Consider the following 57,241-nt stretch of genomic DNA (forward strand, 5'->3'; position numbering starts at 1 on the left):
TCGTTGCCAAGTTGAACAATCGCCCCAGAAAACGCTTGGGGTATCGGACACCGGCACAAGTGTTCCTGGGAGAGTATTCAGGGGCGCTGAAAACCGCGGGTGCTGCGCTTAATGTTTGAATTCAGGAAGAAAGCTTGGCAATTGACTATGTGGCTATCTGATCCTCCAATGTAAAAACCAGTACCTGACTCAGTTGTACCGATCCAGTCATAGTCACGCTTAGTAGCATAGGCAATACAGTTACTGAATACTGCTTGGGCGCCAGCACCTAAATCTAGAATGAAACCAATATAAGAGCCTTCATCTAAGCAGTCAGAAACGATGCAGTTATTGCCTGAACCAATATCGACCGCCGCGCCAAGGCGACCACGAGGCGTTGGCACACCATCAATGAGCTCTTTCAAGCCAGTTGCGCAGCCGCAGTTAGAACCGCGACAACCAGTAACTCGCACCATACGCGGCGTGCCAGCAATAATAGTATCATTTTCAATACGGCAAACTGCGATACCATTATCCGCACCGTTAAGAACAGTAACGTTACGAGCTTCGCACTCATCAGCCTCCATGAAGATAGCAGAAGCCCAAATTAGGTGTCCACCACGGTCGTTAATAGGGCCATGATTCTGACCATTGTGATTAACTGCACGTACACATAAAATAGCCTTATCAGCGCCCTTGGCTAAGTAAACAGCTGGTCGTGAGGGTTCGTTATTGGCAATTTTAAAATTAATAATACCATTGCCACCGAAACGCTGGTTAGGCGTTATCATGCTCAGAGTGTCAGAAATAAGATACGTTTTACCGGAAGAAAGGTATACATCTTCACCACTATCTAACGCAAGTTGCAAGCTAGCAGTATCGTCAGTAACGTTATCACCTACTGCACCGAAGTTTTCTACGTACATAGCTTCAGCTAATTGCTCATCAAGTGGGCGGGGGAATTCACCTCCTTTAACTAGCACATTCCACCGGGCATCTAATGCTTCAAGAACTGTTTGAGTACCGGTAGACGTAGTAACTTCTGCAGAGCTAATACTATCCGCCAAGTTGCTAACACCTCTAGTCGTGGCGCCATCCAATGTTTCAGGCGCATTATCGCGAAACTTGCTATTATTCATCGTTTTTCCTTCATGTATTATGTTAATAATGATAGTTTTTCGACTAAAAAAGACAGCAGCATTATAAAAAGTCTTAACAAACTGGCTAAAACATAAACTTACGGTGTACTTAAATTACACAGAATTAAAGTCATAGCCAATCATGTAAGCTGCTTTATCCCATAGGCCATATGGCCTATATTCTTTTATATCTTCTAGTTAGCCTCAGCAGCTAACAAAAGCCACCTCAAGACGTCCTTACTTATACGTCTTACTCTTCATTCATTGCTGATTTTTTTTCAGACAGTTCGTTCAGGTACTGCATGACTTCGTTGAAGTAAGGTACTTCGTGTCCCTTCAAATCACAGCGCATCAGGAACTCACTTGCTGCGCGTATCTTCTCTACCTCGTTCATATTAAGCTCCAATTAAACCATGACCTGTCAGGTCTTCAATTAGGGCCTTAACTCGCTCAGCCAATTGAGAGGTTGTGACATTCGATGTATTAAATTGCGCTCGACTAGTGGTACCGCTTACACCTCCCCAGCCTCCTTTGCGTTGGCCCAGTACTTTAGTACCGGCTATTTGTAATCCCGTGTCACTTACCGGATTGGCAATATTAAGGGCTCCGCCGGTAATGCTGAGGGTAGTATTGCCCCCCACCAAGCTAACTCGACGGGCTCCGTTGGAGTACCAGGAAAGACGCTGTGTGACGCCAAGACGCCCGACTTCATTGTCAGCGAAAACCGCTTCGTCTGTTTTGAAGGCATACTTGAATACACCACCGTGCGAGGTATGAGCTCGGGCGAAGCGAAGGCCACCAATGCTTCCAGAGGAACTAATTGGCGCATCTACACGGATGGCCTCTCCATCATTTCCAGTGTTGCGTACGATGGAACCAGCTTCAAATCGGAGCCCGGTATGAAATCCGTTGTTATCTCCACCTTTAGTATTTCGGCCTACAGTTAGGGCGCTACCGAATCGGTTAGTGTCAGCTGATCGATCAGCCATGCATACCCGGACAAGCTGGTGGTTAGAGCCATATCCAGGATCATAGGTTACATTGGCATTAAGCTCAGCTGCATGGCTAGCTTCACTACTCTGCACTTGGCCGGAAAAATAACCCCAAAGAGCATACCCGCGACCACCTGGGGTTACCCGAGAACAGCGAGCATGAATCCCGATGGAGTCTCCGGATCCACCAGTGGCTCGGGCATTTCCAGTGATTGCTGCGCCGTATGCGTTACCGGTGACCTTAGTTAACTGTGAGTACAGCCCACCTTGTTCCCATTCCGATGAATTCTGGTTGCGGTTAGCAGACGAGTACTTCTGAAGAAATAAAATGGGGTTAGGGTCAGTGGTTGGCTGATTACGTAGCCCTCCCTGTATCAGCTGATACAGCGGGCTGTTGTAATTGCCGTAAATGTTGTCAGGCAGGTCTGTAATGGCGCCGGAAAGAGGCTGGGTTTCGTTAATACGAACTACGCTCATAAAATTCTCCTATTGCTTAGGTTTAGTATTACTTAGGTATAGATAGATTCAGTGTTTATGCATTCCCCGGTTTAAAATAAACGCGGAATCGAATAGTAGTCTTTATTCAATTGATTACATGCGTGGGCTAGGCTCAGGGGGCTATCACCTCCTTATCTTGGCTCGGTTTGATTTGTCATCGTAAGATGCTGTTTTGAGAGAAACTGTATGGTGAGCAGATAGGTTAAATAGGAATTTCTTCTTCAAGATCGTTATATTGCTGCGGATCAGGCGTGACTTACTGCTGTTGATTCGGCAGCCCCTGCAGTGGAGGCTGGTTTAGCGTTGACTGCTAACTGGGCTGGTTTGCCAAGTCTGTCCCTATTGCGGTCGACAGTCCGCGCTATTCTCTGCCGAGTGGGCGGACATATGCCCCACTGCGCAGTCAGCGCGGCCTTTCAGCATTCCCAGCATTTCGACAGCCCTGGGCGGCGTATTCCTAGCAACCTCTTGTGAGATGCAATCCCCTACGGGCGGCTAGGATTATCGAATTGTTAAAGAGCATCCACGTTTCCCGGTGGTGCGGGTAATGCTGCTTGCAATGAACCCAAATATACAAGATAAAATTGCAATAGCAAGCACAAAACAAGTTTTGTCAGGTATTATTACAAGAAATAGATGTAACCAACTGAATTGCAGGCGAAAAAAAACCGCCTCAAAAAGGCGGTTTTCTTACAAAAAAGACTTGTTACGAAAAAGTTTCCCACCAGAATACACGCCCAATTATCTTCGGTGCTTCTGGATCGCCAATCGAATACACTTCCTCCGGAAATTCCTCGTGATTTTCGCTGACTACGCGCATGCGGTTAAGTGGTAATCGGTAGAGCTTTTTGACCCGAAGCATGCCGTCATGGTCTAGCGCGTATATCTTCCCATCAATTATGTGGCGGCAGCCTTTATCGATACCGATAGGCGAGCCATCTATAATTATAGGCTCCATAGAATTACCGGTAACCGTGGCGCAACCAGCGTTACAAGGCTGGACATTTGCCCTGGCCAAACGTTGAAGGCTAAATCGCATTGTGCGACCGTGATTTTCTATTACCTGGGTTCTTCCGCTTCCTGCTGCCATTTCAACCTCACGAAAAAAAGGCACCTCAATCTCATCGGGCGGTATTTCACCCTCTTCTTCGTATAGCTCCGTCTTGTGTAGAACCACCTCATCTTGCACACCCTCTACCATGGGGCCTTGCTCCAGGATAAGCCACTGCGGTCTCACATTTAACTGCTTCGCCAATGAGTCTATGCGCTTGTGGCGGGGCATCGTACCACCTGATTCCCACTGTTGAACCGACTGCGCAGAAACGCCAAGCATCTCGCCAAGCTGGGTCTGGGTAAGACCACGTCTTTCACGGGCTATTTTAAGTCGTTCTGAAAATTCCATTGGTTTGCTCAAAGCGCTTTTGACTGAATGATATAAATTTTCAGCAGTGTACAAGGCAAGCTTGTGACAAGCTAAACAAGATATACTTGTAATTAAAAAATTACAGGCTTACTCTGATTACAGGAAATACTTGTGCACTGAGCTGAGATGCCGAAAAGGCACTCGAACAGGCAACCACGACCTTGACCGGGGATTGCGGTGTTTCTCAGCAGTAGCGCGAGTCAGGAAATATTCCTCCTGCCTACGTTCAGGTGGACATTTCTACGTGTACTGGCGCCGCAACCTCGCCCGATCATCGCCCTAGCATTTTTTTTGGAACACTCAGTTACCCGGGTGCTAACCCAAAGTGGACGTGATGTTTGAGATAGAAATATTCAGATGAAGCAAAAACCTTAGCATTGCGTATTAATGAGATAGGTTCGACCTATGATGAAACAACTCATAATTTCACATCGTGAGGCGTTGGAGACCTACATGCCCCGAATTACTCCCCAAGCCACTGACGGCAAGAATGTATGCGCATTTCTCGACGTGCTGGCGTTTGCTGAGATAGGCAAGCCCATGCTTCAAGACCCCCGCACTGATAACGGCTACCGAGTGATTGTCGGCTCTATCCCAAGCAAGTTGATCCTAATGGATCACTACACCGACCACCCTCGCCAAAGCGTGAAAGTGCGTAAAGGGCTGTATTCTACAGCTGCTGGCCGATACCAGCAGTTGAGCCGCTTTTGGCCTCACTACCGCATCAAGCTTAACTTGCCCGACTTCGGGCCAATTAGCCAAGACCGTTGTGCAATTCAGCAAATCCGTGAACAGCACGCCTTGCGCTTAATTCAGGCGGGCGAGATCGCCGAGGCCATTCACCGCTGCAGGAATATTTGGGCGTCGCTGCCAGGGGCTGGGTACGGCCAGCATGAGTATTCGCTTGAGCGCCTGCTGCTGGAGTTCAAACGCGCCCACGGTGAGCTGTGCACTAACGACCAAACTTGGTACGAGCGCATCAAGCTTCGGAGAGTGGCGTAATGACTCAGGAACGCAATGTGAAACCTTCAATATTTGAGCGCCATATGCAGACAGGAATCCAGGTGCTGTTAGTAACGCTGATCATTTGGGCTGGCTCTGAACTGGTGAAACTCGGCCAGCAGTCGGTAGTATTAGAAGAGCGCCTGACTATGCAGGACTTGATGCTTCAGGAAATGCGCCATGAGCTGAAAAGCTGGGGCGATACGTACTACCGCACAGTGGATGCGCGCCGTGAGCTTGATAATATCGAGGGGCGTATCAATAACCTAAATAGCCGAGTGTCAGCGCTGGAGGGCTTGCGATGAACATAGCGACTAAAGCGTTATCTGTTATCACTGGCCCGCTGTTTAGCGTGATCGACAAGACGTTGACCGACAAAGATGAAGCGGCGCGGCTTAAGCACGAGATACAAACTCAATTGATCGATGCGGAAAACAGCGCTCTCAAAAGCCAGATGCAAGTCGTGCTTGTTGAGGCTGAAGGCGAAAGCTGGCTGCAACGCAACTGGCGTCCCATCTTAATGCTTACTATCGTAGCGATCGTCGCTAATAACTATCTGATCGCGCCTTACCTATCCGCCATGTTTGGCGTGGGCCTGACGCTGCCATTGCCCGAAGCACTCTGGAACCTGATGACGCTTGGCGTCGGTGGTTATATCGCGGGACAGACTGCCGAGCGCGGCATATCGACATGGCAAAACGGGCAAGTAGCTCAAGAGCAGGCAAAAGCTCAGCACAGCATTTACCAACAGATTCCAAAGCAGTAAAGAGTTTCGCTGCCCGGCAATGCTGCCAAGCTGTGATATATCGCTTGGGCCATGCCGTGAGGCACAGCCAAAAAACCGCCCAACACATTGTCTTTCAGTTTTATAAGTGGATATAGGGCATTGAACAATTAGTTGAGTATGTGTGTTACGTATTACAGCTGGCTCGTATACGGGTTGGATGAAACTACCAACAATCAAAACCGATAACGGCGCTAGCTCATTTGCTTCTACAGAGCAGTCCAAAGTGCTGAAGCTACTCTATTAACCCTGGATCACGGCTCGCCAGTATTGAAGAACCTTTCCTTCAGTTTTTGAGTGGTGAGGAGCCGGATCATGCTAACGAATTACTTGGCAGAGTGATTACCCCTTTCATGTAAGGCGCCACACGGCCTTTAATCACTACCCGCTCTCCTGCCACTACGCAGCGAAGTTCACCTTTTCGGGCACCACCCTGGCGCGCCGTTAGCTCACATTTGCCCAGCCGTTTCGCCCAATAAGGTGCAAGCGAGGTGTGCGCCGAGCCGGTAACGGGGTCTTCTTCCACGCCTACTTTGGGGCCGAACCAACGGGAGACAAAGTCTACATCGCTGCCTTTCGCAGTAACGACAATGCCGCGCCCTGGAAGGCGCTTCAATTGCTGCATATCCGGCGTTAGCGATTCGATCAACTGCGCATCGTTGATCACCACCACAATATCGTCGGATATCAGCAGTTCATTGATCTCGCTAAGCCCAAGCGCTGCCATTACCTCGACTTTCATCGCCAACGACTCCAGCGCCTTCGCGGGAAAATTCATGGCAAGTTCGTCGTTTTCACGCTGCACTAAAAGCTGACCGCTACGCGTCTCAAAATGCAGTGTTTGGGCGGTATCGCCCAGCGCATTAAAAATCACCCACGCCGTTGCAAGCGTGGCGTGGCCACATAAATCGACTTCAACAGAAGGGGTAAACCAGCGCAGATGGTAGCCCGTTTCGGCAGGTACAAAAAAGGCCGTTTCAGAGAGATTGTTCTCCGTGGCGATAGCCTGCAACAACTCATCGTCAAGCCACGCATCTAGTGGGCAAACCGCCGCAGGGTTGCCTTCAAAAGGCTTGGATGCAAAGGCATCCAACTGGTAGAGATCGAGTTTCATGGTATGACTCGGCTTGTTATTAAATAAAGAAAGCAAAAACGATAACGTGCAGCGCTGTGGACACCAAGCGATGTTAGCTAATTAATCGTAAGCTAATCCTATGCCCCCGTCACCAGCCATACCCGGCAGTGCAGTCTGTACACCGAGCGGGGTATCATCAGTGACACCCTGCCCATTCCCTAAACGAACAGCTTTTAATAACGTTCCTGATAAACAAGTAAGGAGAATTTAATGCCCGCTTATATCGTAATGACCCGCGAACACACTCACGACGCCCAGGAAATGGAGAGCTACGGCGAGAAGGCAAAAGCCGCCCGTGAAGGCCACGACCCACAGCCGCTGGCTTTTTATGGCGATTTTGAAGTACTGGAAGGCAGCGCAATGGAAGGAGCGGTCATTCTACGCTTCCCCGACATGGCCGCCGCCCGTGCCTGGTATCAAAGCCCCGCCTACCAGGAAGCCCGCAAGCACCGCTTCCAAGGTGCCGACTACCGGGTGTTTATCGTTGATGGTCTAACAGAAGCCTAAATACCAAAACGCCCCGCCTTTAATGTTCAAGTCGGGGCGTTTTGCCGTTGCTTTACCTCTGGGATATAGGCGGAATTACATCACCAGCGATAGCTCACTTTCGCGCTGATTTCGCGACCCGGATTATAGTAATCGGCCGTGCTTGAACCGACCACGTGCTGCTCGTCGAGCAAGTTGCTGACGTTGACGGCTAGGTCGGCGTCTTTAGTGAGCTGGTAGCTGAAGGCCGCGTCAAACAGCGTTGCCGCACTGCTCTTTGACGTATTGGCGACATCAAAGTAGTAGGAGCCAATGTAACGGGCGCCGAGGCCAACACTCATATCCTGGCTTGGCAAGGTATAGTAGCCCCACAGCGACGCCGTATGTTTGGGTGCTGCAGTGAACTCGTTACCCTCTCTGGCTGCGTTGCTGTCGCGCACCACCTCCGACTCCATATAGGAGTAACCACCGGCCACGCTAAGGCTATCGGTCAACTCAGCCTTGGCCTCCAGATCAAGACCCCGTACGCGGGACTCACCCACGGTTTCCCGCTCGATAACGCCATTGTCCTGTACAACCGAGATGGTGACGTCGTCCCTGGTTAGGTCATAGATGGCCGCCGAAAACAGCGCATTCGTACCAAAGGGAGAATATTTCGCACCAATTTCGTACTGCTCGCCCCGTTCGGGATCAACACCAATCGTGGGTGGTGCGACCGACTCCACCATGCTGACATAGGTGGAAATTTCGTCGGTGACCCGATAGGTCAGCGCACCGCGAAGTGAGGTCTCAGAGAAGTCATCGGAATCGGTAACGCCCGCCATGTTGGTGCTTGAGACATCCATCGAGTCGTTGCGCACACCCGCTGTCACGATGAATCGGTCATAGAAGGACAAATTCTGGGTCAGGAAAACCGACTCGGTGGTAAAGTCCTGCTTGTTGCGGCTATAGACGTTCAGGCTACTCGGGGCACCGCTAAAGACGGGGTTTGCGATATCAATGGAGGTCGCATCCCCGTAAAACGAACGGTCTTCGGTGGAAGCATCGCGATACTCGACACCCACGAGCGTGCTGCTATCGACCTGATCAAAGCGGGCGTCGTATTGCAGGATAGCGTTGCCGATCAACTCCTGGGCTTCGTTGTCCGTTCCAAAATAGTCGCGATCCACCACGCTGCCAACTCGCGCCGCGGAGTCAGTGATATAAACGTAGCCGAAGTCATCAGTCAGGTCGCTATAGCGCAGATTACCCCGCAGCGTCAGCCCGTTGTTGAAATCATGGGTGAGCTGCCCGGTGAGGCTGGTACGCTCGACGTCGTGATAATTAAAACCAGGCTCGCCGAAGAAGTCGCTGCGGTCGTACTCCCGGTCAAGCGGATAACCACCGCTGTTGGGGGTGTCATCACGCTTCAAGTAATCGAAGATAACACTCGCTGAGGTGTAATCTGTCGGCTCCCAGGCCAAGCCCCCCATCAGGAAACCATTGTTGTCTTTGGAGTGATCGTATTCGCGGTCGCTGTCCCGGATGGTGCCGGTGAAACGGTAGGCCACTGTCTCGTCAGCGTTCAGCGTGTCACCCACATCAACACCGGCCTCTTTTGCGTCAAATGAGCCGTAGGAGAGATAGCCCTCTCCAAAACGCTCAAAGCGTGGCCGTTTGCTCACGAAGTTGACCGAACCACCTGGATCCGCCGGGCCAAACAGGGTGGAGTTGGCCCCACGCAACACTTCAACGCGTTCGTAGGCGTAAGGCTCTTCGCGTACACCGCGCATAGAGCCTAGCGTCAGCCCGTCACGGTAGGTAGTCGCCTGGAATCCGCGAATTTTAAAATAGTCGTTACGGTCATCGGTGCCGTAATAATCGGTGAGGACGCCTGGCGTATATTGCAGCACTTCCTCGGTGGTAGAGGCGTTGCGCTGCTCAATCTCCTTCTCAGTGACGACCGACACGGAAGCGGGGGTATCAAGGATACTGGTAGCCACCTTACCGCCGACCCATAGCTCCTGAGCCACTATCGAATTGGCATCATCATCAGCGTAGGCCTGGGCGTTGACGATAATGGGGGCGAGGCGATATCCCTCGTTATCGTCACTGCCTTGGCCGGTCTCCTGGGCGTTCCCGAGCATGGGAATACTCACCAGCGTGGTGCCGCACAGAATGGCGGTAGTGGTCTGCTGCCACCGTAACCGGCTTGCGCCGCGCCGGACTGTACTACTGCTATCAGTCATGTTGAAGATCCCTTGAAATGATTAAACCGGCCCTGCTCGCCTTATGGTTTTCTTTTAAAAGGCCGTGAGAGTATCCAAAGGTGGCAGCACCTAGTCAATAGTAATAACACAAATCATAATCATTTATTTTGAACTTTAGTTCATGATTGCAATACACGTATGAGGTCATTCACCAACCGACTACCCGTCCTATATCTGCAGCGCTCGTGTACCAGCGGCATCTGATCAACAAATAAAAAAAGCCCCGTGTTATCCAAAACACGGGGCTTTTGACAAAGGAGTGTGGCCTGGCTCAGTGTGCCTCGACAGCGGCACGCCCTTTGATGATAGAGCGGGCAAGCATCAGATACGCCACCGAGCCACAGGCGGCCATGGCCAGAATGACCGCTTCAAGCGTATGCGGCAACATGGCGGACAATGCGCTCAGCAGCCCGGCGACACCGAACTGTGCTGCGCCCAGAAGCGCTGCGGCCGTCCCGCCACTGGTGGGAAAGAACTCCAAAAAGCAGGCCTGAATATTCGGAGAGATCGCCCCCACCGCGCCGATGGTCAGCATCATGGCGGCGAGGAAGGCGTAAAGCGACCAATCCATAAAGGCAGCCATCACCAGCAATACTATACCCACTGCCTGACAGCCCGTTGCCAACTGCAGGATACGCAGTGACGGTAGCCTGGAAAGCAACACTCGATTGAGAATGTTGAAAATAAGCATCGCGACGATATTCGCCGCAAACAGCATCGAAAAGCTTGAAGGCGACTGGCCGAAATGCCCCTGATAGATAAATGACGCATAGGTGATGAACATCATCAGAGTAGAAAACGAAGCAGCCTGCCAAACGATGAACGGCAGCGCCAGTTTTGTCGACAGTACCAGTTTGTAACGCGCCAGCAGGCTCATCTTAGGGCTTTTCGCGCGCGACACCTTTCCCGGGCCGGTAAACAGCACCCGCACCAGCAACGGCACCAGCAGCACCGCGTACACCGCCAAGGCAAAAAAGATATAGTGCCAGGAACCCAGCGCCAGAATCGCGCTGCCTACGCTCGGAGCGATTCCTGGTGCCAGCACCATGATAAAGCCCATCATCGAGAACAGTTTCGCGGCGTCGCGGCCCGCCACCCGATCGCGCACCAGCGCCGGCACAGATACCAGGGTAAAACCGGCGCCAAGAGCCTGAACTGCCCGCCCGCCGAGCAGGGTGTTCAAAGAATCCGCCATACCAATGACGATGCTTGAGAGCGCAAAAATCGCCAGCCCGCTCATCAGCACCCGCTGGCGCCCGAAGCGGTCTGAAAGCGCACCGCCGATCAACTGGCCAAACGCCAACGCGAGTACATACACTGAAACGCTCAACGATACCGCCTGCTGAGAAATCCCCAGCGATTCACCGATGACCGGAAAGGCCGGCAGGTACGTATCCATGGAAAACGGGCCCAGCATCATGGTCATTGCCAGACTCAGCACCACAATGAAAGGCGTTTTAGATTGGGTCATAGAAGCTCGCGGTAAAAGGGCGTAATGATGGACAACACCCACGATATGATACCGGCTGATGCCATCAAGGCAATCGAATAGAAAATGAGGGGGTGGGCTGCGAGGCGGTAATCGACTAAACACCTAGCCAGTTTGTTATCGGTTAGCGCGGCTATGCAAAAGAGTGTGCTCAAAGCTATTTTAAAAACACACCCCCAACAAGGAGACCAGGATGTCTATCCCCCAGCCAGAACGACTCCATCTCGACAGCGATGCAGCGACCGGCTACCCCAACTCCCCTCTACCAGTGCTGGTTTATCGTCAGGTTCTCGACCTCAGCAATGCCGAGGAACGGGCCGAGTCGTTCGAAGCCATGTTCCAACGCCACGGCTGGCCGCCGGCGTGGCGCTACCACCTGTATGACTTTGACCACTTTCACTCCACTGCCCATGAAGCACTAGGCATTTTCCGCGGGCAGGCCAAAGCACGCCTGGGTGGGCCTAACGGCAGCGAGCTGATGCTTTATGCTGGCGATGTGCTGGTGCTACCCGCAGGGGTTGGTCATGCCAGCGTAGAAGCAGACGAGGATTTCTGCATGGTCGGTGCCTACCCACCCGGCCAAGAGCCTGAAATAGAGCGCGGCGACCCCGCACAGTTGGCGGCGGCTCAAGAACGAGTGGCTGCCGTTGCCTTACCCGAGGATTCCCCGGTAGGTGGTTCATTAGCTGGGCTGTGGCGGGAAGGCCACTGGCAAGCTCGTCGATTGATTGGCTTTTCGACTAAATGGGACAGTTAGTCCTGTTACCTTTCATAACTTCAGAGTTTCTGAAATAAAAATTTCTAAAATCATGTTGCTAGCTCCTGAGTTAACTAACTCATGAAGCTACCAGTGCCCTCACGTGAGGGTAAAATACTATATAAATGTCATTCGATATCTTATAAATATCATTAATGGAGAACCAAACCGCTCAACTTGAGCGGTTTGGTTGTTTATTTCCAATGTATTGCATACTAACCGAGCGTATTCTTACGCTTGATTAGAAAGGCCCGTAGTTAATCAACACAGCGGTAACTACAAAGGCGATGCCCACTAGCGTCCAGAGGCATACCAACGGAAACGCGAAACGTACCCAGTTACTCCATGGCACTCCGCCCACGGCAAGCACAGACATCAACACCCCCGATGTCGGCGTAATAATATTGGTGATCCCATCACCAAGCTTGAATGCAATCACCGCCGTTTGCCGAGTGATATCAAGCATATCCGCAAGCGGCGTCAAAATCGGCATCACTACAGCTGCCTGACCGCTACCAGAAGGCACCAGGAAGTTGAAAAAGAGGTTGAATACAAAAACAGCGAGCGCACCCAACATGGAGGGAAGCGTACTCAAGGGCACAAAAATTGAATTCACTACCGTATCGAGAATCATCCCCTCGGCCATGAGCACCGTAATGCCTTTGGCAATGCCAATAATAAAGGCACCATATAGCATACCTTTGGCCCCCTTCATGAACATCTGCACAAACTCATTAGGCGAAAAACGAGCGAGTGCAGCGCTTCCTATCCCATTGATCATAAAGATGGCAGAAAGCTCATTAACGCCCCATCCCAAACCTAAAGAGCCATAAATAAACACCGCCAGGCAGGCAACAAAGAAGATTAAAATGACCAGATGCCGACGCGTAAACGTTAAGTTCTCATCATCGGACCCAATGGCTTCAGTGCTAAAGGGCTGATTCCCCATCAAACTACGGGCGGGATCGTCGCTAATGCGTTTGATATACCGACACACATAAGCAATTGTCACTGCCAATAGCACGAAAAATAGCGCCACCCTAAGCGGCGCGCCAGAAAATAGCGGCAGCCCTGCTATGGATTGAGCAATCCCCAGCGTAATGGGATCGAAAACAGCAGCCGCTGAGCCCGAAAAATAGCCCAAATAGACAATGGCGATCCCCGCGATCGCATCTAACTTAAGCGCTCGTGCCAACACGATACCCAACGGAATAAAGGCAATAACGGCATTCGACCCAACGCCAATGGCAGATACCACGCCAAATACAAAAGACACCACAATCGCGAGCAGATATTTACGCCCCCGGGCTTTATCAACCAGGCTTTTGATACCTGCATTGATCGCACCAGTAGACTCCACCACTGCAATCGCACCGCCCATTACCAGAACTAAAGCAATGAGGTTTGCTGAGCTGATAAAACCGTTTTGAATAGAAAGAAAAATATCGAAAAAATTAAGGCCGCTAGACTCCACCAGATGAAAACTGCCGGGAATAACCGTAGGACGCCCCTCTGTGGTTCGCTCAAACTGGCCCGAGGGAATAAAGAAACTCAATAACCAAGCCACCAGTAATAACCCAAACAGAATCACAAAGGCATCGGGCATGGCCATTCTTTGTATTGATCTAGTTTTCACGTTGAAATTTCCTGAATATTTTTTCATATAGTTATTTATTTAACGCACTGACAAACGGCTGAATGGCGTATCAGACCTGCCGTATCAACGCCGCCAGGATCGCCGCACGCGGTACAATTGAGGCTATTTCAATGTGCTCATATTCCGCATGGGGGGCAGCGCCAGTTGCACCCAGCCCATCAAGGGTGGGAATACCTTTGGCTGCAGCGAAATTGCCGTCGCTTCCTCCACCTACCGAGGCTTCCGTAAGCTCAATGCCGAATGCACCGGCAGCGTGCTGTGCAAGTTCAAACAGACGAGCCGTAGCATGTGTTCGCTCCATCGGCGGGCGCGTCATGTCACCGCTAACGGTTAGCGTTACGCTGGGATGAAATGGGGTACTTTGATAAATGGCATTGTAGAGCCGCCCGGCTTCTTCCAGCGTCGTTACCCGAACATCAATACCTAACTCAGCTTCCTCCGGCACGACATTAAGTGGGCCACCGCCACGTACCATCCCAACATTCACTGTGGTTCCCAGGCCGGGGTCGGCCAGGCTATGTAAGTACTGAATCTGGTGGGACAACTCCTCAATCGCACTCACCCCTTCTTCAGGGTTATTGCCCGCATGAGCTGCTTTACCCGTTATATGCATGTAAAAGCGTCCAGAGCCTTTACGTGCCGTTTTCAAAGCGCTGCCATTAGCCGTGGCAGGTTCAACAACCAGCACCACATCGCTCGCAACCGACTCCTCCTCAATTCGTTGTCGCGAGGTAGGGCTACCTAACTCCTCATCACTGGTACATAGAAAACGAATACGGGCATTGGGAAGCGCATCGAGTTCAACGAGTGCTTTGACAGCCCAAATGGCTTGAACAATACCTGCTTTCATATCCAAAATGCCGGGACCGTAAAACTTGTCCGTCTCACGGCGGATAGCGAGCCGGCCGATATCCCAAACCGTGTCGAAATGCCCCAAAATAAGAATCTGACGATCCCCCTCTCCTAGCGTGAAGCCAAGATGATCGCCCTTTTCAGTTTGTGGGAACGTTTCCGCCTGACATTGGAGCCGGTCTTGAAATAACTGGCGCAACATTTGACCACAGGCGTCCACTGCGGCTTTATCATTGGATGGCGATTCAGCACGTACCAACGCTTCAATATCATCGAGAATAGAACGCTGATGCTCTTGCAGATAAGTGTGAAGGGTATTCATATAGCCTCTCGAGTAAGAATGACAGCCTCTAAACAGCAGCAACCCAGAACAGCGTTGTGCTATTAGGCGCACGGTCAGTATGTGAGGGGCATAACAAGGAAAGAATAAGAAGCGCGCAGCCGAATCGTTGCGTTCAAAGCAACGGTTAAGAAGCCGGTGAAGGATAGAGAGAATGGTGCAACAACGCATAGACCAGGGAATTACCGAACATCGACTGGCTTACCTTTACGAGGTTGCCATGCAAGGAGGTGTTAGAGCGGCTGCCGAGTCAGTCGGCGTTAACCCTTCAGCCATTAGCCGGCAAATAGCACTGCTTGAGCGTCATCTGCAAATTCCCTTGCTCGAAAAACAGGGAAGGAACGTCACGGTGACCCAGGCGGGAAAGCTACTGATCGAGCACCACCGGGAAATGCTGTATCGGCGGCGTCAATTAGCCGAGACACTGCAGGATATGCGCCACTTGCGTCGAGGCAGTGTCAGCCTACGGGTCGGGCAGGGTATGATCAGTGAATTTGTGGAAGGGCCTCTCCAACAGTTCAGTGCAGATTACCCTGATGTGTTTGTCGATATTCACTCTGGCAACATGAGTGAAACAATCAACATGATGCTGCGGGGCAAAGTGGACATGGCGATCAGCTTTGGTCCATTAGGCGATCCTCCGGTCATGGTTCGCAGTTTTAACCGCGGCCCCATTTGCGCCATAGTGCCGCCACATCACGCTTTGGCAGGCCTTGAAGCCATTACGCTTGAAACCCTGGCCTCCCAGCGATTGATCTTTATGGCAGAACAATTCGGCATCCAACAGTACATCAATGAAATGTTCAGCAGCCAACACCTAGCCCCTCTGCCCGCTTACCAGTGCAATCATTTTTCAACGGCTATTGCGCTCGCAATATCAGGGCTAGGTATTGCCTTCATGACGCGGCAGTCTGCCCGCCCATTGGTGGATCGTGGTGATATCGTTGCGATCCCTGTCGAGCACTCTTTATCGCATACCGCTACCTGCCATCTCATCCGTAGCCAAGGAAGAAGGTTCACTCCTGCCGCTGAACACCTATGGAAAGTACTCGCGAGCTCAATGCAATCACAGTCTGCCGGGAAGCGCTGAGCTTAAATCAGGTAGCGCTTTTACTCGTTAAATTTGGGGAGTAATTCGCGTCCAGTAATGCCCCCATATGAGGCAGCCAAGGCAACCCGCCACGCTTACCTTAACAGCTAACACCGGGGCTAAAACCGCATGGATGTGCCAGTGCCCGACCAGCATCACTCGTGCGCACCCACCTTGTCTGGGTGGCTACCCAGCATCAGAAACACCACAATCGACAGCAAAGCGATGAGAATCGCAGCAGCTGTTAGCAAGATCGAGTGCGTGGTGGAGAATGCTGCCTTCGCGGCCATGATGAGTGCATCCGCCTGATCTGCAGCCAGCCCTTGTGCCACAACGATGCTGTCGCTGATCGAGCGCGCAGCCTGTGCACTGAGGGCTGGCTCCAAGTGTGGCGGCAGTACAATAGTGCTGGTATAGACGCTCGCCATGAAAACCCCAAACAGGGTGATGCCGAGCCCACTGCCCAATTCGTAGCCGGTGGCTTCCAAAGAGCCTGCAGCCCCTCCTTTACTGGCGTCCACTGCCCCCATAATGGCAATTGAGGAAGCGGTCAGGCCGATGCTTAGGGTGAGCCCCAGCACGGCCAAAGCTGTTGGCACTGTCCAGTCAGGCGCGTGGAAGTCAGCATGCGCCAGGTAGGCCAAAGCGGCTGCCGCAATCGCCATCGACATGCTGGCAACCAACCGTAAGCCGAACCGGTTGGACAGGTAGCCTGCAACAGGGCCACCAACTGCAGCGGCCGCCATGATCGGCACCATAACAAGGCCGGCCTGCAGCGGCGTCTTGTCCAGCACATATTGCAGCTCTTGCGCCAGCGTCAGTTCGACACCTGCCAGTGCGCCGGAAGCCACTAACGCCATCACCATGCCAACGACAATGGCCGGATGGCGAAATAGCGATAAGTCCAGCATCGGCTCCGCCGAACGCAACTGGATACGTGCAAACCAGGTCAGCATCGCTAGTCCCAGGAAGAGCACCAACCCTGCACGCCACAGCGGCTGCCCCGCACCCACCCCAGACTTGATGCCATAAACCACCGAGATGATACCAACAAGCAAAATCAAGGCCTGACCGAAAGCCCATTTGCCTGGCGTCGTCGCCTCGCGGCGGGGCAGCAGCGCGTAGGCGACCGGCGCCACCACTAGCATGATGGGAACATTGATGAGGAATACCGAGCCCCACCAGTAATGTTCCAACAAGACACCACCAATCAATGGGCCAACTGCCGCGCCTGCGGCCCCAACCGTTCCCCATAGGCCAAGCGCCATCGCACGCTCGCGCTCGTCCTCGAAGGTTTTGCGGATGACACCCAGAACACAGGGCATGATCATCGACCCGCCAATGGCGAGCAGCACTCGAGCACCGATCAACATGACGGGTGTCGTCGAGAATGCCGCCAGTAGTGACGCCACCCCTAACACCAAGAGTCCGGTCAGCAGCACACGACGCGTACCGATTCGGTCAGCCAGCGTGCCCATCGGCACCAGCAGGCCCGCCATCAGCAGCGGATAAATATCGATGATCCACAGCACTTCGGTGCCAGTGGCACCTAGCGCCGGCGTCAGTACAGGTATAGCGACGTGCAGGATCGTCATGTCGATGACAACGGGCAGGAACGCCAGCATTACAGCAAACAGAACTAGCCAACGTTGTGGGATAGCAGAAAGCATTAGCCACTTAACTCCTAGATAATGATGTCACTTCCAACGCTGCCACTGAAAAGGTGTCTGACACAGGGGACGCCGACAGCGTTAGCACGATAGGCGGAATCAGTCGGCGCATGGCATTAATGCTCTATATCGTTATCGGGTTGTAATGATGAAAGGCGACGAGCCGTACGCCTGCCACTAACGCGCTCCTGAAGACCTATCACGAAAACGAAGAACACCGGGACGAAGAGAATCACCAGAAGCGTTCCGCTAACCATGCCGCCGAAAACGCCCGTGCCTATCGCATGCTGGGTTTTGGCACTGGCGCCAAACGCAACCATCAACGGCACCACTCCCAAGCCGAAAGCGAGTGAGGTCATAAGAATCGGACGCAGGCGCAGGCTGGCGGCTTCCACCGCGGCCTCCATCAGCCCCTTACCTTGCTCACGCAACTGTTTTGCGAACTCAACGATCAAGATCGCGTTTTTCGCAGACAACCCGATCACGGTGACCATACCGACTTTGAAGAACACATCGTTAGGCAGGTCACGCAGCAACATAGCAGCTACCGCACCCAGCAACCCCAGCGGCACAACCAGGATGACCGACAGCGGAATGGACCAGCTCTCGTAGAGAGCGGCTAACACCAGAAACACCGCCAGGATGGATAGCGCAACCAGCATGGGTGCCTGAGCAGCGGACTGGCGCTCCTGAAGGGACTGCCCCGTCCAGGCCACTGCGAAACCGGGCGGAAGTTGCTGCGCCAGACGCTCCATTTCAGCCATGGCATCACCAGTGGAAGCCCCCTTCGCCGCACTGCCGGAAATGCTGGTGGCGGGATAGCCCAGGTAGCGCACCATTTGTAGCGGTGTTTCGTCCCACACCGGAGTCACCACCTCTGACAGGGAAACCATGCCCCCCCTGCTATTTCGCACATGCAGCTTGAGCACGTCGTCGACCTGCATGCGTGCCGACGCATCCGCTTGCATAATCACCTGCTGCATCCGGCCCTCATTCGGGAAATCGTTGATGTAGGACGACCCCATCGCGGTAGACAGGATTTCGCTAATGTTGGCGAACGACACGCCGAGCGCTTCGGCTTTCTGGCGATCGATGTCAAGACGAATGCTCGCCCCTTCCGGAAGGCCGTCGGAATAGACGTCACTAACTACCTTGCTCTGCGCCGCCAGTTCCAGCAGCGTCGTCTCGGCAGCCTTAAGGGCGGCCGGCCCCTGGTTGCGGCGATCCTGCAAGAACATCGTAAAGCCGGACTTGGTACCCAATTCATCAATGGCCGGCGGCAACATACTCATCACCGTCCCTTCGTTCAATTGACTCATGGCTGCCTGAGCTCCTTCCGCTTCACTCGCCGCCGTGGCACCGTCGCGCTTCCCCCACTCCTTTAGCGTGGTGAACGTCAGCGCTGTATTCGCGCCAGACCCAGAGAACCCGAAGCCCAAAATAGACATATTGCCGTCCACTGCAGGGCGCGCCATGACGTACTCCTCATACGCCTTGACGACATCCAAGGTACGCTCGGTGGTCGCATTAGCGGGTAGCTGGATACTGGTCATGAAATAGCCTTGATCCTCTTCCGGCAGAAAAGCCGAAGGCAACTGGCGGAAGGCGAACACCAGCACGCCTGCGATGACCACAAACACCAGCATGACCCGACCACTGCGGGCGACCAGCCTCCCCACACGCGATTCGTAACGGGCGGTCATACGTTTAAGCGCCCGGTTGAACATGCCGAAGAAACCGCCTTTGTCGTGGTGCCCCGGTTTAATGGGCTTGAGAAGGGTTGCGCATAGCGCCGGTGTCAGCGTCAACGCCAGAAACGCCGAGAACAGAATCGAGACCACCATCGCCAGCGCGAATTGCTTGTAGATCACACCGACCGAGCCACTCGAGAAGGCCATCGGGATAAACACCACCGTCAATACCAGGGTGATGCCCACCACCGCGCCAGTAATTTCCTTCATCGCCTTGATGGTGGCGTCCTTTGGCGACAATCCCTCTTTGGCCATGATGCGCTCAACGTTCTCGACCACCACGATAGCGTCATCGACGATGATGCCAATCGCCAACACCATGCCAAACATCGTCAGCACGTTGATTGAGAAACCTGCCAGCAGCATCACCGTGAAGGTTCCCAACAACGCAATCGGCGCGACCAGTGCGGGAATCAGCGTGTAACGGATGTTCTGTAGAAACAGCAGCATCACCAGGAACACCAATACCATCGCCTCGATAAGGGTATGGATGACCTTCTCGATAGAAACCTTAACGAACGGAGCCGTATTAAAGGGAACCGATGAGCTCATGCCCGCGGGTAGCGCCTGGTTTAACTCAGCCAAACGCGCCTGCACACTTTCCGACGTGCGGACAGCATTGGCGCCGGGTGCCAGCTGTATGGCTGCCGCCGTCGCTGGCTGACCATTCTCACGATTGGAGAAGCCGTAGGATTGGGCGCCCAACTCGACTCGCGCCACATCGCCCAACACCACTTTGGAGCCGTCGACATTAGCGCGAAGTACGATAGCGGCGAACTCTTCCGGCGTGCTCAATTGCCCCTGTGCGGTCAACAGCGAGGACACCTTTTGGCCGGGTAAGGCCGGAGACGCGCCGATGCTGCCCGGCACAATCGGTGCGTTCTGCTCCGTGATCGCGGTCGAGAGATCATTCACCGACAAGCCGAAAGCAATCAGCTTCTCCGGCTCTATCCAGATTCGCATTGCCTGCTCAGCACCGAACAGCTGCACACGACCGACACCATCAATGCGGCGCAGCTCCTCGACGATATTGCGGGCCATATAATCGTTCAGGGCAATCTCATCAAAGCGCCCATCCTCGGAATTCAGACCTACGATCATCAGAAAACTGGATGACGCTGACTCGACGCTCAGCCCATCCTGACGAACCGCCTGGGGTAACCGAGGCTCGACTGCCTTGAGTCTATTCTGCACATCCACTTGGGCCAGTTCCGGATTTGTCCCTGGCTTGAAGGTGGCGGTGACAGAGGCCGACCCTGAAGAGTCCGCCGACGATTCGAAGTACAGCAGATTCTTGACGCTGGACAGTTCTCGTTCGATGAGACTGAGCACGGCATCGTTCATGGTCTGCGGTGTGGCGCCGAGGTAAGTCGCAGTGATGGTCACCGAAGGGGGCGCTACCGAGGGGTAGTGAGCGACCGGCAGCTTAGGAATGGCGATCACGCCCAGCAGGATGATAAACAGCGCGACCACCCACGCAAAGACTGGGCGCTGGATGAAGAACTGAGGCATTGCGGAGACTCCTGAAGCTTAATTAAGAAGATGCCACTGAAGCCTCAAGAGGCGATGACCTATGCCAATCAGTCGCGCTGACTTCGACACCATCAGAAAGTCGCTCTATACCCTCGACGACAACCTTCTGCCCCTCTGTCAACCCCGTCTTAATCCGATAATTACCGTTCGCCAATTCACCAAGCTCCACTGAGACCATCACCGCCTTGTCGCTGTCACCAATCAACCACACGTAGGGCTTACCGCCGATGCGCACCACGGACTGTTGCGGCACCGTCAACGCGTTGTCATAGCGTGCGTAGGGCACGCGGGCGCGCACAAACATACCGGGCAGCAGGCGTCGATTGGGATTGTCCACGAGTACACGCAGTAAAAGGTCACCCGTGCTGGCATCCACATTGATGCCCGAAAAAAGAATGCGTCCGGTGACATCGTAGGGTGTACCGTTGCTGCCGAGGATGGTGACCGGTAAACCATTATCTAGCGAAGGTTGCGCCGCCATCGCATCTTGAAGCGATTCAAGTGAGGAAGCCGAACGCTGAACATCGACATAAACTTTATCGATCTGCTGAACACGGGCCATGGGCGTGCTATCGCTGCTGCCGACAAGCGCTCCCACCGTTACCAACTCTTGATCAATTCGGCCAGCAATGGGAGACGCCACCGTGGAAAACTCTAAGTCAAGGCGGCGACGTGACAGCGTGGCACGCGCTTGAGCCACCTCAGCAGCGGCCTGCTGACTTTTGGATACGGCGTCGTCATAGGCCTGGCGGCTCACCGACTGCCCCCTGACCAGCGACTCCAACCGAGCGGACTGCGCACGGGCATTCGCAAGCTCGGCTTCGGCTTTCTGCAAAGCGGCTTCTGCCGTTTCCACTTCCGCTCGAAACGGCGCTGGGTTGATTTCGAATAATGGCTGCCCCGCACTCACGTCGGTTCCCTGTTCGAAAAGTCGACGTTGGACAATTCCGCTGACCTGCGGACGAATTTCCGCCACTTGAAAAGGAGCGACCCGGGCCGGTAAGTCTTCGGTCAGCTCCAATCTAACGGGTTCCAAGGTAACAACAGACACTCGGGCAGGCGGCGGCGCTACTTCTTGCTCAACTGGCCCGCAGGCGGTTAGCACGGTTAGCAGCAAGGCACAGAAGCCACCATTGCGGTAAATATGTCGGATCGTCATGCATCGTCCCTTCAGGCATCGTTCTTTCAGACCTAGCTCATTGAGAAATAGGTAAACATTTGCCTAGCAATAAAATTGAAGGGGACTATATCGCTGTAGCGTGGTATTAACGTCGACGGTATGTGTAGATATGATGGAGAACACTATTAATGTTTCATTAGGCGCTTACATGTCCACGACTCATCAGTCGCCAAGTTCTTATTCTGGTCAGCAAGCACTGATTCTCATCGCCGAAGACGAGCCTGAGATCGCTGATATTCTGCAGGCTTACCTGAAACGTGCGGGCCTCCGAACCATCTACGCAGAAGATGGACGTAAAGCATTAGATATGCATTTGTCGATGAAACCCGATCTCGTCTTACTTGATGTAAAGATGCCTAAAATGGATGGTTGGCAGGTGCTGTCAGAGGTTCGCCATCGGGGTAAGACGCCCGTCATCATGTTGACCGCGATGGATCAGGACATCGATAAACTCATGGGCTTGCGTTTTGGTGCCGACGACTACGTCGTCAAGCCGTTTAACCCTGCCGAGGTCGTCGCACGCACTCAGGCAGTGTTAAGACGCACCATGGCTGATGCTAGCCATCAACCTCTTGTGCTCAGGGTTCCGCCTTTTGAGATCGACTTGGAACAACACGAAGCCTTTGTTCAGGTGGGAGGAGACTCGCACAGCCTTGCGTTAACGCTCACCGAATTCAGATTGTTGACGCACCTTGCACGCGCGCCCAAAAAAGTTTGCACCCGCGCAGAGTTATTGGCCGCCTGCCTGCCCGAAGGTGAGGCGCTTGAGCGCACTGTCGACAGCCATATCAGCAAGCTGCGTAAAAAACTGGAAGACGTCGATGTGAAAGGCATACCCGTTGGCATACGCGGCGTTGGGTATCGGCTATGGGGAACAGAATGAAACTCATTGGATTGAGCCGGACAATCGCGTTAACAATGGCAGCAATGGCGTTTGGGATAACACTGCTAGTCGTGGTGACCTCTTATGTGTTCTATTTCATTACCTTCCATTTTTGGCAGGGGGCGATTAGCGAACCAAACATGTTCCCGTCGGGGCTAGAGTGGGCTTGGCTCGTTAGCACTACGTTGGTTGGGCTGGCGTTCGCCGTGATAGTGGGTATTCACTTGGCACGTCGCATTCTGGTACCGCTAAACTCCGTCACAGAAAGCATGCGTCGCGTCGCGCAAGGCGACCTGGACGCACGCGCCACGACGGGTGATCGCTCTTTAGGCGAGGCCGCCGTTTTGGCAAACGACTTCAATGCCTTGGCAGACCAATTACAGCGAATGTCCAAGGAAATGACGTTCTGGAATGCGGCGATTGCCCATGAGCTGCGTACGCCCGTTACTATTTTACGCGGACGCCTGCAAGGCTTGGCAGAAGGCGTATTCCCCCCCGAAAAACCCCAGTTTCAAAGCCTCCTTACCCAAATCGACGGTATGGCACAACTGATTGAAGACCTTCGCGCCGTAAGCTTGGCCGAAAGCGGCCATCTGAACCTTGAGATCAAGAAATGCGATCTTTCTACTGAAATTGAATCAGTCGTTGAATTTTGTAGACATGCCCTAGATGCATCAAATCATTATCCAACCCTTGATCTGCAATCTGGCGCCGCGTATTGCGATCCTGTCCGTATTCGTCAGGCATTGCTTGCGTTGCTGGAAAACGCTCGCCAGCATGCATCCCCAGGGACACTCATCATCCAAACGCGCCAGGACGACGGCTGGTGTGTTTTGCGTGTTATAGATACCGGCCCAGGTATTCCTCAGGAATATGCTTCTCAGATTTTCACGGCATTCCGGCATGCGCGGGACGCTGACAGTGGTATGCCAGGAGACAAGCGAGGAAGCGGGCTAGGATTGGCGGTAGTCGCGGCGATTGCAAGAGCCCATGGTGGCGAGGCTAAATGCTACCCCTCTGATGAGGGTGGCTCTTGTTTCGAGTTGCGCTGGCCTTCTCAATCACATAGGGGGTGATGACATAGCGCGTGATGACATAGCGCGTTTACCCTCTTGGCGAACTACTAAGAAAAAATCCTTAGTGGTTGCCTGCTCGCGCAATTGGCGCTGCTCCCAGAGATACACGAGCCGAATAGAGTTCATATTCGGCTCATAGGTTAGTCAGAAAGCTAACTGGGATGGAGAAGTATAGGTGGAGGGAAATCAGGGGAGAAGAGTGGATTGTGAAGAATGGATTGAGAGCATGCTGACGTTCTTGCTCGCGGTTACCCGGGAACGCCGAGGGCGCCCCCAGGTTTAGAATCAGCATACGGCTAAGACTCAACTCCAGCTGCCTGTGCCACCGCCAGCGCCGGTAACGGTGGAGACGGCACCCGACTGGAAGTGGCCCAATAGATTACTGTCGCCGTCGAAGAACAGAATGCTCAGATAGACTGGCGTACCCTGAAATTCGAAACTTACCGTATCACGATAGAGCCGTTCGAGATCTTTGGTATAGACATCCCCAAAGAGAGCGCCGCCGCCCGCTGAGGAGATGCCGCCAGCATTGCCATCGAAGGACTTGCCATCGGTGATGTTAACCTGAAACCTAAGATAGAAGATCAGGCTGGCTACGCTGCCGGTAGCAGGATAGGCCTTCTCGGAAGCCATCAAAGCGTCGGCAACGTCATCGATCTGCTCAGGCTCGAGTTTTTCATGCATGGCAACACGAAAGTCGTGGGCGATCAGTTTTTTATCAATGGTTTGAGGAGCATTCATGGTTAGATACCTCATGCGGATGTTGTGAAATCGGCGGCCGGTCATCGACCGCGGCTTACCTGCCCTAAGCATTTCAGCTTAGATACTGCGCAGTCACAGCATCAGCTCGGCATCACCAATATTGCTAACAATAGCCACACGAAGTACAACGGATCACTTCGGTATCAGCTTCTCTTGCGCCCTTGGCAGCAACGAACTCTTGGAAGATCCTGGAGCAAACGACTGCATAAGGAGAATAACGATGGACACTTCAACGCTTCGGGTTGCCATTATCGGCGGCGGCGTCTCTGGCCTGTCACTGGCCTACTACCTTCAGAAGCTCGGTGGCAAAGCAGCCCAGCAGATAGAAATCACCCTATTCGAGCGCAAAGCCACGCTTGGCGGCAACGCCGAAACGGTGTGGGTCGACCTCGGCAATCGGCGGCAACCGGGCAAGCCCGAGTCGCCCTATCGGCGCTGGGCCGACCTAGGGGTCAATGATGTCAACTTGGCCACCTATCATCGCCTGCGCACGGTGCTTAGCGAGATCGGCGAGCTAGAGCGCATGAAGCCGCTAGAGAATACCGAGAGCTACTTCAGCCGTGACGGAGCGATAGCCCTGACCGATGATAGCGACCTGGCCCGCGGTGTCAGCGACCCCGCCCACGAGCTAAATCAGGCCGAAGGGGGCAAGCTAGCGCCGTTGATCACCGTGGTGCATCAAAGCGCCATCGACCTAGTGGAGAGTGGACGCATTACGCCCCGCTATACGGTAGATGACTTCTTCGACAGCTGTGTCGCCACGCCCGTCGAGATGCTGGCAGCCGCAGCGGATCATTTGAAAATCACCATCGACTGGCAGGACCCGGCGCTGCCAGCTCGGCTGGAACGCATCCGCCACACCATCTACTATCCACGCATATCGGCCATGTACTTCGCCGACGATCGCGGCCCGGGCGGTATGCCACTCCAAGCTCCCTTCGAGTATTACCGCATTCAGGAAGGTGGCTCGCCCCCAGATCGCCGCTACTTCGAGCATGGCTCCCAGCACTGGCTTGAGGCCTTGGCCGCTTATATCGCCAACCCCGAGACTCAGGGCCCAAGAGTCAAAATCCTGCGCGGCATCGACGTAGAGGCAAGGCTCTCGCCCCAGGGCGCAACGCTAGCCGAGCGTACCGCTTCAGGTGAACGCCGCTGGCAGGCAGATATTCTAATCATGGCCACCCATGCTGAAGATGCCCTGCCGATACTGACCTTTGGCGACGGCCTGACTGAGATCCAGCAAGGCCTTCAGCATATTCTTGGCAAGGTGCGCTACACCCGCAGCTTCAGCGTCTGTCACACCGCTGCAGCCCGCCTGCCACCCAATCGCAACCTATGGCGTACCTACAATATCGAAGTACGGAACCCTGAAGACACCTTCTTCCCCTACCGTATCGACTATGTAGCCAACCGCCACCAGAACGATGCAGAGAACAGTGATTACAATCAGGCAGGCCTGCCGCAGTACTTCGTCTCTCTGGTGGATGATCTCAACAAGATTCCCCACCGCGAGATGCTCGAGCGGCGCCCTTCGCCCCTGAACGACTCCATAGCCACTGAGCCAAACGAAGCTGGCTACCGAGACCGCTTGCCGCCACTGGGCAGCGCTCTGGAAGCCAAAGCCTGGACCCTGTTCAAGCACAATGTACTGGATGCCAACTGCCTGGAAGCTCAAGCGGAAATCGAGCGCTATAACCGAACCACCGCCCAAGGACGCTTCGAGGGAAACCAGAACGTATGCCCGCTGCTGTTTGCTGGCGGTTGGGCGCGCGGCGCGGGCCTTCAGGAGCAGTGCCTGGAACAGTCAGAGCATCTCATCGCCCTGCTGTTGGGGGATACCGGATCAACGTAAAGATAACGCGCGACGACTAGTAACGGCTGGCAGCCAGACAAGGCATCGTCATCAGCAGACCAGCCACTTCGCCCTGGCGCCAGCAATCCCGTAAAGCTTCCAGAGCGCTAGACTCGCCGTTCTCTTCGCAGCTCTCCAACCAAACAGCGTGAGCCTCAATCAGCGCTCGGTGATGCTCGCCCCAGGCACAGGGCTCCGCCGCCATCAGCTGGGTCAAGCGCTGGGCATAGTGGCGGGCTGCGGAAGGGCGATGGTCAAGCAAGCTAACCTCCGCCGCCGTGACAAAAAAACGGTAGCCGTTGTGCCCCACGCAGCCAGCATCCAGCAACGCTTCACCCTGTTGCAGCGTCTCCAAGCGAGCCTCTGGATCCTCTTCCAACAGCGCCCGAGTGCCGAGCACCCAAGGGCCAATAAAGGCCGTCAGACGGTGCTGTTCCACCAACTGCCAGGCACGCTCGATACTGGCTCGCGCCTCAGCCTGTCGTCCGGTGATCAGCTCGATACGGGCACGGCTCTCCAACAGAAAGGCCTCGAAGCGCCCTGACCCCAGGCCGCGAGCCACTGCCAGCGCCTGTGTAACCTGCTCGTCGGCCGCATCGGGATTGCCCTGGGAAATCAGAACCCAGGACGCCGTTAGCCGAGCCACCACTTCAGCACGCCGATTGCCAACACGCTTGCCCAGCTCAGCAGCATCGAAACAGTCGGCCAACGCCGCCTCGGTCTCGTTAGCATAAAGACGAGCCGTACCCAGCATGAACAAATTAGAGGCCTCTAGGTCAGCGTGGCCGTGAGTTCGGCAGAGTGCCACACAGTGGTCGAAAAGCTCGTAGGTGCTGCGCATCTGCCCCTCGGCATAATGCGCATCGCCCAGCCCACTCAGGGCCTGGATTTCGGTATGCACATCGCCACCCAATCGGGCCTGCTCCAGTGCCCGAGTGTGGTAGGCCCGGCTGGTGGCAAAATCGCCCCGGGGGAAATAGAGATTACCTTTTAGATAAAACACTTCAGCTAGGGGCAAAGGGTCTTTCAGCATCTCGGCCAGGGGCAACAGCCCATCGAGTATCGCTTCTTCTGCCTCTAGGGCATCGAGCATGTTCAGCACCCGGGCTAGCCAAAGATCCGCGGTAATGCGCTGACACTCCTCTCGGGCGAACGTGCGCGCCGTCTCGAAGTGCTCGCGAGCCGCCTGGATGCGCCCGGTCGCCATCGCCACCTGGCCTTGCAGCAGCACTAACCGGTACTCATCCTTCGGCGCATAATCGATGGCTCGGCATTGTCTCAGCAGCGCCATGGCTTCCTCATGCCGATAACGCAGCATTTCCGCTGCCACCGCCTCCAGGAACGCATTCGGTGCTTCCAGGGAACGTGCACGGTGAAGATGGCGCGCACGTAGCCCCAGTTCCGTTTCACCATACAGCTCAGCCAGCCGGAGATGCAGGCGGTCGCGTTGTATTTTTGGAATCCCTTCGTAGATGCCCTGTAGAATCAGGTCATGCACAAAGCGATAGCTCCCCTCTTCCAGCGGGCGTACCAAACTGTAGCGCTGGGGGAGTTCAGGTCGATAATCGGCCTGCCCCACCACTTCCTGCAGCAACGCTAGGGAGAAGCGCTGCCCCATAACGGCGGCGACGCACATGGCCCGACGATCCAGATCGGTGAGCTGATCCAGCTTGGTCTGTACCAGATTAGCGAGGCTGGCTGGCAAGCTGCAGTGGGGATGAAACAGCAACAGTTGAGTCAGAAACAGCGGATTGCCCTGGGCCTGAGTGACAAGGCGGGAGGCATGCTCGGTGGGAACCGCTCCGAAGCTGGCTACCAGGGCCTCGGCCTCTTGGGGGCGCAATGGAGGAAGTTCGATCAGGGTTAGCGGCGACTCAGGCAACTGTGGCCTTAGACGGGTCTCTAGTGGGTCCTGCTCTAAGCGTGAGGTAAACAGCCAGATCACCGGCGCTTCCAGGGTCTCCTGGAGTAGCCCAGTCAGGGTTCCCAGCAGCGCCTCATCGGCCCAGTGAAGGTCTTCCACCACCAGCAATTGGGGGCGATGAATAGACCGCGCCAGGAGAGTGTCGCGCAGTGCCAGAACCAAACGCTGGCTGCGGGTCTCCGGGGTCATGGCCGCATAGAGACGCTGCGCATCCTCTGGCTGAGCCAGCCCCAGCAAGGGGCGCAGCAGCATGGCATGATCCACGGGCAAACGCAGCGCCGAAAGGCGAGCGAGCAGGCTCGCTTCGTCTATCGTTTCACCTTTCGTCTCATCGGACGTTTGAAGCAGCGAACGAGTCAGCTGCATCAACGGGCCTTCATCGGCACGCGTGCCGAAGTCCAACACCTCGGCCTGATGATGATCGGCATGCGCCGCCGCCATCTCGGCAAACTCGGCGCTGAGACGCGTCTTGCCGATGCCCGCCACGCCGCGAATATAGATCAGATGGCCAGCCTGATAGTCACAGGTACTCTCTAAAATGGCCTGCAGCTGCCCCAACTGCACCCGGCGCCCCACCAGTTCGAAGCGGGCCTCCTGAGATTCGTCTCGGGGATGGCAGTAGCGCAGCCAATCTCCGCCTTCATCATCGAAGATAAAGCGTTCCGCCAACTGCACCGCCACCCCGCGCTCAACCCAAACACCGCTCCGCTCCTCCGCTATCGAAGGGGGCGTAGCGGACGGCCATTGGCCAGCCTGGAGATATACGACCTTCGCCACTCCCTGTTCCACCAGGGTCGCGGCGCACAACAGGCCCCGCTGGGCATCGCTACGGTAAGCCCGGGGCAGCCCAAACAGGGCCGTCCCTTCTTCCGCCAGGCTGCCGCCGAAATGCTGAACCCAGGTCGCCAGGGTTGGCTGGTCAGCCACCACAGCATGCAATTGGATCAAGACACGCGCGCTTTCCATCTCCTCGCTATCAGCGGCAGGCACAGCGGCGGCCTCTTCCGCATTCGCTGACAGCGCCTCAACCTCGACGCCGTAGATCTCAGCCAAGTGGCGAGCGGTGCGATAAAGCACCGCCCGCCCACTCTCGGCCCGTTTAATCGAAGCAATAGAAACGCATAGGCGCTGGTCGAAGCAGTACTCGGCCAGCGCCTCCTGACTCAAGCCCAGCCGTTTGCGGTGCTGCTTCAAGCGCTGGCGATCCAGCCGCAAACGCCCATCTTGGGGAGCGATCATGATTGCCTTCCTTTCTCGAACACGCGGGAAATGTCGACCATGGCACTGCATCACGCTTTACATGAAAAATCGGCGTGCAAAGACTGGCTAGCTTTTGTGCAAGCCTATGGTTTTTTAGTATTAGATGGAACTAAGCCTAGCAGATTACGAGCTAGTGCAGAGCAAGCGGCACTAGTTTTGAGGAAAGATGAGCAGAAATACATAGACCTACCACCTCGCCCATTCAGCTCACAGGATGAGCCGATTATGGTTTATATTCGGCTCATAATATAGCCAGATACTAACTGGAATTTGGTAGAATAGAATCAGTAGCAGAAAAAGCTTGATGCAGCTATGGCTGACGGTCATGCGTAGCGCTAAAACCAACATTAAAGAGGCAATTAGATAGCCAAAAGACTCACCCCGTTTGTTATTGCCTATGATTTTGATGGTACTGAAGGCCGTTACTACACGATTTATCTTCTCGACTGGCTCCCACTAGTGCTATCCATTCTGGAGGTAATCCTGGTTATTCAGGGGCCTTCCAGGCCAGCCCAGGAAATCGGCGTATCGCATAAGATGATTTACGTTCTTTACGTGCAGATTTTACATATACTGACGTGCGGGCATTCGTGGATTGGGTCATTGAACGCATACAACTTGCCGAGCCACGGTGGCAAATTAGCAATATCATTTAAAGGTTTGCGCTCGCCCCCTGTTGTCCGGCATACGGCCTTTACCTAGGCAAAGCGATGCTTCGCAACGTGGGTACTACAGCTCACGGCTCCACACCTGACCGACAAGATCCTTGCCGAAGCTGTGATGGGGCGTTTCCTCAACCAGTTCGAAACCCGCCCTTTCATAGATTTTTCGCGCACCAATAAGAACGCTGTTGGTCCACAAGATGATTTTTTTATAGCCAGCTTGGCGGGCGAATCTTAGGCATTCATCGACAAGACGGCCACCTATTCCAAGACCTCGGGCGCAGGGATCGACATAGAGTAACCGCAGCTTTGCGGTCGCTTCGTCCTCCCTAACGACGAACACGGAACCAACGACACTTCCTTGCTTCTCGACGACCCAGCACCGTTCCCATTGCGGGTCATAATCACGCAGATACTTGGCGACGATGTCTGCTGTCAGTGCTTCATATTCACTGTTCCAGCCGTACTCTTGGGCATAAAGAACCGCCTGCCGATGGACGATCCATCCCATATCGCCCGGCTGCGGGTCGCGCAGCAGGTAGTTCGAATCGGTATCGCCAAGCAGGCTCTCAATTTGATGCATCGCCTCGATCAACTGGTGTTGCTCAGGCTCCGAAAGCCGCTTGAGCATGGCAACAACTTCGCGCTGGGACGCATCACTCAACGGCAGGTAAGTTTCCCGCCCATGATCAGTCAATTGCAGTTGCGCCGCCCGGCGATCGGAGGGCAAGGGGATCCTGGTGATGAGCCCCTTCTTCTCGAAGCCTTTCAGCACCCGGCTCACGTAACCGGCATTGAGCCCCAGCTCCCGGCAAATATCCGAGCTGGTAAGCATCGGCCGATGCGCCAGCTCATAAAGAATGCGAACCTCCGTTAGCGAGAATGGGCTTTCCAGCAAATGCTCGTGCAGCACACCGATCTGACGCGTGTAGAAACGGTTAAAGCTTCGCACCGTTCCAGCTCGCTCATGCAAGCGTTGTTCTGCGGCCATGGAAGAGGCCTCCAGTTAGTTGCCTTAAGCACATAATTAATTGCTTTTGGCAACCATGTCAACAAGATCTCATAAGAAACTACTGACAAAATAAACGAAGCTCACTCGACTGCGCGACGACCTGAATATCAAGCGCCACACATCTCCCAAACAGGCATCTCCCAAGCAACACTCAATGAACAAAAACCATCACCACAAGCACCATGGTCAGCAATAGCAGGTACACCCTGGCATGAAGACGGTCAGGAATGCGTCCGATCCAGGTCGATGCCAGGCGGATTCCGAGCCATGAGCCCACTGCGAGTACCAGCAAGGCGCGCAGATCCACATAACCGGCATACCAGTCCCCCAACGCTGGGTGATTTGCCGACAGCAACACATACGTCGCGGTGCCACTCACCGCCATGGGCAACGACAACGGATTGGCCATGGCAGTAGCTGCCGTCATACTTGCGCCTCTACGGCGCATGAGCGGTACGGTCATCACACTGCCGCCAACGCCCAGCAAGGCGGCCACCGCACCAATCAATGTCCCCGTCATCGCCGTTACCCCACGCCCTATAGGACGCACATCACTCCCCGCCTGATGCAGAAAACCGGGTCGCAGAGCGGCATCCGCAATCGTGATGCCCAGATAGCCGATGAACGCCCAGCGCACCCACTCCCCGCTCAACGACACGGCAGCCGCCGCGCCAAGCACGGCGCCCACGGCGATATAGCCCACCAGCGGACGCACCAGGTGCCACTGCACGGTCTGCCGTAGATGGTGGCGCCATGTGGACAGGGAAGCAGCAAATACCATCAACGCCGTCGAGGTGGCCACCGCGATATGCATGGCCGCCTGACCGATACCACTATCCGGCCCATGGACGGAAATCAGCAGGGTATACAGCAAGGGAACCACCACAAACCCACCACCGAAACCGAACAACACGGTAGTCACTCCCGCCAACCCGCCACAAAGAAGCAATACGCTATACACCGGCACTCTCCTGATGAAACGAAACAGCAGGCACTATATGCTGGCGAGGATTGGCCGACATTCGTCACTCGGACAACCATCAACGCGTTTCAGCCAGGTTAACGCTAATGCTCAAGACACCTCTTTCAGATGTGGATCATGTGGCACGGCCCATAGTGGCCATCGTTACTGACTACCGCCCCGGCACCCTCCTCGATTTTCATACCCATCGGCGTGCCCAGTTTCTCTATGGCATGAGCGGCGTGATGGAAGTCAATACGGATGACGGCGACCAGACCACTGCTACCCGCAATCGCGCCGCCGATATCGAAGACCTCCGGCGCATAAGCGCCGAAGAAGAACCACCAGTCAAAGAGTCGCCAAGGGTGATAGACCGGCGTGCCGAAGAGATCAAACCAAGGAGAACCGAGGCGTAGCTGATAGCCCAGGGCGGCGGCGGTCCACTGTGTGGCGCCCCAAACACCGACAATCACGATGCCGAAAATGGCAGTGACCTGTCCGAACAATACGCCCTGAGAGTGCATTCACCGACCTCCGATATCTTCGCGCTAATGCCTCGTTCCATCGCGACACAAGAACGCCGTATAACGCGAGGATCAGTGCCGAGCCGGTGCCGATCAAAGATCTATTATCGGGATGGAGTTGATGAAAAAAACATCTTTTCATACCGGAAATAACACAATAAAAACGCCGCAAGCGGGAGCGCGTTGCGGCGTGTCAGTAAAGAAAAGAGGAATTTGTTGTCAGTGGTCTGACATCAGAACTTAGGTGACTCCTCCGGTGGTGTATAGGGCGTTTCCCCATCGCCATAGAATCGCTTGCGTGTGGCTTCGGCGACTCGGTTGCATAACACATCGGCCCGCTCCGCCTTGCACTGCCGACGCAGCTCCGTCAACTGTTTGGAATCGCCGGACAGCTCGTCCACGGTCGGCTCTTCGGACCTTGCTCGGCGCTTTCGATGGGCCGCAACCGGACAGCGCTGCAACCAGCAGTGATGGGATAACCTGCTTCATAGCTCGACATCCCCCTAGCCAAGTTCGGGTGGAGGGACAAGCCTTATACCCTCAGATGATGCAAGGCCCTGCACCCGCTCAATGAAGCGAATCAAGACATCCGATATCTCCGCTTCCCGACGCAACAGATACGTTGTCAGCATCGGCGATCGCCCTGACAGCGGATGGGCCACCACGCCACACATCACGACTAGCCGTGATGTGTGTTGCACCAGCTAATCCCAAGGCAAAACCGGCCGATACCAGCGCCATCATCAGGTCGCAGGGCGCGATCAATCTGGCGCGCATGGCCTTCACAGACCTCAGCACCAAGGGATAACGCAGCACTTCCTCCAGAAGAATACGCTTATGTGAGAGCAATGGATGCCGCGCGGGTCAGCCTTGTGCTGCGGCTGGTGCGGATGAACAACTGTTCTCTCAGGTTTTCTTCTAGTTTCTTAATCGTGCGTGACAACGGTGACTGCTCAATGTGCAGTCTTTCGGCCGCGCGAGCGAAGTGAAGTTCTTCAGCGACAGCCAAGAAACACCTCAGGTGACGGAGTTCCATACCACTCCCTCATAGCCAGCGTGCAAGAATGCCACGGCATGGCATCTCCCCGGCCATGCTTCCTCCCCCAACACCATTACTTGTCAATGAAAGTGAACTATATCCTTTCTGCAACGGCTCTCGGAGGAGTAATTGGGTTAGGAGGCGATGAACGTAGCAGTGTAGCCAGAGCAAGTGACAAAACACTCACCCAAAATACCAAGTGAAATCCGCTAATATAGCCAAGCACATGTGATTCTCGAGTCAGCCCTTGTGCAATACCCGACAACCCTATATTGGATAGTCTTTCAACGACGACAGGATCTCCTTCCTGCAAATACATACTTAGTGAAGCACGACTCGTATCCCCTGCCATCCGTAGCCAAGTCGACATAACAGTACCTGCCACTACTGGGGTCATTACACGAGCGATCGGAATATAAGCACCCAACGCTATCGTATGCTGCAGGTTAATATTTGTGACAAAAGCAGCAATCAAACCAATCAACATAATGCTTTCACCCAGCGCTTGAAAAACAAGCATTGAGATAAACTGTTCCGTTCTCCAGCTATGACTGATGCCGCCTCCCATCCATGCAACAACGGCAATCACCGTGACCCCTAGAATAATCAGCAGCCGAGCCTCTATCCGTCGAGCCAGGAAGATAGCCAACGGTATCGAGGCCAGATAAGCGCTGAATGCAACGAAAGTGGCAGTACTAACCTGCAGTGGCTTGAGACTTCCCATTTCTTGAATAAATGTCGGAATAAGCAGCGAAGTAGGTGTCATCAAAACGCCAAATAAGCAGGCAATCACCATGCAGATTCTGACATTCCAGTTGCTCAGTCCGATAAGCTCGCCAAATCTGTTTCTCTTCGTTATTACTGCACGCATAACGGCTGAGGAAAAGAGCACTCCCCCACCTGTCAAAGAGGAAACGACAAGCCCAGAATCCCACCACCCCAAGCGTTCGGCTGATTCAAGACCAATAAAAATCAGTACCAACCCGCTGCAGAATAGAGCCATGCCTCCCCAATCCACCTCATACCACTTTTCACGCTCTACAGGTGCCAGAGGTATCGCTTTCCATGTTAATAGAGCAATGATTGGTGCGACAATGCTCGCTGTCCAGTAAACCCAGTGCCAACTGATCTCTTCCACGAAAAATCCCGAGATGCCAACCCCTGCATCCATTCCCGTTGAGACACGCAGGCTATAGGCGGCCATGACCATGAGCCAGAATTGTGGCTGTAGATTGCGTAGTGCCAGAGAAACCGTCAGAGGGAGGTAAATCCCCAGGCAAAGCCCTGTGATGGAGTGCAGAATCAGTAACATTGGATAGTTTTGCGCGGATATGGGGATCAACAAGGTCACCAAGCCAAGTACGAGACTGGGAGCGACTAACACCCGCGTCGGACCGATTACCGTGGCCAGCCAGGGGACAATCGGCATGGTGATCAACTGGGCACCATTCAGTGCCGTACCCAACCACGCAGCCTCCAGCACATCCAACCCAAATTGACCGCGCAGGTCGGTCAGCGCCATCGAAAACAGCCGCCCCTGCAAGGTCGTCAGGACCGCTCCCAGGAAAATCGCCATTACGGTCAAGACGGGCCGCGGCCGGACGGTATTGGAAAGCATGTCCGGGAGCTTCACCATTGACCCGCTCCCTTACGAGAGGCGGAACTCACCATCTCTAACGAAGAGGGCGGATAAGACGCTATCAGCTTCCCCTCGGTATTGATGGAAGTTTCAGCCGACATACCCGGCCGCAACTTCGAGATGGATTCCTGCCCTGGCTCCAGTTCAATACGAACCGGTATTCTCTGCACGACCTTGGTAAAATTGCCTGAAGCATTGTCAGCTGGCAATAATGCGGTTTCACCACCACTCATAGGAGAGATTTCCGCCACACGGCCTCGGAACGTCATCTCAGGCAACGCATCGACGGTCAGTTCGACCGGCTGACCAGCCATCACATGGGCAAGCTGCGTTTCCTTATAATTGGCTATGATGTAAGGCCGTGCTGAGGGAACGAGAGAAACAATTTGCGTTCCAGTGGTGACCAGGCTGCCACGCTGAACTTTCAGCTTGCCAATGACACCATCGAAAGGTGCCACAATTCGCGTATAGTCAAGATCATGGCGAGCAGCTTCGAGATCAGCGGTGGCTGCATCCAACTCGGCTCGACGGACGGCTCTTTGGCCTTCTAAAACACTCAACGAAGTATTTGCCAGCTCTAATTCTGCAACCGCCTCATCATGTTGACTTTCAGCGTGATCCAAGTCTGCCTGGGCTCTTTCAAACACTTGACGGGATAGCGCCCCCTCCTGAACCAGCCCAGACTGGCGTTCTGGGCTAGTTTGATACTGGTGCACCCTTACCTCGGTCCCGCGCACTTTGGCCTGAGTTTGCTCAATGCGCGCACGCTGCTGAGTCACCTCTCGATCCAGGTTCTCCAACTCAGCCTGGGCCTTGGCTTGGGCCGCTTCTCTGGCAGAGATCTTGAGCCGAATATCGACATCATCAATCTGAGCAATAATGTCACCCGCCTGGACGGCTTGATAATCACCGACTGGTAATACGTTGATATACCCTGAGACCCTGGCACTCAGTATCGCGAAGTTCGATTTTACAAAGGCATTTTGAGTCGTTTGTATCGTTCGATTACTTGTCCAGTGACGCCAATGTGTCGTTGCCAGCACTACCAACACGCAAATGGCAACACATCCTACCCATGGTGCCACACGCACAGTCCAGGACCGCCGTTTACCTACTTCAGACGTGCTCATGATGACTTACCCGTAAAATGTATGGTTGAGTTTGAGGTATCGAAACCACCACCCAAAGCGCGGTTGAGTTCGGCATCAAGCACCAAGGCGCGCGACCTTATATCCGCTTGCTGTTTGCGTGCTTGAAGTAAGGCATTCTGGGCATTCAACACGGTCAGATAGTTCGTCAAACCAGACGCGTATTGCCGCTTAGCTAGATCAAATGCTGTACGTCTAGCAGACAAGGCTCGCTCTTGAGCCTGAAGCTGTGGTTCCAGTGCGTCCAACGAGACCATCTGATTCGCTGCATCGCGAACAGCCGCCAGCAACACTTGGTTGTAGATTTCAACGGCGGCATCAAGGTCCGATACTCGCTCTTTTAGCTGGGCACGCAATTGGCCAGCATCAAAAATTGGCAAACTGATGGCAGGTTCAATACTGTAGGTGCGGCTACCTGCATCAAACCAGTCAGACAACCCCACAGAAAGACCTTGTCGAGCCACACTTGCGAAAGCACGTAAGTTAATATTTGGATAAAAATCGGCTTTGGCCACTTCAACGCCCTGAGTGGCCACCTCCACGCGCCAACGCGCCGCCACGACATCGGCGCGCTGGCCAATCAGTTCAGCGGGTATTGATGCTGGTAAGAAGGATTCCCGTGCTGGCTCCACGTTTGGCACCGCATCGGCCAACGCCTTCATCGGTAACCCTGCCAAGGCTGCCAACGTATTTCGTTGCAAGCTGATCCGTTCATCGAGCTCAGCAATATCGCGTTCCGTGGCGGGCAGATCACCCTCGGCTTGCCAGCGCTCAACCTCGGTATCGAGCCCCGCCTTAACCCGAGACTCGACAATACGCAGAGTTCTGGTGCGCAATTCGAGAGCGTCCTCAGCTAACTTTTTTCTCTCCAGCAATCTGGATAGCTCAAACCAACTCTCGGCAATCTGACTGGTGAGTAAAATCTTTGCATCTTGCACCTCGGCTTGCCGTGCTGCCTTTTCTCCCAGCACTACATTTAAGGCAGCACGCTGCCGCCCCCAGAAATCGAAGGTATAGCGAGCTTCAGCCCCAAGAACAAAAGTCGATCCATAATGCCCCGCCAAAGGCGCGTCGGCATCGTATTGCTCTGCATAACGTTTACGCGTTGCACGAGCACTCCCGTCCACCTTGGGCCCACGTTCCGCACTGGCTTGATTGGCGACAGCAGCCGCTTGGGAGACGCGTGCTTGGGCCAACCGTATGTCAGGACTCTGGGAAAGCGCTTGATTTATCAGCGCATTCAAACCGGAATCATGATAACGCTCCCACCAATGCGATGATGGCCGATGCCACTCTATATCCACGGCCCCAAAAGATTCCGGGGTATTCAAAGTGGACTGGGAGTTTTCTACGTCCCCCATGCTGGCACAGCCCGAAAGCGTGACTGCGAACATAAAGCTACAGAGGTATTTCATCATCAACACCAACCTAACACTGTTAGTCTAATAACACGCATGCTAGACTAACAATGTTAGATGTCAACCTCTACAGAGAAAGAACATGGCGACAAAAGCACCTCGAATCGAGCGATCCAAGGTCATCGAGACCGCACTGTCACTACTTGACCAATATGGAATTGAAGGGCTTACGATGCGCAAGCTGGCACAAGCGCTCCAGATACAAGCACCTTCGCTGTATTGGCATTTCGAAAATAAACAATCACTTATCGACGGTATGGCCGATGCCCTGGTTGACGGTGTTGCAAAGGATCTACCCGAAGCACAGCCATGGGAGGATCGTGTCCGCCAAGTCGCCGTAGAACTTCGACTAGCGCTGTTACGACACCGTGATGGTGCACGAGTGTTCGCAGGCACCTATGTCGTCACCGACAACGTGTTGCGTACCGGCGAAGCTATGATCTCAGCTTTTATGCAAGCAGGTGCAGATGCGGAGCTAGCTGCCACCTCCAGTTTCACTGTGACCTACTATCTCTTGGGCCTCGTGATGGAGGAGCAAGCACTGGGGCCCGAGAGCAATTTGGATCTGGCTGCACGCAAACAGACTTTTCTCGACTCAGCGCGAGAGAAACATCCACACAGCTGGGCCGCACGCGAAGCGATCTTTTCAGAAGATTTCGACGGTCGTTTTGCAACTGGCCTGGATTTGCTCATCGCAGGAATTAAACAACAAATCACCGTACCTCATCACCGGCTTTAATCATTCCTAGGGTTGTTATATGCATATCGACACCAGCCACTTTCCAAGGGTTTGGATATCTTCTATGGGATCATCCAATTGGGAATCGCAACTGAATAGTTTGCTGCACCAGAGTGAACAGTTCGTCCTGTTGACACGCGAAGTCCCTGGCCGGGAACAGGAATCCACTAAAGAAGAAAGAAAGCGCCTGGCTCTATGGCTCAAGCGTAACCGGGCACAACTCAAGCGTGTGTGCGCAGGTAGCATCGTCGTCGCCACAAGCCCAACCGTGGCGTTATCGCTGCGGATCACCTTAGCACCTCTTGGCAAGGCATTTGGGTTCCCTATTCGGATCGTAGAAGAGAGTTCTATCGACACTGAAACGAATAGTTTGCTTGAGGTGCATTAACTATAATTTACCTAAAAATAACAGAAAATAAGTGACTTCGACGACTAACGCTAGGCAGTCTCAATCTCCAAACCAGGCTTTAAAAATAAAAAGCAGACTCCTTAGTTGAAATAAGTCGAGAATTTTCATCCTATGCTGCAAGCATTAAGCGCCATGCATGGATAGACCTCACATAACCAGCAGGCAAGTTAGCAGGGAGGTCATCAACAGGAAACGTTGCAATTTTTTCATGCTCATGACTCACTACTGGCTTGAATTCACCTAACAGGTCACAACCATAGGTAGCAATAAATACGTGTTTATTCGAAATAACTTCGAATAGATAAGTGTCAATGATTGCCTTTACATAAACATCTATACTCAGCTCTTCCCTAAACTCCCTTGCCAGACAAAGCTCGGAAGTTTCCCCAACGTCTATCCGTCCACCCGGCAACTCCCACTCATCACGCGAATTTAATGCCAACACCACTTTCTCGCCCGGCAAAAATAAAACACCCTTTATCGATACTGGAAACATAACTCCCTCCGAAAGCAACTAAACCAAAAACCGTCAACACAAGGCATTAAAAGTAAATCTCCTCCTCCTTCACTGATCTATAATCACTCAGTCTCCAGCCCCCCACAACTACCTACGAGTTGATCTTTCGTTCAGAACCTAATTTTAGCGGTGCTGGAAAATTTGGAGAAATAGGCAACATTCTTCGAGATTCAGGCTGCGCCTTCTTTCACTGTATTCGCAATAATTGCGAGGTGTTACATAAATACATAGTGGAGGTGAAGCATGTCGAGTATAGCTATCGTTACAGGTGGGAGCCGAGGCCTTGGTCGAAATACTGCGCTCAGCATTGCCCACAAAGGCAGCGATGTGATCCTGACCTACCATAGCGGTCGAGAAAACGCCGAGGCAGTTGTTCAGGAAATTGAGAATCTAGGGCGTAAGGCAATTGCTCTGCAATTGGATACAAAGGATATTGCCGGTTTCCGGCAGTTTTCCGAACAGCTACGAAAATCGTTGAAGGACATATGGCAACGCGAGACATTCGATCACTTAGTAAACAATGCCGGCCACGGATATATGGCGCCTATTGCCGACACCACCCCAGAACAGTTCGATCGACTGGTTGATGTACATTTCAAGGGTGTTTTTTTTCTGACACAGTGTTTATTGCCATTGATTGCTGACAGGGGAAGAATCGTAAACCTATCTTCTGGACTAACCACGGGTACATTCTCGGGCTTCTCTGCATATTCAGCAGTAAAAGGGGCTGTGGAAGTACTCTCCAGATATATGGCGAAGGAGTTTAGTGAACGAGGAATAGCGGTAAATACCGTTGCGCCCGGCGCTATCGAAACCGACTTTCTAGGGGGGGCCGTAAGGGATACCCCGGATCTTAACAAAGTGTTCGCTGATATGACTGCACTTGGCCGCGTCGGAGTACCCGATGATATCGGGCCTATGATTGCTAGCCTACTATCCGACGACAATCGCTGGGTGAACGGGCAACGGATTGAAGTATCCGGTGGGCAAGGTATCTGATCAGAATAGCTTCGCTAGGTACATGCATGTAGCTAACCAACAGCCTGCCTTTACGGCAGGCTTTTTATGTTAGTGTCCGGATTGAAAAATCGTAATTTTTTCTCTGTGAGCACGGCCGAACTAGTAATTTTATTTGGTATGAAGCACTTTCTTAGCGGATTCCTTATCCCGGCTTGGTGACAAGCCAAACAGGCGTCGATACTCCCTTGAAAATTGAGAAACGCTCTCGTAACCCACGTCAAAAGCGGCACTGCTTGCAGACAGGCCTCTCGACACCATAAGTCGGCGGGCCTCAATAAGTCGAAGTTGTTTCTGGAACTGCAATGGCGAAAGCGACGTCACTGCACGGAAGTGCTGATAAAAAGACGAGATGCTCATCTCCGCTTCAGAGGCAAGCAGTTCCACTGGTAGTGTCTTCCTGAAATCGGCGCGAAGAATAGCAACTGAACGGGAGATGCGCTGCTCACGACTTTCCGGAGCTCCAAGGCGACGAATGGCTTCCCCATGGCGGCCAGACAACAGCCAATAGTGCATCTCTCGCACCAGTTGGCTATGTAGCACCGGCAGAGACTCAGGGCGATCCAGAAGTTTCATCAAACGCAGTGCCGCATCCTGCACATCGGTATCAATCGCATCGTAACGTACAGCGGCTCCGCTCACCCTAGGTACCATTTTCATACCCAGTACCAAATCACTAATCACCACCGGTTCAAGATCCAGCACAAGTGCCATATAGGGCTTATCAGTACTGGCGTGCGTAATCTGGCTGACCGTTGGGACATCGGCCGTGATCAACAGCGAACTTCCTGCCGCGAACTTGTAGGTCTCCTTTCCCAATGTGACGAGCTTCGTGCCTTGCAATACTAAGCAGATGAGCGGGTTGGGAATAGCATGTTGCAGATCGCTTGGCTGGGTTGAACGAATAATTGTCAATCCGGAAACCGGTGTTTGCGCGAGGCCTACAGTATCTGCATGTGCATCCAAATATCGACGCACTGTATCTATAAGGTTTGTATTCATGAATCGATAATAGTGGGGGCGATAATCAGGGCCAACCGGCTTGTAGGGTTAGCAAAGTCGGTGAACCAATGCTCACAGACTTCCGCCTAAAATAATATTAAATTCGGTATTTTCCTAGGCTAATTGAGGCAAGCACTATTACATGCACCATCAATTCACCAAATCAATAGACAGACATATCAACTATCCATTAGACAAATAATGCGTACAGGATAAAGCTACTAGGGTAACCCCAATCGGAGTATTCCCATGTCGAAAACACTTGTACTACTTTTCCATCCTGATATTGCGCGCTCGCATGCCAACGCTGCCCTTTCCACTGCCGCCTCCCAGATCGATGATGTCGAAATCTTCGATGTACAGCGAGCTTATCCCAATGGCGAGATTGACACCGGTGCCGAGGTGCATCGTTTGTTGGCCGTGGACCGGGTCGTCCTGCAGTACCCTATGCAATGGTACGCTACCCCGCCGATATTGAAAGTATGGCTGGATGCCGTGCTAACGCGACTGTTCTACATTAACTACGAGTCGGAGGGGCGCAGGCTACGAGGCATGCCCATAATGGTCTCGGTGACCGCAGGCAACACGCCTGACGCTTATAGCAAGGGCGGGCGTAATATGTTCACCATGCTTGAGCTACTTGCCCCGATGCGCGCGACAGCCCACCGTTGTGAGCTGGCCTGGAGCAGCCCCTTTATCGTCTACCATGCCAACCAGCTGTCTTTGGACGAGATTAAGACCGAAGGGACCCGTTACGCAGAGGTATTAAAGTCATGGATTGCATCACCCGAGCCACAGGAGGTTTGAGTGATGAGTGAGTTAAATAGTCATGTTACTAATTCCTCGCAAAAGGTTCCTCGCTGGTATCCCCTACTAGCAGGGGCCTTTCCATGTGGTGTTTTAGGGCAATTTCTTATCGCGGGCGGTGCACTATTCAGAAATGGTGGGCTGTGGGAGACACATGCAATAGTGGGAGGGGTCCTGTTCTTTCCGGCGAGTGCACTTCTAGTCGCTACTCTGTATGTGCCTCAGCTTAGGACGCTGAGGAGGTGGGCCGGGTTAACCTTCTTTTTTTACTTGGTACAGGTAATCTTAGCCGCTGGTTCAACCCCCTTGTTGCTTTCAATGCATCCATTTAACGGAGCGTTGATGTTGGGAGCTAGCTTAGCGTTGCTGACCAAAGTGGAATATCTCCGTCGCTACCAGCTTAAACCAACCTCAGGGCCTCTCAGTGACTGATACCTCCTATTCAGTCGTACTTATTCCCGAAAGCTCCAAGCTTGATAAGACATTATCGAATAGCTTCGATGCCTTCTTTTTGAAAGAGGCATCGCAGCGTTTCGGTCACATGTTGTACAACCAAATCACCATCTCTTCGCGCATGCCAAGCTAAATGTAGACTGAAGCCTGGCACCGGGATGGGCGGCTCGAAAACCGCTAGGGCTTGAGTATCAGAAAGACAATTTATAGGCGTGGTAGCGATCATATCCGTTGCTTTCAGCAAAGGCTCGATCATAGTGAAATTCGGTACAACAGCGCCGACATGACGAGTTTTGCCTTGTTGGGCTAATACTTCTTCCAGAGACCCACGTACATTCCCCTCTCCGGAAACAACGATATGTGGCCAGGCCAGCCACTCATCCATGTTAAATTTCCGAACGGCAGGATGCGAGGCCCGCATGGCCACAACATAGTCCTCATATCTAATTTCCTGGCGATGAAATTTTGGAGGCAGCGCAGGAAACGTTGAGATCGCAATATCAGCTTCACCATTCTCCAGACGATGGAGAGCATCCTTACTGCTGCGCCATGGCAATAGCGCTAAATTCACATTTGGAGCGCTGGTGCTTAACTTGGTTAAAAGGTGGGTCATGACCGCCAGACCTGGTTGATCTGCCATTAACAAGCGGACCGTTTGGCGAACTTGCGTCAATTTAGCTTGCGGTGTCTCTACGACGGCCGATATGGCAAGCAGTGCGTGGGACAATGGTTCTTTTAGCGACAGAGCTTTCGTCGTTAATTGCATTTCACCTGCGACACGCTCCAACAATGGATCATTGAAGACATGCCGGCACCTATCTAGTGCGTTACTAGTTGCTGGTTGTGACAGCGCAAGACGCCGTGCTGCTCGTGTTACGTGCTGCTCCTCTAACAGAGCATGCAAGACAACCAGAAGATTGAGGTCCAAAGAGCGCAAGTTGGCCATATCATTTACCAAGTCAAAAAGAGGCAACTAGTTTCTTCAATATCATTATTTTTCATCTTGTTGCCAAGAGAGATAGCTGTCTCCCCACTCTTTCATGGCGTTGAGCACGGGGGCCAGAGTCAGCCCAAGCTCGGTAAGCGAATATTCGACACGTGGGGGAACTTCGGCAAACACTTCTCGAGAGATAATACCGTGCGATTCAAGCTCTCGAAGTTGCAATGTCAACGACCGTTGCGTGACGCCACCGATAAGCTTGCGAAGCTCTCCAAATCGTTTGGTTCCGCTGAGTAGATAGTAAATGATCAGCGGTTTCCATTTGCCGCCAGCAACAGCAACGGTCGCTTCAACAGTGCACCGATACTCATGAGCTTCTTGCTTCTTCATCCGTTATACACCCGCCATTAGTATAAAACATATCCCTATATATCAAATAAGTGCCTACTTTTCAATTTAACCCCTAGTACCTAGAATATCTCTTCCGCAGCGGCTAGTGCTGTGCTGCGCTCTTTTACCTGAAAATCTTGATGGAGCACCCTGATGAAAGCAGCTTACTATGAAGCCCAAGGCAGCGCTCGTGATGTGCTGAAAGTCGGTGAATTGCCGACACCAGAACCAGGGCCAGACGAGGTGCGCGTACGCATTCATGTTTCTGGACTGAATCCTACCGATGTTAAAGCAAGAACTGGCTTCTCTTCAGAGATGCCTTATCCACGCATTATTCCTCATCAAGATGGTGCAGGCGTTATTGATGCGGTTGGCACGAACGTGTCATCGGATCGGCTTAGCGAGCGGGTTTGGGTATACGAAGCGCAATATGGCCGAGCAACAGGCACGGCAGCAGAGTTCGTTGTAGTTCCGTCTCGCCAAGCGGTTCACTTGCCAGATAAGGTCTCATTCGAAGTAGGGGCTTCGCTTGGGATTCCTGCGCTCACAGCTCACCGCTGCCTGTTTTCTGATGGCAGTCTTAAAGGTCGGCGGGTGCTGATTCATGGCGGAGCCGGCGTGGTCGGAACAGCAGCAATTCTATTGGCAAAGTGGGCCGGCGCATGGGTTTCAACAACGGTGATGAGCTCTGAACAAGCCACCGTAGCCGAAGAAAATGGCGCAGATCTAGTGATCGACCGAAAGTCGGAAGATGTTGCGAGTATTGTTTTGGAAGCAACAGAAGGACTCGGCGTTGACCATATTGTCGATGTCGCGTTGAAGCCCAATCTTGACATCAACTTGGCCTGCTTGTCCCAAGGTGGGGTTATAAGCGCCTACGCAACCGCCAATGCGACGGATGAGCTTTCCATTCCATTATTGAAGGCCATGATGCATGGTTGCGTCTTCCGTTTCGTATATATCTACAATGTACCCGATGAGTTGAAACAAGCTGCTATAGCGGATATCAACTCGTGCCTTGAGGCCGAATGCTATTTGCCAAAAATCGGTTTAAACATGCCTTTGCGGAATGTAGCGGATGCTCACGAGGCATTGGAATCGTCCAACGTTATAGGCAAGGTTCTTATACACATGTGAGCTGAGATTACTTGAAATCACGCATGACGACCATCACCACCAGCACTTCCGTCAGCAGTAACAGGTACACCCTAGTATGAATGCGGTCGAGAATGCGCCCGATCCATCGCGACGCCAGGCGGATCCCGAGCCATGAGCCCACCGTGCCATTGCATGGTCTGCCGTTGGTGGTGGCGCCATGTGGACAGGGAAGCAGCAAAGACCATCAACGCGTTTCAGCCAGGTTAACGCTAATGCTCAATACACCTCTTTCTGATGTGGATCATGTAGCAAGGCCCGTGGTGGCCATCGGCACTGACTACCGCCCCGGTACCCTCCTGGACTTCCATACCCATCGCCGTGCCCAGTTTCTCTATGGCATGACCGGCGTGATGGAAGTCAACACGGATGACGGCACCTGGATGGTGCCGCCCTATAGCGGCGTATGGCTACCTGCGGGCAAACGCCACCAAGTGCGCATGAACGGGGTGAGCACCCGAAGTCTGTATATCGAGCCCCACGTCGCGCCACGCGCTTCGCTCAACTGCGAGGTGCTGGTCGTGACGCCTCTCCTGCATTACCTGCTGCTGGCTTCCGCCCACATCCCCGCGCTCTATGACGAAAACGGCCGCGACGGTGCCCTGGCTCAATTACTCCTATACGAACTGGAACAGGCTCAGGCCCTGCCACTATTTGCGCCCCTGCCCCATGACCTTCCACTCGCCAGCCTGTGCAGAGAGTTTCTCGGCCAACCAAACATTCACACTCTTCCGGAGGAGTGGGCGCGGCAGTTACATTGCAGTCAGCGCACCTTCAATCGCCTGTTCCGTCAGCAGACCGGGCTCTCCTTTGGCGTATGGCGCCAGCAGGCCTGCCTGATGGCAGCAATTCCCAGGCTGCTCTCGGGCAGTTCCGTTACCCAAACCGCGCTGGAACTCGGCTATGACAGCCCAGCCGCTTTCTCCAGTATGTTTCGCAAGGTGCTCGGTCAATCTCCCAGCGCTTTTGTTCGGGCGGCTAGTCGCCCGCCGGAGGAAGGCGGCGGTTCTGGCTTGGTTTGCTGTCGTAAATTTATGCAGCAGATGGGCAAGTAGATGAGGTATTCGGAGCCCTGCAGATAGTCCTTGTCGCTTATTTAATCACCCGGGACTCAACACATAGATAGGAAAGTATTACCTCGACCGCATGGGCACGCCGCTCAATCAACCAATCCGGGTCAGCCAGATCCTGCTCGAAGATGATGGATAGCGTGTCGCGTTGATTGATGTGAATGATTGATAGCGAAAGAATAGAAATGTAGAGCTGGGTAGGGTCTACAGCCGAGCGAAATAACCCTGCTGCTTCCCCTCGCTTTAGGGTATCCCGGATCATGCCTACGAGCGGCGTCGTTTGCTGGACGACTTTGCTCGATTTGCGCAGCATGCGCCCACCCAGCAAGTTCTCATTGCGCACCAGGCTGGTGAACTCGGGATGCTCGGCCATATGATCGAAGGTGAATTCGACCAGCGCGCGCATACCTGCAACGGGCTCGAGATAGCTTAAATTGAGTGCCTGCTCCTTGGCGCGCAACTCCTCATAGACTCGTTCGAGAACAGTCAGGTAAAGACCTTCCTTGTCATCGAAGTAGTGATACACCATGCGCACATTACAATCGGCTGCACGCACGATACGTTCCATGCGAGCACCATCGTAGCCGCGCTCGGAAAACTCTTGAGTCGCCGCTTGAAGCAGGCGCTCGCGTGTTTCATGAGCATTACGGCGGGTTTTTCCCCGGGTACGGGCACTCTGTTTCATATCGAGCGTATCGCTTTTTGTCATGTACACATCCTTGTTTCTATTGGTGCTATAGCCCTAACGCGATGCCATCGCTGCGAGGGTCATGAGCGGCGTAAAAGCCTTTCGCCGGGTCGATAACGACCGCGCCGGGGTGGCCAGCCAGGGCACTTTGTGCGGGTAGCGGGCTCATCTGATGACCACGCCGGGTCAATTCAGCGAAAATAGCAGCTCCCGCATCCTGCTCAAGTTTTAGCGTGTCACGTCCATCGGAAAAGGTTCGCCCCAGTAGGAAGCGCGGCGCTTTAAGCGCACTGAGCGGATCCATGCCATAGTCTATCAAGCGCGTCAGCACGGCAGCGAGGGTTTGCGGCTGTCCATCTGCTCCTTGAGTACCGTAAAGTAAACGAGGCTTTCCATCGACACGATACATACCCGGGTTAAGGGTATGAAAAGGACGCTTTCCCGGGGCAATCACATTCGGATGAGCAGGATCAAGACTGAACGCGGCACCACGGTTATGCCACAAAATCCCCGTATCACCGACACTGACACCACTGCCCCAGTCGTAATAAATCGTCTGCAGCATGGAGACGGCATTACCGAAACGATCAGCGGCCGCTAGATAAACCGTATCGCCATGCTGATAAGCGAAGGGCCAATCCAATGCTTTCCCCGCCTCCACTTTTGCCGCTTCAGCATCAAGATGAGCAGGCGATAACAACCTTTCACAAGGCACCGACGCGAAATCGGGATCAGCCAGGTAGCTATTACGATCCAGGAAAGCGCGCTTTACCGCCTCCACCAGCAGATGGTAATAATCGGCGCTGCCCTCTTCGATCCTGGAGAGGTCAAAACGCGCCAGGATACCCATTATCTCTAGTGTCGTCATACCCTGGGTTGGGGGGCGATGGGCCAGCAGCTCGCCACCACGGTAGGGAACAGACAACGGCTTTTCTACTCGTGCTCGGGTAGCCGCCAAATCAGTGGCCGTGAGTGGAGACCCTACTGCTGCCAGTCCAGCGGCGATTTTCTTCCCCAACTGCCCTTCATAGAAGTCCCGGTAGCCGTGGGTCGCAATGGACTGCAGTGAAGCGGCCAGCTGTGGCTGGTACAGTTTTTCACCCTCATGGGGAATCTTCCCGCCTGGCATAAAGTGCTCTCGCACGCCTGGCATCATCGACAGCTCATCGCTACGAAAATCAAGCCAGAAGCGCTGCGATGGCGTTATCGGGAAGCCTTCCCTCGCTAGCTGTATCGCTGGCTCCATCAGCGCTGCCCAGCCAATTTGGCCGCCACAGTTCTGACGGGAAATCTCATGCGCCTGCCCCCAGGTATCAACCGTGGCAGCCGTCGTCAACATGGAACCTGGCCCTCTCGTAGGCAATTGGCCAGACAGTTCCAACTTAGCCTGTGGCGCCTGGCCAATGCCTGACAGGGTTTGCACACCACCGTTTGCATCCGCAATGATCATGAAGGCATCGCCGCCAAGACCGGTAAAGTGCGGGCAAGTCACTGACAGACAAGCCCCCATGGTGATCGCAGCCTCAACCGCATTTCCACCTTTACGAAGTACCTCAAGCCCCGCTTCTGTTGCCAGTGTATGTGGGCTGGTTACGACCCCCTCATGGGAATGCGCCAGCGCTGATGAAGTTGTGCTAATAGACATTGCTACCATCCTTATTCTGGCTGTTTAGCCGCCATACACCATATTGGGTAGCCACATACTGATCGCGGGAATATAGGTCAGCAGTATCAAGGCAAACAGCGCAATGCCAATAAAGGGCAATGCACCACGTACCGCCTGGACGTAATCGACGCCGTTGATAGTGCCCGCCACAAACAGGTTGAGGCCAAATGGCGGCGTAAACATACCAATCGCCCCATTCACGGTCAGTACTGCCCCTAGGTGGACAGGGTCAATACCAACGCGCATACCCACGGTGTAAAACAGGGGGGCGAGAATCACCATGATGGAGGAAGCATCGAGGAACATGCCGGCAATCAGTACCGTCACATTGATCAGCAGGAAGATATGGTACGGATTCTCGGATAACGACAGGATAGCGTTGGCCAACATGGCCGCTAGCCCATTACTGGAAAGAAACCACGCCAGAACCGAGGCAGCAGCGAGAATAATCATTACCTGAGCCGTTGTGGTCGCCGCTTCAATCATGCTTTGGAATAGCTCTGCAAAGCTCTTCTCACGATAAATCAGGGCTGAGACCAACAGGGCATATACCACTGATACAGCGGCGGCTTCAGTGGGCGTAAAGATACCCAGGTAAATCCCACCCAAGACGACGAGAGGAACCCCTAACCCCCACGAAGCATCTTTGAATCCTGCTAAAACCTCGCCCCAACTGGGCGGCTCCACGGGAGTGACACCGTCCTTTTTGGCGCGGTACCAACAGTAAGGCAATAAGCATGCTGCATATAATAAACCGGCTCCCACCCCCGCCATGAACAGCGCACCCACTGACACCCCAGTGACAGCCGCGTAGACGATCATTACAACCGAAGGGGGAATGATGATGCCCAATGAACCGGCAGACACCAGCACGCCAATCGAAAATTGACCGGAATATCCTTCCTTGCGCATGGCCGGATAGAGCAATGAGCCCACCGAAACCACCGTGGCCGGGCTAGATCCGGAAATAGCGCCAAAAAACATACTCGCTGATACCGCCGTCATCCCCATACCACCGGTAAAGCGTCCTACCAACAAGTTGGCCAAGCGGATGATACGCTGCGACAACCCACCCGCGCTCATCAAGCTACCGGTGAGAATAAAAAAGGGTATCGCCATCAATGGGAACTTATCCAACCCGGCAAACAATCGCTCAGCCACGATCGCCAATGGAATATGGCTAAAGCTCCCCATCGCCACCGTGACGGAACCCGCCAATGCAATAAAGATGGGCGTTCCCACTAACATCAAAACAGCTAATAGCACCAGGAATGTGATGACCATATTCTTATCCAATTTGATCAAGGTGGGCAGAGGCTTGCTCTCGACCAAGCAACGTCCGGAAGAAATGCTGGGTAAAGCGAATACCCATTAAAAGAGCGCCCACCGGAATGGCCAACTGAACGATCCACATGGGCGCTTGTAGAGCAGAACTCACCTGACCAAACCGATGGGTTTGCTCGGTTAACTGGAAACCGTAAACCACCAGGAAAAGGCAAAAAGCGATAGAAACCGCATGAACTAGCAACTCTATCCATTTCGCCATGAGGGGAGGACTAAACCTGCGTAGAATATCGATCCCAATATGAATCCCTTGCCGTGCAGCAACGCTCGCGCCAAGCAGCACCATCCATACAATTTGGTAACGCACCAGCTCCTCAGCCCATGAAAAACCATCGTTAAACACGTAGCGTGCAATGACGTTGGCGAAAAGAATGAACGAGGCGGACAAAATCAGCAGGCCAATCAAAACCTCCTCGGCACGCGATATTAGGCGATCAAGTTTGCGCATAGCGAACTCCACCAGCGATGAAAACAATGGGGAAGGAAAGGGCTATCGGGATCACCGATCAGCCCTTTAATGGGTGAAGCGCGACTATTCGGCATCAGCAATGGCTTGCTGGAATTCCGCCATTAGATCTGCGCCAATTTCATTGGCAAACTCATCGTGCACCGACGCTGTCGACTCTCTGAAAGCCGTCAGTTGGGCATCATCCAGTGTGCTCACGTTAGTGCCACTGGCTTCGATAGTGGCAATGTAGCCCGTTTCACGGCGGGCGGTTTCTTCACGCTGGAATACGGTGGTTTCACGTGCAGCGTCCGTCAATAGCGCCTGATTCTCAGGGCTTAAGCTATCGAACCAACTCTGGCTAAACAGAAATGCATAGGCTAGATAAGCGTGATTGCTGATAACCACATCCGACTGCACTTCATAAAATTTCATTTGTGTAATCGATACCAGCGGATTTTCCTGGCAGTCGACAATGCGTTGCTGCAGCGCGTTGTAAGTTTCACCGAAGGCAATCGGTACCGGGTTAGCGCCCATCGCTTTAAACTGTTCCATGATGATAGGGCTTTGCATCACGCGTACCTTTTGGCCTGCGAAATCCTCCGGGCCATTAACGGGCTGGTCACAGGTAAATTGCTTAAAACCACTTTCCCAGAACGTCACCCCCTTCAGCCCCACCTGCTCTACCGTCGCCAAGAGGTCATCACCAGCCTGCCCATCCAGAACGGTGTGGGCGATATCGGGAGATGGGAACAAGAAAGGCAGATCGACGATCTGCATGGCGGGAACGAAGCCCGATAACTTGGCGGTCGGAATAATCGCTGCTTCCACAGCCCCCATCTGCAACTGTTGGGTGACTTCGACATCATCACCGAGTGTGTTATTAGGGAAAATTTCTACTGAAATCTCACCACCACTACGCTCAGCCACCATGTCCCTGAAGCGCTCAGCCGCCAGGTGCTGTGCGCTATCTTCAGGCAAATCATGGTGAAACTTGATATTAATATCGGCGCTTGCCATACCAGTATGTGCCAAAGCACCCAACGCGAAACTACAAGCGAGAGCCTTCAGCTTCATATTCTTAAATTGCTTTTTCATGGTGTGATCCTTGCCATTGCGCCCATTCAGAAAACACTCTTCATGGAGCGAGCTAAGTAACTATTTACTTACTTAAAGAAATAGCAATTATCATGCCACCTTGAAAAATGAGAGATTCTGCGGGTTGTTGAGCGTACCGACGCATAAATTCGCACCAACTTTGTGCTGAAGGACTCAATATGGTGCGAATTTATTCGGGGCCTGATGCCACCCATCAAGCCATCGTCCTCTTAGTCAATTCTTGGCAGGATCGGGCCGGGAGCTCTTTGCCGCCCGGCAGTGTTTGAACAGCTTTTGCATCGAGGGCTTGGGGGTCGAACAGAGCGCGCTACTTGAAGGCTTTGAGGCCGCGCGCAGTTACTCCGTTAAAAAGACGGCCAGTGGTGCTATTCCCAAATATACATGAGCCGATTGCATCATCTATTCAGATCATCTTATGAGCCGAATAAGGTTTATATTCGGCTCATGGGCTAGTCGGAGGGTATGTTGGGGTAAGAAGAATGGGTTAAGCAATTAAAGTGCCCAGCAGACCGCACCAGTTAGGCTTCAAAAGGGTTAATGACGTCCACATTGGCTGCCTCAAAAGGAGCCATATCTCTGGAGGCGACTTGATAGCCTTGTGATACGGCAATAGCAGCAATGTAGCCATCCGGCACAGGAAAACCACGCCCGGCGGTTCTGGCTGTCACGACTAGCTCTGCATACTTGCGAGCGGCGTCAACGTCAAAGGATAAAATCCGCCCTCTGAACAACTCCACAAGGCCGCCCAAGGTCTCGCTCAACATGTCCTTGCGCTTCCCGTTGGGCAGCGCCGCAATACCAAATAACAACTCTGCAAGTGTGACACTAGACAAGTATAACGTTTCAGCCGACTGCTCATTAAGCCAAGCTCTGACGGCTGGATCAGGCTCGGGTTTCATCGCCTCGGAAACGACATTGGTATCCAGAATGATCATTCAAACCTCATCGGTTCAGCAGGCGTCTTGTCACGCACCTTTTCAAAGACCGCTACGTCTTCATTGGTCAACCCGATCTTGCGACCCAAATCAGCCAGGGCATCACCCATTTTGAGGCGACTTTCTGGCCGTGTGATCTCTTCCAGGATGGCCCGCACCTCAGCCTCGGCGCTGCGGTGATTCTGCTTGGCTCGCGCTTTTAGTGCATTGTGTACTTCGTCAGGAATGCTTCTAATAGTCATCATGCCCATAGCCCAAACTCCTATTGCATGTGGTAAGCGCAGCTGCGCTCCAACTGCATTCAGTATAGTATACTGTATGCAAAAGGCAAGCACTTGCAACACTGCTTTTCAGAAGTAACGTGTACTTTAAGGATATTTTGCAACCGCAAAGCGATGCCTGCATAACTAATCCCGTGGAGAACACTCCCGCACCAATTGCTGACATATTTGGTCAAGAGGCTGCTTTTGTGGCCAAAAGACAATCAGATTATGGTCACACCGGCTTCTTTGCTGAGCGGGTACTACTGATCCGCCAAAACGGCTATTCATTACTGACTATGAACCATTGCATCAGGTTATTTCATGGCATGGGGAATGTCTGCCATCCTCAGCAGCCAAATACAGAAAGGGCAGTCACTTGGACTGCCCTTTCGTTTTATGTGTGAAGCGGGAATACGTAAATGAAAGCACGGATCAGCGCTGACCTTCAGTGCGCAGCTTTGCCACTTCATCTAGCGCCAAGCCTATCGCTTCAGCAATCTGCTCATCACTCTACACCTCACGCAGCCAACCCAATAATGCCTCGCTGCCTGGGCGCTGAGGTGCGCCTTGACGTGTGTATAGGACAATAGCATCGTGCTGAGGCGATGGGTGTCCGGAATCAGTGAACCACTACATAAAGCAGTTTAGTGTCGTAAGGTTGGCGCGGATCCTTGTGTAAACCAACTACTCGCTAACCAATGAAATCGGATGGGCAAAAAGTTATTATCCAGCTAAATAATTTTTCTACCGAATTCATGCACTTTTATATCCTCTCACTGGACACTCTATGCATAACCTATGGATTCCCGTCGTCGCCATTTTCGTCGTTGCTGGCCTGGTATTCGGTAACCAGGCCTATTCTGAGGCCCAGCGTGATGCCCACATCGCCGCGACTATATCTGAACGCCTCGACAGCCAGGCACCGGCCGAAATTTCCCACTTGACGCAAGTCAATAAGGGCTATGGGGTGTGCGGCGACTATGAGCTTTCAAGCGCCGAGTCCGGTCGTTTCTACTACAATCACGCCACCAAGCGCCTAGTGTTGGGTACCGATGCTCCGCTGTATCACGACAACTGCGAGGGCGTCTCTGACTGACCCCTTAGAACCTGTTCACGATCTTTTCAGCAGTAAAGTGATTGCGCACAAACCCCATGCCCCTCCTCACGCAGCGCTTTTCTATGCCGCTGCTTTAGCCCTTTTACCCCTCGAAACTTCCACCATATTCTCTCGGGACAAGATCAGCCTCTTCGTCGCCCGTCCTGATAAGGTTGACGATCATTTGCGCGACCAATGACAGTGGGTGAGCTATCGAAGTTGCCCCAACCTCTTGCTCCTGTGCGGTGCTCAGGCCTGACGAGAGGGACAGCCAACAGAGTTCAATGATCCGGCCATAGCAGCGCTCTGAGCCGTTAGAAAGCTCCACCGGAAACACCCGGCGTAAACCTTACTCGACATGCGCCTTCTTAACAGGAAGTAGGTGCACCACGCCCACCACTACCGAGCCCACCAAAAAGCCAATCACCGCAGAGCACAGTGTATTGAAGCTCCAGCCCAGCGTGCCGCCCAGGGCACCGGTTGCCTCGCTAATGCCAAGCTCAATATGGTGTACCCACTCATAGGGAGCGTTGAACCAACCCGTACCATCGGCACCTAGATTGGCCATCAGTATATGCCCACCCACCCAGAGCATGGCGACAGTACCCACGACCGAGATGGTCGCTAGCACCTTAGGCATGGCTGTCACCAGGCTACGGCCCAGTGTCTGCACGCCCGAACTATCCCGCTGGGCGAGCCTCAGGCCGATATCATCCATCCTGACCAACAGCGCCACTACTCCATACACCAGAAGTGTGATGACAAACGCGACCACCACCAGGCTAACCATCTGCGACCAGAACCCTTGATGGGACACTGTTGAAAGCGCGATCACCATGATTTCGGCGGACAGAATCAGGTCGGTACGAATAGCGCCACCCACGATCTGTTTCTCGGCCTCCGGTCCCTTTTCTACCGCTGGTTTGTCGTCGTCATGCTGACCAGAGAGCTTGTGCCAGACCTTCTCAGCGCCCTCAAAGGCCAAGTAGGTGCCGCCCACCATCAGGATGATCGGCAATAGCGCGGGCAAAAAGTGATTCAGCAGCAGCGCCACCGGCAGGATAAAAATCAGCTTGTTGCGAATCGACCCCAGCGCGATCTTCTTCACAATCGCCAGTTCCCGCTCCGCTGTTACCCCCTGCAAATATTGCGGCGTCACCGCCGTATCATCCACCACCACCCCGGCCGCCTTCGCCGTCGCACGCCCTGCGGCGGCACTCACATCATCCAATGATGCTGCGGACAGCTTCGCCAATGCGGCAATGTCATCCAATAATCCTATCAAGCCGCCTATGGCCATGGGTGCTTCCTCCGTGAATAACAGGTGCAGATAGTAGAGCACAAAGCGGCTTGGGCGGATCGCCTCTTTTGCTTCAAGATTCCGACTTGCGCACCTTACCCCAGCAGTACTTTCAGCTCATGACGTTGTTCAGCATGTTTGGCCGCGTTTTCGTTTTTCAGTTTTTCCAGATTGATAAGCTTCCAGCGTACGGCAGGCAGATCCGCCGCCCGAGGGCGATCAATAGCATCAAAATCGGGCATACCGTCATGCAGGCTCATTAGGAATTGCTTGGTGTTCTCATCGAAGCGGGAATGAATATCTGCAATCAATCGTTTACGGGTGTCGAAGAGCTCTTGGAGACTGACAGAAGCTCTGGTCATTCCCTCAAATTTTTGGTGGCCATCGCGTTGTTGATCTCGGAAAGGCTATCGTTTCGATCTTTCACCGGCAGGTAGGTCAGGTCGATATCGACTGACAAACGCGGGAGATCACGATAGAACAGGTTTATCGCCGTGCCGCCCTTCAGCGCGAATACATCTTCCTTAGCGACATGCGGGAGAATACGCACAAGAAGTGCGACCTGTGCTTCATAGGTTTCACGTGCCATCGTTGGTCTCCGTCCTTACAAACGCTTCAGGCGCCATAATCCGATAGCGCGGACGTACCTTGCCCCCTTTACCAGTGCACGGTCGCCGCTGCCGAGATTGAACTCTGCTGGGTCGAAGCGCTTGCGCCAGGGGGGATCGAGGCGATCGACAAAGACAAAGAATAGCCGCTTTACCTTGATCTACTTACAACTCTGCAGCAGAGCTGCCAGTAGTTTAGGGCGCAGCGTTGTCAGGCTCTCAAATAGCATATCGAGATTGTGAAAACTCTCATGGTCGGGCAGCTCGTCCATAGCTTCCATAATTGCCCTTTCGAGTGCCGACCTCTTGAGCGTCCAGTCCCATGGCAGCGTGTCTTCGGCGTTGATTAACTAAAGAATCTTCCATAAGGCTCTTTAATATCGTCAAATTTTGTGTACTTTTAGTTCACAAAGCACCTATCTTTTAAAGACCCACGGGGAGGCGATTTACCAGCTTAATATCCGCGCCTGCTTGTAACCGAGATACAAACTAATTCCGGGCTCTAAGGCAAATCCGCCTCCTGCAACAGCTAGCTTTTATCGGTTTGCGGGCATCAAATACCAACGAGACGGCAGCAAGACAAAACAAAAAGTGCCACCTACTTTGAATGTATGAATCTTCTGGAGATTGGCAATGGAACAACTAACAGGTGGCTGTCTCTGCGGTAAGATCCGAATCTTGGCCAATGGCGAGCCGCTTCGGGTAGGTATTTGCCACTGTATGGATTGTCGCAAGCATCATGGGGCGCTTTTCTATGCGGCTGCTGATTATCCCAAGCAAGCTGTCATTATCGAAGGCGAACCGCACAGTTATCAGGGGCGCTACTTCTGTTCCGCATGCGGTTCGTCGGTTTTTTCGGTAAGCGAGGAAGAAATCGAAATACACCTTGGTACCCTTGATTCACCCAATCAACTTAAACCGACGTATGAGCTTTGGGGCATTCGCCGCGAACATTGGCTACCGCCATTTCAAAACGTGGAGCGATACGAACGAGATCGGGAAGATTGAGCGGGTTCAAGGGCTGCCGCTTAGGTCAGAAGGTAATCGATCAGCGCTTACCTTCAGTGCGCAGCTTAACCACATCCTCTAGCACCAAGCCTGTCGCTTCAGCA

The 57,241-nt window shown here is 53.5% G+C and carries 51 protein-coding genes and 5 pseudogenes (1 of these 56 cut by a window edge); 19 read left to right on the top strand and 37 right to left on the bottom strand.

Going from position 1 to position 57,241, the window contains the following annotated elements; translation table 11 throughout:
• A pseudogene (locus E0L35_RS26705) lies at positions 1-119 on the top strand (IS30 family transposase); the annotation flags it as partial.
• On the opposite strand, the gene E0L35_RS20750 reads toward E0L35_RS26705, so the two are convergent.
• The 4 genes from E0L35_RS20750 to E0L35_RS20760 all read right to left on the bottom strand — a co-directional run bounded on the left by E0L35_RS20750 (position 78) and on the right by E0L35_RS20760 (position 4,010).
• Positions 78-1,118 carry a glycosyl hydrolase family 28-related protein gene (locus E0L35_RS20750; protein ID WP_138801303.1) on the bottom strand — a complete coding sequence of 347 codons (1,041 nt, stop codon included), beginning with the start codon at positions 1,116-1,118 and terminating at the stop codon, positions 78-80. The pseudogene E0L35_RS26705 and the gene E0L35_RS20750 overlap by 42 nt on opposite strands.
• 250 nt (positions 1,119-1,368) lie before the next feature.
• A complete protein-coding gene (locus E0L35_RS26335; RefSeq protein ID WP_161575191.1) occupies positions 1,369-1,512 on the bottom strand; it encodes a hypothetical protein in 144 nt (47 codons plus the stop codon).
• Between the two features lies 1 nt (position 1,513).
• A complete protein-coding gene (locus E0L35_RS20755) occupies positions 1,514-2,587 on the bottom strand; it encodes a hypothetical protein (protein WP_027957274.1) in 1,074 nt (357 codons plus the stop codon).
• Positions 2,588-3,314: 727 nt separating this feature from the next.
• On the bottom strand, positions 3,315-4,010 hold the full coding sequence (locus E0L35_RS20760; protein ID WP_041157692.1) for a helix-turn-helix transcriptional regulator: 696 nt from the start codon (positions 4,008-4,010) through the stop codon (positions 3,315-3,317).
• 474 nt (positions 4,011-4,484) lie between these two features.
• Here E0L35_RS20760 and E0L35_RS20765 point away from each other — a divergent pair, with 474 nt between their 5' ends.
• Genes E0L35_RS20765 through E0L35_RS20775 form a run of 3 tightly spaced genes read left to right on the top strand, consistent with a single transcriptional unit; the run spans position 4,485 to position 5,799 of the window.
• On the top strand, positions 4,485-5,033 hold the full coding sequence (locus E0L35_RS20765; protein WP_035538965.1) for a glycoside hydrolase family 104 protein: 549 nt from the start codon (positions 4,485-4,487) through the stop codon (positions 5,031-5,033).
• A gap of 17 nt (positions 5,034-5,050) precedes the next feature.
• Positions 5,051-5,338 (top strand): hypothetical protein, encoded by a 288-nt coding sequence (locus tag E0L35_RS20770; protein WP_138801304.1) that lies wholly within the window; start codon positions 5,051-5,053, stop codon positions 5,336-5,338.
• A complete protein-coding gene (locus E0L35_RS20775; protein ID WP_051430604.1) occupies positions 5,335-5,799 on the top strand; it encodes a 3TM-type holin in 465 nt (154 codons plus the stop codon). The genes E0L35_RS20770 and E0L35_RS20775 overlap by 4 nt, the downstream gene beginning before the upstream one ends.
• A 331-nt stretch (positions 5,800-6,130) precedes the next feature.
• Here the strand turns inward: E0L35_RS20775 and E0L35_RS20780 are convergent, their stop codons facing one another.
• Entirely contained in the window at positions 6,131-6,931 is an 801-nt protein-coding gene (locus E0L35_RS20780) for a PhzF family phenazine biosynthesis protein (RefSeq protein ID WP_027957278.1), read from the bottom strand.
• Between the two features lie 231 nt (positions 6,932-7,162).
• Between E0L35_RS20780 and E0L35_RS20785 the strand changes: the two genes are divergently transcribed.
• Complete coding sequence (locus E0L35_RS20785; RefSeq protein WP_138801305.1) at positions 7,163-7,459, top strand: DUF1330 domain-containing protein; 297 nt, start codon at positions 7,163-7,165, stop codon at positions 7,457-7,459.
• An 80-nt stretch (positions 7,460-7,539) separates the two neighbouring features.
• Here E0L35_RS20785 and E0L35_RS20790 read toward each other — a convergent pair whose 3' ends face one another.
• Together E0L35_RS20790 and E0L35_RS20795 are read right to left on the bottom strand one after the other, a co-directional pair.
• The gene (locus tag E0L35_RS20790) at positions 7,540-9,666 is read right to left on the bottom strand and encodes a TonB-dependent siderophore receptor (protein WP_138801306.1); all 2,127 of its coding nucleotides are present in this window, start codon (positions 9,664-9,666) and stop codon (positions 7,540-7,542) included.
• Between the two features lie 292 nt (positions 9,667-9,958).
• Entirely contained in the window at positions 9,959-11,158 is a 1,200-nt protein-coding gene (locus tag E0L35_RS20795) for a Bcr/CflA family efflux MFS transporter (protein WP_138801307.1), read from the bottom strand.
• A gap of 211 nt (positions 11,159-11,369) precedes the next feature.
• On the opposite strand from E0L35_RS20795, the gene E0L35_RS20800 reads away from it, so the two are divergent.
• Positions 11,370-11,933 carry a cupin gene (locus tag E0L35_RS20800; protein WP_138801308.1) on the top strand — a complete coding sequence of 188 codons (564 nt, stop codon included), beginning with the start codon at positions 11,370-11,372 and terminating at the stop codon, positions 11,931-11,933.
• A gap of 241 nt (positions 11,934-12,174) precedes the next feature.
• Here the strand turns inward: E0L35_RS20800 and E0L35_RS20805 are convergent, their stop codons facing one another.
• Both E0L35_RS20805 and E0L35_RS20810 read right to left on the bottom strand, forming a co-directional pair.
• On the bottom strand, positions 12,175-13,569 hold the full coding sequence (locus tag E0L35_RS20805; RefSeq protein WP_212751702.1) for an AbgT family transporter: 1,395 nt from the start codon (positions 13,567-13,569) through the stop codon (positions 12,175-12,177).
• Positions 13,570-13,639: 70 nt separating this feature from the next.
• Positions 13,640-14,764, bottom strand: coding sequence for a M20 family metallopeptidase (locus E0L35_RS20810; RefSeq protein ID WP_138801309.1), 1,125 nt, complete (start codon positions 14,762-14,764; stop codon positions 13,640-13,642).
• A gap of 172 nt (positions 14,765-14,936) precedes the next feature.
• Here E0L35_RS20810 and E0L35_RS20815 point away from each other — a divergent pair, with 172 nt between their 5' ends.
• Positions 14,937-15,872 (top strand): LysR family transcriptional regulator, encoded by a 936-nt coding sequence (locus E0L35_RS20815; RefSeq protein WP_035538973.1) that lies wholly within the window; start codon positions 14,937-14,939, stop codon positions 15,870-15,872.
• A gap of 155 nt (positions 15,873-16,027) precedes the next feature.
• Here the strand turns inward: E0L35_RS20815 and E0L35_RS20820 are convergent, their stop codons facing one another.
• From E0L35_RS20820 to E0L35_RS20830, 3 genes are all read right to left on the bottom strand, one after another.
• Positions 16,028-17,542, bottom strand: a complete 1,515-nt coding sequence (locus E0L35_RS20820; RefSeq protein WP_138801310.1) for an MFS transporter — start codon at positions 17,540-17,542, stop codon at positions 16,028-16,030.
• A 116-nt stretch (positions 17,543-17,658) separates the two neighbouring features.
• On the bottom strand, positions 17,659-20,805 hold the full coding sequence (locus E0L35_RS20825; protein ID WP_138801311.1) for a multidrug efflux RND transporter permease subunit: 3,147 nt from the start codon (positions 20,803-20,805) through the stop codon (positions 17,659-17,661).
• A gap of 22 nt (positions 20,806-20,827) precedes the next feature.
• Entirely contained in the window at positions 20,828-21,985 is a 1,158-nt protein-coding gene (locus E0L35_RS20830) for an efflux RND transporter periplasmic adaptor subunit (RefSeq protein WP_138801312.1), read from the bottom strand.
• Between the two features lie 133 nt (positions 21,986-22,118).
• Here E0L35_RS20830 and E0L35_RS20835 point away from each other — a divergent pair, with 133 nt between their 5' ends.
• Positions 22,119-22,889: a response regulator gene (locus E0L35_RS20835; protein WP_349304650.1), complete on the top strand. Its 771-nt coding sequence runs from the start codon at positions 22,119-22,121 to the stop codon at positions 22,887-22,889.
• On the top strand, positions 22,886-23,965 hold the full coding sequence (locus E0L35_RS20840; protein ID WP_138801313.1) for an ATP-binding protein: 1,080 nt from the start codon (positions 22,886-22,888) through the stop codon (positions 23,963-23,965). The genes E0L35_RS20835 and E0L35_RS20840 overlap by 4 nt, the downstream gene beginning before the upstream one ends.
• A gap of 303 nt (positions 23,966-24,268) precedes the next feature.
• Here E0L35_RS20840 and E0L35_RS20845 read toward each other — a convergent pair whose 3' ends face one another.
• Positions 24,269-24,706, bottom strand: coding sequence for a VapA/VapB family virulence-associated protein (locus E0L35_RS20845; RefSeq protein WP_171051213.1), 438 nt, complete (start codon positions 24,704-24,706; stop codon positions 24,269-24,271).
• Positions 24,707-24,947: 241 nt separating this feature from the next.
• Between E0L35_RS20845 and E0L35_RS20850 the strand changes: the two genes are divergently transcribed.
• Positions 24,948-26,579, top strand: a complete 1,632-nt coding sequence (locus E0L35_RS20850) for an FAD-dependent oxidoreductase (RefSeq protein ID WP_249362169.1) — start codon at positions 24,948-24,950, stop codon at positions 26,577-26,579.
• Between the two features lie 16 nt (positions 26,580-26,595).
• On the opposite strand, the gene E0L35_RS20855 is transcribed toward E0L35_RS20850, so the two are convergent.
• From E0L35_RS20855 to E0L35_RS20900, 9 genes and pseudogenes are all read right to left on the bottom strand, one after another.
• On the bottom strand, positions 26,596-29,742 hold the full coding sequence (locus tag E0L35_RS20855; protein WP_171051214.1) for an AAA family ATPase: 3,147 nt from the start codon (positions 29,740-29,742) through the stop codon (positions 26,596-26,598).
• A gap of 750 nt (positions 29,743-30,492) precedes the next feature.
• Positions 30,493-31,416, bottom strand: a complete 924-nt coding sequence (locus tag E0L35_RS20860; protein WP_022519737.1) for a bifunctional helix-turn-helix transcriptional regulator/GNAT family N-acetyltransferase — start codon at positions 31,414-31,416, stop codon at positions 30,493-30,495.
• A 172-nt stretch (positions 31,417-31,588) separates the two neighbouring features.
• Complete coding sequence (locus tag E0L35_RS20865; RefSeq protein ID WP_138801317.1) at positions 31,589-32,398, bottom strand: sulfite exporter TauE/SafE family protein; 810 nt, start codon at positions 32,396-32,398, stop codon at positions 31,589-31,591.
• A gap of 263 nt (positions 32,399-32,661) precedes the next feature.
• Positions 32,662-32,922: pseudogene (locus E0L35_RS20875) on the bottom strand (conjugal transfer protein TraG); the annotation flags it as partial.
• A gap of 233 nt (positions 32,923-33,155) precedes the next feature.
• Positions 33,156-33,411, bottom strand: a pseudogene (locus tag E0L35_RS20880) (entry exclusion lipoprotein TrbK).
• Positions 33,412-33,757: 346 nt separating this feature from the next.
• On the bottom strand, positions 33,758-33,958 hold the full coding sequence (locus E0L35_RS26900) for a LysR family transcriptional regulator (RefSeq protein ID WP_171051215.1): 201 nt from the start codon (positions 33,956-33,958) through the stop codon (positions 33,758-33,760).
• Between the two features lie 97 nt (positions 33,959-34,055).
• Positions 34,056-35,597 (bottom strand): MFS transporter, encoded by a 1,542-nt coding sequence (locus E0L35_RS20890; RefSeq protein ID WP_212751703.1) that lies wholly within the window; start codon positions 35,595-35,597, stop codon positions 34,056-34,058.
• Complete coding sequence (locus tag E0L35_RS20895; protein WP_138801318.1) at positions 35,591-36,730, bottom strand: HlyD family secretion protein; 1,140 nt, start codon at positions 36,728-36,730, stop codon at positions 35,591-35,593. The genes E0L35_RS20890 and E0L35_RS20895 overlap by 7 nt, the downstream gene beginning before the upstream one ends.
• On the bottom strand, positions 36,727-38,163 hold the full coding sequence (locus E0L35_RS20900; RefSeq protein WP_171051216.1) for an efflux transporter outer membrane subunit: 1,437 nt from the start codon (positions 38,161-38,163) through the stop codon (positions 36,727-36,729). The genes E0L35_RS20895 and E0L35_RS20900 overlap by 4 nt, the downstream gene beginning before the upstream one ends.
• 85 nt (positions 38,164-38,248) lie before the next feature.
• On the opposite strand from E0L35_RS20900, the gene E0L35_RS20905 reads away from it, so the two are divergent.
• Together E0L35_RS20905 and E0L35_RS20910 are read left to right on the top strand one after the other, a co-directional pair.
• A complete protein-coding gene (locus tag E0L35_RS20905; protein ID WP_138801320.1) occupies positions 38,249-38,905 on the top strand; it encodes a TetR/AcrR family transcriptional regulator C-terminal domain-containing protein in 657 nt (218 codons plus the stop codon).
• 19 nt (positions 38,906-38,924) lie between these two features.
• Positions 38,925-39,293, top strand: coding sequence for a hypothetical protein (locus E0L35_RS20910; protein WP_138801321.1), 369 nt, complete (start codon positions 38,925-38,927; stop codon positions 39,291-39,293).
• 130 nt (positions 39,294-39,423) lie between these two features.
• On the opposite strand, the gene E0L35_RS20915 is transcribed toward E0L35_RS20910, so the two are convergent.
• Positions 39,424-39,810 carry an NUDIX domain-containing protein gene (locus tag E0L35_RS20915; RefSeq protein ID WP_138801322.1) on the bottom strand — a complete coding sequence of 129 codons (387 nt, stop codon included), beginning with the start codon at positions 39,808-39,810 and terminating at the stop codon, positions 39,424-39,426.
• A gap of 264 nt (positions 39,811-40,074) precedes the next feature.
• Between E0L35_RS20915 and E0L35_RS20920 the strand changes: the two genes are divergently transcribed.
• Positions 40,075-40,830, top strand: coding sequence for an SDR family oxidoreductase (locus E0L35_RS20920; protein WP_138801323.1), 756 nt, complete (start codon positions 40,075-40,077; stop codon positions 40,828-40,830).
• 129 nt (positions 40,831-40,959) lie between these two features.
• On the opposite strand, the gene E0L35_RS20925 is transcribed toward E0L35_RS20920, so the two are convergent.
• Positions 40,960-41,814 carry an AraC family transcriptional regulator gene (locus tag E0L35_RS20925; protein ID WP_249362170.1) on the bottom strand — a complete coding sequence of 285 codons (855 nt, stop codon included), beginning with the start codon at positions 41,812-41,814 and terminating at the stop codon, positions 40,960-40,962.
• A 285-nt stretch (positions 41,815-42,099) separates the two neighbouring features.
• On the opposite strand from E0L35_RS20925, the gene E0L35_RS20930 reads away from it, so the two are divergent.
• A complete protein-coding gene (locus tag E0L35_RS20930) occupies positions 42,100-42,657 on the top strand; it encodes an NAD(P)H-dependent oxidoreductase (RefSeq protein WP_138801325.1) in 558 nt (185 codons plus the stop codon).
• Positions 42,658-43,141: 484 nt separating this feature from the next.
• On the opposite strand, the gene E0L35_RS20935 is transcribed toward E0L35_RS20930, so the two are convergent.
• Together E0L35_RS20935 and E0L35_RS20940 are read right to left on the bottom strand one after the other, a co-directional pair.
• Positions 43,142-44,056: a LysR family transcriptional regulator gene (locus tag E0L35_RS20935; RefSeq protein WP_138801326.1), complete on the bottom strand. Its 915-nt coding sequence runs from the start codon at positions 44,054-44,056 to the stop codon at positions 43,142-43,144.
• A 45-nt stretch (positions 44,057-44,101) separates the two neighbouring features.
• Positions 44,102-44,440, bottom strand: a complete 339-nt coding sequence (locus E0L35_RS20940; protein WP_138801327.1) for a helix-turn-helix domain-containing protein — start codon at positions 44,438-44,440, stop codon at positions 44,102-44,104.
• A 153-nt stretch (positions 44,441-44,593) separates the two neighbouring features.
• On the opposite strand from E0L35_RS20940, the gene E0L35_RS20945 reads away from it, so the two are divergent.
• A complete protein-coding gene (locus E0L35_RS20945; RefSeq protein WP_138801328.1) occupies positions 44,594-45,577 on the top strand; it encodes an NADPH:quinone reductase in 984 nt (327 codons plus the stop codon).
• Positions 45,578-45,810: 233 nt separating this feature from the next.
• The gene (locus tag E0L35_RS20955) at positions 45,811-46,650 is read left to right on the top strand and encodes a helix-turn-helix transcriptional regulator (protein WP_138801329.1); all 840 of its coding nucleotides are present in this window, start codon (positions 45,811-45,813) and stop codon (positions 46,648-46,650) included.
• Positions 46,651-46,687: 37 nt separating this feature from the next.
• On the opposite strand, the gene E0L35_RS20960 is transcribed toward E0L35_RS20955, so the two are convergent.
• The 7 genes from E0L35_RS20960 to E0L35_RS20990 form a co-directional block, all read right to left on the bottom strand.
• On the bottom strand, positions 46,688-47,374 hold the full coding sequence (locus E0L35_RS20960; protein WP_138801330.1) for a TetR/AcrR family transcriptional regulator: 687 nt from the start codon (positions 47,372-47,374) through the stop codon (positions 46,688-46,690).
• A gap of 25 nt (positions 47,375-47,399) precedes the next feature.
• A complete protein-coding gene (gene ggt, locus E0L35_RS20965; protein WP_022519733.1) occupies positions 47,400-48,998 on the bottom strand; it encodes a gamma-glutamyltransferase in 1,599 nt (532 codons plus the stop codon).
• Between the two features lie 24 nt (positions 48,999-49,022).
• Positions 49,023-50,303 (bottom strand): TRAP transporter large permease, encoded by a 1,281-nt coding sequence (locus tag E0L35_RS20970; protein ID WP_022519732.1) that lies wholly within the window; start codon positions 50,301-50,303, stop codon positions 49,023-49,025.
• Positions 50,304-50,307: 4 nt separating this feature from the next.
• Positions 50,308-50,811 (bottom strand): TRAP transporter small permease, encoded by a 504-nt coding sequence (locus E0L35_RS20975; protein WP_022519731.1) that lies wholly within the window; start codon positions 50,809-50,811, stop codon positions 50,308-50,310.
• 84 nt (positions 50,812-50,895) lie between these two features.
• Entirely contained in the window at positions 50,896-51,906 is a 1,011-nt protein-coding gene (locus E0L35_RS20980) for a TRAP transporter substrate-binding protein (protein ID WP_138801331.1), read from the bottom strand.
• 539 nt (positions 51,907-52,445) lie between these two features.
• A complete protein-coding gene (locus tag E0L35_RS20985; RefSeq protein ID WP_138801332.1) occupies positions 52,446-52,862 on the bottom strand; it encodes a type II toxin-antitoxin system VapC family toxin in 417 nt (138 codons plus the stop codon).
• Positions 52,859-53,113: an Arc family DNA-binding protein gene (locus E0L35_RS20990; protein WP_022519784.1), complete on the bottom strand. Its 255-nt coding sequence runs from the start codon at positions 53,111-53,113 to the stop codon at positions 52,859-52,861. Before E0L35_RS20990 ends, E0L35_RS20985 begins: the two co-directional genes overlap by 4 nt.
• A 110-nt stretch (positions 53,114-53,223) precedes the next feature.
• On the opposite strand from E0L35_RS20990, the gene E0L35_RS26345 reads away from it, so the two are divergent.
• Positions 53,224-53,529 (top strand): hypothetical protein, encoded by a 306-nt coding sequence (locus tag E0L35_RS26345; RefSeq protein ID WP_022519785.1) that lies wholly within the window; start codon positions 53,224-53,226, stop codon positions 53,527-53,529.
• Between the two features lie 383 nt (positions 53,530-53,912).
• Positions 53,913-54,221 (top strand): hypothetical protein, encoded by a 309-nt coding sequence (locus E0L35_RS21000; protein ID WP_039858818.1) that lies wholly within the window; start codon positions 53,913-53,915, stop codon positions 54,219-54,221.
• 349 nt (positions 54,222-54,570) lie between these two features.
• On the opposite strand, the gene E0L35_RS21010 is transcribed toward E0L35_RS21000, so the two are convergent.
• The 3 genes and pseudogenes from E0L35_RS21010 to E0L35_RS21020 form a co-directional block, all read right to left on the bottom strand.
• Complete coding sequence (locus E0L35_RS21010; RefSeq protein WP_138801333.1) at positions 54,571-55,521, bottom strand: DUF808 domain-containing protein; 951 nt, start codon at positions 55,519-55,521, stop codon at positions 54,571-54,573.
• 95 nt (positions 55,522-55,616) lie between these two features.
• Positions 55,617-56,110 (bottom strand): annotated as a pseudogene (locus E0L35_RS26950) (nucleotidyl transferase AbiEii/AbiGii toxin family protein).
• A gap of 15 nt (positions 56,111-56,125) precedes the next feature.
• Positions 56,126-56,410 (bottom strand): annotated as a pseudogene (locus tag E0L35_RS21020) (type IV toxin-antitoxin system AbiEi family antitoxin domain-containing protein).
• 352 nt (positions 56,411-56,762) lie between these two features.
• Here E0L35_RS21020 and E0L35_RS21025 point away from each other — a divergent pair.
• Complete coding sequence (locus E0L35_RS21025; protein WP_039858811.1) at positions 56,763-57,137, top strand: GFA family protein; 375 nt, start codon at positions 56,763-56,765, stop codon at positions 57,135-57,137.
• A gap of 40 nt (positions 57,138-57,177) precedes the next feature.
• Here E0L35_RS21025 and E0L35_RS21030 read toward each other — a convergent pair whose 3' ends face one another.
• On the bottom strand, positions 57,178-57,241 hold the end of the coding sequence (locus E0L35_RS21030) for a hypothetical protein (protein ID WP_039858808.1). It continues 119 nt past the right edge of the window; the window shows 64 of its 183 coding nt (coding positions 120-183); its start codon lies off the right edge, out of view; it ends in the stop codon at positions 57,178-57,180.

Source organism: Halomonas sp. ATBC28, from assembly GCF_005937175.1.
Classification (GTDB): Bacteria; Pseudomonadota; Gammaproteobacteria; order Pseudomonadales; family Halomonadaceae; genus Vreelandella; species Vreelandella titanicae.

What these genes read in the sequence shown, in the direction of transcription:
- E0L35_RS20750 (WP_138801303.1), bottom strand. Translation starts at nt 1,118, where the DNA reads ATGAATAATAGCAAGTTTCGCGATAATGCGCCTGAAACATTGGATGGC.
- E0L35_RS26335 (WP_161575191.1), bottom strand. Translation starts at nt 1,512, where the DNA reads ATGAACGAGGTAGAGAAGATACGCGCAGCAAGTGAGTTCCTGATGCGC.
- E0L35_RS20755 (WP_027957274.1), bottom strand. Translation starts at nt 2,587, where the DNA reads ATGAGCGTAGTTCGTATTAACGAAACCCAGCCTCTTTCCGGCGCCATT.
- E0L35_RS20760 (WP_041157692.1), bottom strand. Translation starts at nt 4,010, where the DNA reads ATGGAATTTTCAGAACGACTTAAAATAGCCCGTGAAAGACGTGGTCTT.
- E0L35_RS20765 (WP_035538965.1), top strand. Translation starts at nt 4,485, where the DNA reads ATGCCCCGAATTACTCCCCAAGCCACTGACGGCAAGAATGTATGCGCA.
- E0L35_RS20775 (WP_051430604.1), top strand. Translation starts at nt 5,335, where the DNA reads ATGAACATAGCGACTAAAGCGTTATCTGTTATCACTGGCCCGCTGTTT.
- E0L35_RS20780 (WP_027957278.1), bottom strand. Translation starts at nt 6,931, where the DNA reads ATGAAACTCGATCTCTACCAGTTGGATGCCTTTGCATCCAAGCCTTTT.
- E0L35_RS20785 (WP_138801305.1), top strand. Translation starts at nt 7,163, where the DNA reads ATGCCCGCTTATATCGTAATGACCCGCGAACACACTCACGACGCCCAG.
- E0L35_RS20790 (WP_138801306.1), bottom strand. Translation starts at nt 9,666, where the DNA reads ATGACTGATAGCAGTAGTACAGTCCGGCGCGGCGCAAGCCGGTTACGG.
- E0L35_RS20795 (WP_138801307.1), bottom strand. Translation starts at nt 11,158, where the DNA reads ATGACCCAATCTAAAACGCCTTTCATTGTGGTGCTGAGTCTGGCAATG.
- E0L35_RS20800 (WP_138801308.1), top strand. Translation starts at nt 11,370, where the DNA reads ATGTCTATCCCCCAGCCAGAACGACTCCATCTCGACAGCGATGCAGCG.
- E0L35_RS20810 (WP_138801309.1), bottom strand. Translation starts at nt 14,764, where the DNA reads ATGAATACCCTTCACACTTATCTGCAAGAGCATCAGCGTTCTATTCTC.
- E0L35_RS20815 (WP_035538973.1), top strand. Translation starts at nt 14,937, where the DNA reads ATGGTGCAACAACGCATAGACCAGGGAATTACCGAACATCGACTGGCT.
- E0L35_RS20820 (WP_138801310.1), bottom strand. Translation starts at nt 17,542, where the DNA reads ATGCTTTCTGCTATCCCACAACGTTGGCTAGTTCTGTTTGCTGTAATG.
- E0L35_RS20825 (WP_138801311.1), bottom strand. Translation starts at nt 20,805, where the DNA reads ATGCCTCAGTTCTTCATCCAGCGCCCAGTCTTTGCGTGGGTGGTCGCG.
- E0L35_RS20830 (WP_138801312.1), bottom strand. Translation starts at nt 21,985, where the DNA reads ATGACGATCCGACATATTTACCGCAATGGTGGCTTCTGTGCCTTGCTG.
- E0L35_RS20835 (WP_349304650.1), top strand. Translation starts at nt 22,119, where the DNA reads ATGGAGAACACTATTAATGTTTCATTAGGCGCTTACATGTCCACGACT.
- E0L35_RS20840 (WP_138801313.1), top strand. Translation starts at nt 22,886, where the DNA reads ATGAAACTCATTGGATTGAGCCGGACAATCGCGTTAACAATGGCAGCA.
- E0L35_RS20845 (WP_171051213.1), bottom strand. Translation starts at nt 24,706, where the DNA reads ATGAATGCTCCTCAAACCATTGATAAAAAACTGATCGCCCACGACTTT.
- E0L35_RS20850 (WP_249362169.1), top strand. Translation starts at nt 24,948, where the DNA reads ATGGACACTTCAACGCTTCGGGTTGCCATTATCGGCGGCGGCGTCTCT.
- E0L35_RS20855 (WP_171051214.1), bottom strand. Translation starts at nt 29,742, where the DNA reads ATGATCGCTCCCCAAGATGGGCGTTTGCGGCTGGATCGCCAGCGCTTG.
- E0L35_RS20860 (WP_022519737.1), bottom strand. Translation starts at nt 31,416, where the DNA reads ATGGCCGCAGAACAACGCTTGCATGAGCGAGCTGGAACGGTGCGAAGC.
- E0L35_RS26900 (WP_171051215.1), bottom strand. Translation starts at nt 33,958, where the DNA reads ATGGAACTCCGTCACCTGAGGTGTTTCTTGGCTGTCGCTGAAGAACTT.
- E0L35_RS20890 (WP_212751703.1), bottom strand. Translation starts at nt 35,597, where the DNA reads ATGGTGAAGCTCCCGGACATGCTTTCCAATACCGTCCGGCCGCGGCCC.
- E0L35_RS20895 (WP_138801318.1), bottom strand. Translation starts at nt 36,730, where the DNA reads ATGAGCACGTCTGAAGTAGGTAAACGGCGGTCCTGGACTGTGCGTGTG.
- E0L35_RS20900 (WP_171051216.1), bottom strand. Translation starts at nt 38,163, where the DNA reads ATGAAATACCTCTGTAGCTTTATGTTCGCAGTCACGCTTTCGGGCTGT.
- E0L35_RS20905 (WP_138801320.1), top strand. Translation starts at nt 38,249, where the DNA reads ATGGCGACAAAAGCACCTCGAATCGAGCGATCCAAGGTCATCGAGACC.
- E0L35_RS20910 (WP_138801321.1), top strand. Translation starts at nt 38,925, where the DNA reads ATGCATATCGACACCAGCCACTTTCCAAGGGTTTGGATATCTTCTATG.
- E0L35_RS20915 (WP_138801322.1), bottom strand. Translation starts at nt 39,810, where the DNA reads ATGTTTCCAGTATCGATAAAGGGTGTTTTATTTTTGCCGGGCGAGAAA.
- E0L35_RS20920 (WP_138801323.1), top strand. Translation starts at nt 40,075, where the DNA reads ATGTCGAGTATAGCTATCGTTACAGGTGGGAGCCGAGGCCTTGGTCGA.
- E0L35_RS20930 (WP_138801325.1), top strand. Translation starts at nt 42,100, where the DNA reads ATGTCGAAAACACTTGTACTACTTTTCCATCCTGATATTGCGCGCTCG.
- E0L35_RS20935 (WP_138801326.1), bottom strand. Translation starts at nt 44,056, where the DNA reads ATGGCCAACTTGCGCTCTTTGGACCTCAATCTTCTGGTTGTCTTGCAT.
- E0L35_RS20940 (WP_138801327.1), bottom strand. Translation starts at nt 44,440, where the DNA reads ATGAAGAAGCAAGAAGCTCATGAGTATCGGTGCACTGTTGAAGCGACC.
- E0L35_RS20945 (WP_138801328.1), top strand. Translation starts at nt 44,594, where the DNA reads ATGAAAGCAGCTTACTATGAAGCCCAAGGCAGCGCTCGTGATGTGCTG.
- E0L35_RS20955 (WP_138801329.1), top strand. Translation starts at nt 45,811, where the DNA reads ATGCTCAATACACCTCTTTCTGATGTGGATCATGTAGCAAGGCCCGTG.
- E0L35_RS20960 (WP_138801330.1), bottom strand. Translation starts at nt 47,374, where the DNA reads ATGACAAAAAGCGATACGCTCGATATGAAACAGAGTGCCCGTACCCGG.
- ggt (WP_022519733.1), bottom strand. Translation starts at nt 48,998, where the DNA reads ATGTCTATTAGCACAACTTCATCAGCGCTGGCGCATTCCCATGAGGGG.
- E0L35_RS20970 (WP_022519732.1), bottom strand. Translation starts at nt 50,303, where the DNA reads ATGGTCATCACATTCCTGGTGCTATTAGCTGTTTTGATGTTAGTGGGA.
- E0L35_RS20975 (WP_022519731.1), bottom strand. Translation starts at nt 50,811, where the DNA reads ATGCGCAAACTTGATCGCCTAATATCGCGTGCCGAGGAGGTTTTGATT.
- E0L35_RS20980 (WP_138801331.1), bottom strand. Translation starts at nt 51,906, where the DNA reads ATGAAAAAGCAATTTAAGAATATGAAGCTGAAGGCTCTCGCTTGTAGT.
- E0L35_RS20985 (WP_138801332.1), bottom strand. Translation starts at nt 52,862, where the DNA reads ATGATCATTCTGGATACCAATGTCGTTTCCGAGGCGATGAAACCCGAG.
- E0L35_RS20990 (WP_022519784.1), bottom strand. Translation starts at nt 53,113, where the DNA reads ATGGGCATGATGACTATTAGAAGCATTCCTGACGAAGTACACAATGCA.
- E0L35_RS21000 (WP_039858818.1), top strand. Translation starts at nt 53,913, where the DNA reads ATGCATAACCTATGGATTCCCGTCGTCGCCATTTTCGTCGTTGCTGGC.
- E0L35_RS21010 (WP_138801333.1), bottom strand. Translation starts at nt 55,521, where the DNA reads ATGGCCATAGGCGGCTTGATAGGATTATTGGATGACATTGCCGCATTG.
- E0L35_RS21025 (WP_039858811.1), top strand. Translation starts at nt 56,763, where the DNA reads ATGGAACAACTAACAGGTGGCTGTCTCTGCGGTAAGATCCGAATCTTG.